Origin of the sequence: Halorubrum trueperi (assembly GCF_042662525.1) — an archaeon.
GTDB classification, from domain to species: domain Archaea; phylum Halobacteriota; class Halobacteria; order Halobacteriales; family Haloferacaceae; genus Halorubrum; species Halorubrum trueperi.
Genome location: NZ_JBHSXI010000001.1, coordinates 744,674 through 800,872, shown reverse-complemented (window position 1 = coordinate 800,872; position 56,199 = coordinate 744,674). Strand labels below are relative to the sequence as shown.

Here is a 56,199-nt window from a genome sequence, read left to right as displayed (position 1 = left end):
AGCTGCTCACCGGTCGATTCTTAGAGTTCGCCACTCGAAGTCGACAGACCCATGTCAAACCGTGGGAATCCTGATATATGCCTACCGCGCTCGTGACCGGCGTCGCCGGATTCATCGGGTCGAATCTCGCAGACGCACTACTCAGTCGCGGCTACGACGTTCGTGGCGTCGACAATTTTGCGACGGGCCGCGAACGGAATCTCGAAGCGTTGAGGGACTCTACCCGGTTCTCGTTCCAAGAGGTCGATATCCGCGACGCCGAAGCAATGACCGACGCCACCGAGAGTGTTGACTACGTCTTCCACCAGGCTGCCGTCCCCTCTGTGCCACGGAGTGTCGATGACCCGGTCACGACAACTGACGCGAACTGTACCGGTACGGCCACCGTCATCGATGCCGCGCGGAACACAGATGTCGACACCGTCGTCGTCGCGTCCTCGTCGTCCGTCTACGGCACCACCGAACAGCTCCCGAAAGTTGAGTCGATGACCGAGCAGCCGGAGTCACCGTACGCACTCTCCAAGCATTACACGGAAAATCTCGCACTCCAAGCTAGCGAGCTCTACGACATCGATACTGCTGCGCTCCGGTACTTCAACATCTTCGGGCCACGTCAGGATCCCAACGGCGACTACGCAGCCGTCATCCCCAAGTTCATTTCACTGATGCTTGACGGTGATCAGCCAGTCATCTACGGAGACGGTAAGCAATCTCGGGACTTTACGTTCATCGACAACGCGGTCCAAGCAAATATCCTCGCCGCCGAAAGTGACGTTTCAGGCGAAGCGTTCAACGTCGGCTGTGGCGGTCGCGTCACCGTCAACGAACTCGTCGATACTCTCAACCACCTCCTCGATATGGATATCGATACCATCTACGACGATCCGCGCCCTGGCGATATCCGGCACTCTCACGCCGACATTTCGAAAGCTGAAGATCTTCTGGGCTACAATCCGACCGTCGACTTCGAGACTGGCTTAGAGCAGACAATCCCGTACTACCGTCAGTAGCTGACGCAGTCCTCGGTAATTGGGCCTCAATTCTCAAATTCAGGATGACCGTCCAAGAGGAACGGATAGCCGTCGCCGAACACCTCTCGGACAATGTTACTTCGAACTGATAAATCGCGGACTTCTCCAACGTCAATGTCTTCCATGTCGAGCAGCATGGCAACCATGAACTGGTTGGCCGTGAACGGGTATTGGCCCTGGTCGTCTTTCACTGGCCGGTCGTTCTCCTCCGCGTACGTCACGTTTGACGCCATCCACATCGCGTTGTAGATGAACGCCATGTTGGCGATAAACTCCCGTTGACTCCGTAACTCGCTCGCGGAATTTGCAGTGAAGTCATGCTTCATCAGTCGATACGCGGTCTCTATCGTCCATCTCTTCCGGTACCGTCGTCCGATTTCCAACCCACCGAACTGCTCGGGATTGAGGTTCGTATGCGCCGGCTCGCCCGACCAACTCTCCTCGCTCGCCACCGAACTGCTCCGGATCGAGGTTCGTGTAGTACACCTCCCAGTTCCCTTTATCGTCAGTCCCGGCCTCAACCCGTTCGATCCGCTTTTTCGAGGGCATCGTAATTAGCCACGACTCCGCCTCACTCTCGGGTACGACCTCACCGACACAGTCACCATCATCGGCACGGGGCGCGGTCCAGTCAACGCCAACCTCGGCGCGCTCGCGAAAGGGCCGGTCGCACTCCATCGCGAACTCGACGATCCCACCGCCCTCACGCTCCTGTTGGACGGCGGCGCGTAGACCTCCCTTACAGACCGCCGCACGGGCGTCCGCGCACCCGCGGCTATCGCTGTCCTCGCCGACGGGTTCGACATCAGACTCGTCGCCTCCCCGACAGTCCACCGACATCTCTCGAAACGGTATCCCACATGGACCGAGTGTCACCTCGATCTTACTGCCAGCCGGGATCGGTCCCCACACAATGACCACGCCACCCAGACTGCCGCGGCCGCGTGGGAGGCTATCCGCCATCTCGACACCGACCCTGGAAAACGCCGGCTCCTCGGGAATCTCCACACAACGCATGCCCGGAGCTACCGTGATCTCACCCACGATCACACGATCGATGTCGCCGACGGCACAATTAGCAGATATGTCCTCGATCTCGAAGCTCGGAACTTGGTCACGATCGACCGCCGTAGCCAGCACAACACCGTCCAACTCACCGATCTGGGCCGGCTGGCCGTCCAGCAGTGTCTCGACGACAACTACGAACTCGTCCACCCGGATCAGCGCCGGCTCAATAGGTGTCTTACTGGGACCCCTCAGGAATCTACAAGTACAGTGTCGCCCCGCCGGGCGGGAGGGGAGACACCCACAACCGACGAGTGGGTGGCGGCAACCGGCGATCCAAACGCGGACGCCGACTACGTCCAGTGGCTCACTGGCTCTGAGAACTCTCCTAGCCACCTCCACGAGCGATTCAGCACCGTCGCCCATGACGATGCCATCACGCTCGTCGACGACCCACCACACCCGTTCGAAGACGACCGTGTCACGTATCTCAGCCAGACAAATGCTGAAACCCTCGTCGTGCTCCAGTGGGGTGACCCCTTAGCCACCCTGGGACGTCTCGGGTGCGCCTTACTGAGCGATAAGGCCTTCTCCAACATTCTCACCCCCTCACGGATCGGCTGCGAATTCGACGCACTCCACGATGAATCCGATCACGATGTCGCCCGCAGCCTGCGTCGTGGCCATCAAGTGGGCTGGTACAGCAACTCAGAAACCACCTACGGAGCATGGCGCGAGCGAATAACAACGGTTCGAGATCATCTCCTCGCACGGGTTGGCAAACTCATGAACAGCGACGACACAACCGCCCGAAGCGACCTGTTCAACGATCTCCACGACCTGATCGCCTCGGCGACCCAGCTGTATCACGCAGCCGGTATCGATTTCACGACCACCAGCAGGGTCCCAGATACCGACGCACTCGTACGCAACACCACACAACTCAACAAGCTCTGTGCGTTCCTCGCCAAGACTGTCCCCAAACAGTCCGTCTACGGGATTCACTCAGGCTACCGCATGCTGTTCGAAGAGTGGCCCGGAAAGCTGTGCCGGCGACTCCCCTACGACATCGACCCCAACACACGGATGGATCTCACCATGTCGTGGGTGCTTGCCGGTCCGACGATCACGGCGCTCTCCGATCAGATCATCGCCACCCTCACCACAGAACTCACCAGAGTTCGAAAACCGATCGCCGACGGCACCGAACAAGCACCACCCCTCGAGATTCCCGTCATCGACGGGACGACCTACCCCGCCATCCGGCGGGTGATCGACGAGCTACCGATGACCCACGACGTCCAGTGGACACCCCGCGAGCGACAGCGGCTCGTGCGGCTCTGTCTGCGTTCGTTCGGCCCGTCGGACACCTCATTGGAGTAGTTGTCCGTACGACGTCGTGGAGAGCCTCCTACGAGCGCTGAACGAGTCACCCACTCCGAAGCCTGCCGAGGTCGAACGCGCAGCGGCCACCCTTTCGGCCACCCGCTTTCGGCCCGACCTCCCGCCGACAGCGACGAAGCTGTACGCCACGCTCCTCAGAGCCGACAGCCCACTCGGCCGCTCGGAGCTCATTGACAGAGCGGGCATCTCCGCGAGCAGCTATGACCGTCGGATACACGATGTTCGCGAACTCGAACGCATCCAACCCGTCCAAGTGGACGGTCACCGACGGTGGACAACAGATCACGAGCACGCAGCCAAGCCGCCGGCAGACATCAATCAACCTCCAACACCGCTGTTTGGCGCATCGACAGCCGAATCCATCCCACCGCGTCGTGAGCAGTCACCCCGACGCGTGGACGCGACAACGGGCTGGCCACGCCTACACGGACCTGTTCACACCGACTCAGACCATGATCCTAGACACCGCACTTCCAGTGAACACACACCGACAATCCGATCACCACGACGCACAGCCCGCAGCCCAGCCCAGCGAACCCACACCACCAGATCCACACCATGACCAGACGCCACCCACGACACCGACGCTCCACCCGAACCAAAGGGATGAGACGCAATGACATCCCCTAAGATCGACCTCGAAACGAGCGTCACACGCGATCGCCCCGTCAGCCAAGAAGAGGGATCCATCCAGGTGGGCCAAGACGACCTCGATGAATCCACCATCACGCTCAGTTTTGGTGGTTCGTGGGGGACGACGTATGCGGATCTCACACCTGAAGAGGCGCAAGCGATCGCGACCGCCCTCGAATACACAGCCACACAGATAACCCAACAGGAGGGCTCCACGGATGAGTGACCTCGCTGAGGAACTCCAGCATATTCCCGGCGTGGGCGACACCGACGAGGAACCCACCGTCGATCACGATCCCACGAATGGGCGGTGGCTCGAAAAAGAGTTCGTCACAGCACTCGAAACGTGGGGATACCTCACCGCCCGCAACGAACACATTTTCGGGCTCGAAACTGACGTCGTCGCACGGCGAAATCCCCCACGTAATAAGCCAGAAGACTTCATCGTCGCCGAGTGTAAAGACTGGCACACGACCCTTGTCGGACGCCAAGCCGTTGCCTCCATCTCCCATCGGGCGTTACTCTCTCACGCGATGCCCGTACTCGTTGTGGCGTGTGGCGTGACCACTCCAGCGTGGTATCTCGCCCAGCTGCTCGATGTCCGGATCATCACTATCGACGACCTCACCAAGGAGTCACTCCCTCCACTGACGGAACACCGACCACCGAGAGGAACGTTCCGCACTCGCCGAGAGCCCCGGTGAGCGAACTTCGAGGTGACGTTCCGCCGCTGTTGGATCGACGGAGTGATCTCGACATCGAGGCGACGGTGTTCTTTGCTGGTGGGCAGGGCCCGGGTTACGTACTAGATAGATCCGTAGAGTGTGTACGTTAACCGGCGTTCTATGAGCACTGTTTGGAAAGATGTATTTACGTAGTCAAGTTCAAGCCGAGTTGTCAACTCTGTGACCGAATGTTAATACGAAAATATGTCAGGAAAACTGTGTAATGAGGATCCGTCGGATGCGAATTTATAATGATTAGAGATTTATAAATTCACACGGGGTTGTACCTATCCAGAATCTGATGTAGTTAGCAAGTACGTTGTCACCCGTTTATTTCACAATACAAGGTGTGATTAGCAACGAAATGAATAGCGACCATAATATGTCAGTTTTGACATTGGATTGGGAGATCATTTCAGCTGATCGATCTCGGTGCGGACGAACTCATCGTCGTCGTCGGCTACATGAAAGAGGTAATCATCGACCACTACGGCGACACCTACGAGGGCGTTCCGATCACCTACACCCATCAGCGCGAACAGAATGGGCTCGCCCATGCGCTGCTCACCGTCGAAGAACATATTGACGACGATTTTATGCTCATGCTCGGCGACAACAACTTTCAAGGCGAACCTCCAAGACGTCGTCCGTCGCCAGCGCGAGGACCGCGCCGACGCCGCATTCCTCGTCGAGGAAGTACCCTGGGCGGACGCCTCCCGCTATGGCGTCTGTGACACCAATCAGTACGGCGAGATCACCGACGTGGTCGAAAAACCCGACGACCCGCCAAGCAACCTCGTGATGACCGGGTTCTATACATTTACTCCGGCGATCTTTCACGCCTGTCACCTCGTACAACCCTCCAACCACGATGAGTACGAAATCTCCGATGCGATCGATCTGCTCATCCAGTCGGGTCGGACCATCGATGCCATCGGCCTTGACGGATGGCGCATAGATGTTGGCTATCCCGAAGATCGGGATGAGGCTGAACGGCGTCTCTCAGACGGGGTTGATGCTGGGACACAGACCGAAACGACCGGGGCCGCTGACTCTGCAGACGACGCAGTCGAGACGAGCGACTGAGAATGGAGCGCTGACCCCGTCTGCGGCATCATCGACAGCGCTACCGGTTGGGGTCATTAATCTTTCACGGTTCTGTTGAAATCCGCATTAGGTGATACACCTTGATCCGGTTACGGTCAATACAGAAAACTCACGTACCAGTGTAGGTCGATATCTACCCGAGTCCTGTCAGGAACCATCTGCAAGATCTTGAGGATGTAATCAGCGGAGGACCATCGTTCATTCTAGCACATCAACGACGAAACAGATGTTAGTTAGGTGGGCAAATGCATCACGGAACTCCTTACTGGATGAGTCTGAACAACCGGGAAATTGCTATATATTTCCATTTTCAGATAAACCTGATAAAACCCAGCAGATCATACGTCCTGTCCGGACTTGTCAAGGACGCGTGAACCGTACTCTTCGATCAGATCACATGTTCGTTGATCTTGCGGACACGAAATGGAGTATACGCGGCGAGGGGTAATCTCACCCGGCGATAGGTGATATACGACGCTCCCATTCAGGTCGTACGCATCATACCAATTGTAATACTTTTCGTACAGCGTGTTTCGAGTCTCAAGCGAGGTCTGTTGCTGGTCGTTATTTCGCTGTACTGCGTAGCCCCATTCACCGTTATATGCCGGTTTTCCGACCTGTTCGTGTGCGTCCTTGATGTGGCCACGAATCCATCGTTTCGTCTCCTCAGTGGTGAGTCCCCAGTGGCCTTGGTGGGAGTCTGGATAGGTATGAAAACTGCAGGCATCAATTTCGTCAATATTATTGACCGTGACGTAGTCCATGGCGGTTCCACTCGGGAACCAGTCAGCATCCGATTCTGTTGTCCATTCGGGTATCTCATTATACGTGCCGAGTCCACCGCTTCCGACCAATTGCTGAGGAGCAATGTCTGAGACGTACGCCGCCATCTCCTCGATCCAGTCGTGGTACGCCGATCGGTTCTTCGCCAGTGCTTGTCCCTCGTTTAGCAGTTCCCACAGTACGATCGACGGATCGTTTCGGTACTCGACTCCGGTCACCGTATTGGTCCGCGTTAGAACCTTTCGAACGTAGTTTTTGTACAATTCCTTCGCTTTTTCGTTCGTATAGAACCGATCATGATACTCCCTGTATTCTTTTGTACTCGCTGGACTTCCCGGTTTGAGCGACCCACCGTCAGGGATTGGATCTCCGGTCGCCCATTCGACGTACTGTGCCGCCCCATTTCCAGTTGTCCGCCAGTTGTTGGCTAACCAGAGAATCCACCGGATACCGTACTCCTTAGACTGGGCAATGGCTCGATCAAGCAATTTGAACGCGGACTCGTTTAATTCGCCAGACTCGGGCTGAAGCGTGTATGGACCCACAATCCTGTTCGCCGGACCTTGGCCGGCACAGCCGCCGTGAGTTCGAAGTAGATTGATGTTTAAGCGGTTCGCCTTTTCCAGTAATTCGGTCCGAACAGAGTCATCATCCACGGCGTAGAACGTACTGTACTGTGCACCGTTGAAATACCAGGTTCTGGCGTCCACAGAGAACTGTGTCCCGCTCACGGAAACGAACGACTGTGGTCCGCCTGCAGATTGTGCGTCTGTCGAATCGGATGAGTCTCCTTGACATCCCGCAATGGCAGCGGTGACAATTGCGCTCCCAATCTGTAGAATCTCCCGGCGATTGGTTCGGTTAATCACACCAAGTCCTATACAAAATGTATGATATATAATTAACGTTCAAAACGTTTTGCCATTGCCCACAGTTATATAGTGGATAAGAATAGCGTTGCGGAGAGTCAACACATTGCCTTCACGACGCCCGTTGCTCCTGAAACGAACGGTCCAAGCCTCAGCGAGATCGGGGTACTTACGTGCGAGATACGTATGTTGTATCTCGTACGATTGTTGGAACGTAGATGCGTGCAGGTAGGAGACTCAACGGTCAGTACGCACTCTTCAGCGACCGGATGTTTCTGTCCATAATGATGTCTGACGAAGCGGATTTCAACAGAGCCTCTCCACCTAAAACTCCGAACCAGTCAGTTCCGGATCGTCGCCACAACATCGAGTCCCACCTTCCAGATCTGTCGAACAACCAGCTTCAGATCGAACGTAAACGACTGTTGTTTGACGTACTGCAGATCGTAGCGCAACTTCTCTTCAGGATCCGTGCTTTTCGCACCATTCACCTGTGCGAGCCCCGTCAGCCCTGGTTTCACGAACCACCGCTTCCGCCAAGAGCGCTCTTGGGCCTCCAACAATGATTCTTCTTCAGTCCACACCGCCCGTGGACCGACAACACTCATGTCGCCAACGAGGATCGACCACAACTGGGGAATCTCGTCGAGATGCGTCTGTCGTAACACACGCCCAACACGCGTAATTCGGTCATTCGCTTCATCAGCAACCGGCTCAACGGCTGCTCCTTCAGACACCATCGATCGGAACTTGTACACCTCGAACGTCTCGCCGAACACTGCGGTGCGCTCTTGGCTGTACAGGATCGATCCGCCATCATCCAGCTTGACCGCAATCACGATTGCACAGATGATGGGACTCAACACTACCAACCCAACGAGCGAAAACACAACATCAAAGCCGCGCTTGAGCATGTGGTCTTGAATGTCCCACGGCTCGATATCCACACTGACGAGCGTCCCCACGTCACTCTCGGCCGTCAACACCCGATCAGCGTGTTCGCGGTGGACGAGGACATCGACACCATGCTCGTAACACGCATCGAGCGTGCCGAAGAACTCCGCCCGATCCGTATACTCGAACGCTAACACAGCCGTGTCGACATCGTACTCGACGAGCACGTCCTCGATCCGGGAGAGCCCACCCAGACGATCGAGTCCCGCAAGCTGAAGTCCGCCGTCTGCAACGGGGACCATCGACGGCTCGCGATCACTGTTCCTGAACGCACTCGTCGGACAGAGATACCCGATGAGAGAAAGGCCGACCTCGGAAGCGAGCCCCTCGATTTCAGCCGGATCATCGCCAACGATGATCGCTCGCTCGGCGTCGCCATTCGGCCGACGCCGAATCCAGACGAACCATGCAGGCAATAGAACCAACAGCATCGGAGTGATCACGATGAGCGTCGTCCGGGGGAGCCGATACGTATAATCGAAATATCCGATCGCCGCAAGGGTGAGCATCGCGACCATGACCCGCTTTTGCGTGAGCGCGACCGTATCGAGAATGCGCCGCGGTCGTGGCTTATACAGCGGGAGAAACGCCGCGGTGACGATGACGACCGTTGTCGTCACCTCAAACACCAGTTCGGCACCCATCGGCGCATCAGCTGCGAGCCCCCCAACCACCGGCAGCCGAGTGAGAAGGGCGTGGACAACAACGCTGTTCGCGACCGTTACCGCAAGGGCAGTAATGACTGCGACACCGCCGACACTGCGGAGTCGATACTGCCACCCAGAGAGCATTGCCTGTAGGTTCGACCGAATACATATAAATGAATTGTGACCTCGCGGAGGGAAATCAGCCTGAACGGAACGGAGCCGTAGTCACCGCCTACCGTCACTGTCGCCGTCGATAACTGCAGTTTCAGTATCCAACGCCCGCACCTCAATCCCACGCCACTCACCGTCGACCCCAATAAGCGCCTCAGCATACCCGACCGCCTCATTACCTGGTACCGCCTCCTGGACAAAGCGCTTCTGCGCGTGGTTCAGCCCAAACTCTGCGGCCCATTCGTCGTCCATCCCGTCTAACCGGTGGAACTGCTTGATCGCACACTGATCGAGGATCATCTCCGCTTCGGGCCGCTCGAAGAACTCATCGACCGTCTGAGTGACCAGCTGGATCGAGAGATCGTGATGGCGGTGATGCCGAAAGATGGTCTCTAAGAACGCGAGATTGGCGGCATCTCGCAACACGTAGCGAGCCTCGTCGATCACGAACACCACCTCTTTGTCCGTCTGCTTGGCCCGCTCGTACACCAGCGAGATGAGCAACTGCATCATCAGCGTCGTGCGCCCGCCGACACGCCCCTCCTGTTGCGCCAAATCCAGATAGATGCGATCGGTCGCCGTGAAATCGACTTCACTTGCTCGCCCGAGATGTGCAAACTGGCCGTCCGACGCGAACGGTCGCAGCTGGTCGATGAGCCACGTGGCGTCAGTCTGCAGCTTGTCGGCTTCCGCCTCCGTGCGCAGCGTATACGCGGCCGGCTCAGCGACAAGCTCCTCGAGCACGTCGATCACATCCCGAAGGGTCGGGCTGGCCCGATCGTGCGTCGTCAGATCCTCCGTAATGCCCGCATTGTGATACGCGGCGTCGACGGCGAGCTCCAGTGTCGTCCGGCGGTCTCCAAGCGTGATCCCCCGCTGGGCAAAGAAGTTCGTCAGAAAGCTCAACACCCGCTCTTTCTTCTCGGTGAAGGGGCTGGCGTCAGCGCCCAACTGCTGGCGGGCGTGCTCCGGCATCGGCGTAATCTCCAAGGGATTAATCCCAAGCGTGCCGCCCACCGTGATCCGCTGGGCGTCTACCGCGTCCGCAACGCCCGCCCAATCGTTGAGCGGCTCTAAGATGACCCCGATCCGGTCGTCATGGTGTGTGACCGACCGGATGAACCGCTGTTTAGCGCCAAAGCTCTTCCCTGACCCCGGATCGCCGACGGTGAACGTGGCGTACCCGTTCTCTCGCGCAAACGGGTCGACGACGACCGGCGTCCCCGTATGGCGATGCACCCCCAACTCAACGCCATCCGGTTCTAACAGCGTGGGCGTGTGCGGCGACGCCAACAACGCCCCGACAGCCCCGCTCACGCAGGTGGTCGTCCGGTCGAGGGGCGTTCTACCGAGCGGGGCCGCCCCGCGCAGCGCCCGGTCTTGCGTACAGATCGCCGTTTTCGGCGCGAGCTCGGCCGGCTGCTCGCGGAGCGTGCGTTTCACGCGGCGTACATCCTGCTCCAACGTCTCGCGATCCGCGGCCCGCACCGTCACCAGCAGTGCTTGTGAAAACACGCGGTGGCCCGCTTCCACGGCCCGGTACGTCGCCGCCGCCTCGCTCGCCCGGTCGTGGAGATACGTGCTCCGAACGCTCGACTCCAGGTCGGCATCCACCTTCAGATCGTCGGCCGCCGATTTGAGCTGATCGAGCGCCCGCTCCTGATCCCGCGGGCGAATGTGTGCCGTCACGTGAAACCGAACGTCCGTCAGCGTGAACAGCTCGCTGAGATACCCATCACTCGGATAATCCGGCCAGTCAGCAATGTAAAGGGTGGTCGTCCACGTGTCGCCAACCCGGGCGCGCCGACTCTCCCACTCGACCGCACTTGGCGCGACCGCATCCTGCTGGCGCGCTCGCGGCGTGGCCACCGCTGACCCTGGATCGGGTGTTGGCTCCGGTGGCTCGACGAATGCGGACAGATCCACTTCTGGATCGCGCTCAGGGCGTCGTGCCTGGAGCCACACGCCGAGCAGAAGGCCGACCACGAGCGTGCCGCCACCGACGGCGAGCCCAATGACAACCGTTGCGGGCGACACCGCCTCGCCGCTCTCGACGAGCAGGAGCGCGTGCTCACGCATCGGTCTCCCCCCGCGACTCTTGATCCACACCGGCCTGATCGGCAACCGGCGGGTCGTCGATGTCTGTTCCGTTCCAAAACTGCGTGGCAAGCCCGAGGAGTTCGGCCGTGGACAGCCGGCGAGCCGCGCAGTCGGTCGTTTTCGCGACGAACTCCGTCTCGACCGTCCGCAGGCGCTCGCGAAGCTTGTCGAGTTGCGCGCCGCGCAACTCTGCGTCGGTGAGCCGGTCGCGACGTGTCACGAACGGCGTGAACAAGATCCCAACCACCGGCAGCGTCGTGAGCCGCTCGGCCGGGGTGCGCTCTTCGGGATGGCGTTCGTACACCTCGAACGGGGCCACCTCAACCCCCAGAAAGTATCGAATCTGATGGGTGTCCTCCAGCTCGGCCGGGCGTTGCTCGCGATACGCGGCGATGAGCGCGCGCACCGACTCGGTGTTTTGCACCTCGGGATCGGCAAGCCGCTCGTCCAGTTGGTCGACGAGCGTGGCGGCCGGGTACGGGTCAGTCGTCGTGTACAGCGTCAGCTGAAACGTCAACTCCTGATCGGCGAACGCCTCGCCGACGGCCTGACGGGCCGCCCAGTCGTCGGCCATCGCGAAATCCATATTCCCCGGCGTAAGCTCGATGAACGCCTCCATCGTCCCATCCGTCCGCTCGATCGCACCGTGGCCGGGCCACGCGCGTTTGAGCGCCGTCAGCTCTTGGGTGCGCTCGTCGACGACGAACGGCCGGGGGACGGCCGTGTCTCCCGCAGTTGTGGACGCGGCGTCGTTAGCCACTGCATCATGCAGCGTGATTCGTGGCCGGCGCAGGTAAAACCGCACCAGGTCACGCAGCCACGTGCTCGCTGGGAGCTGTCTGGGTGCCGCGTACACCACGGCGACCCCGACCGCGAGGCCGACACACACGAGCGGGAACACGAGTGGGTCGACACCGCTGGCCGTCCCGCTAAGCAACCCGGCGATGGGAAAGCTGAGCAAGACGTACAGATCGCGTTCGTCCACGCCGATGATCGGAAGCGTCCGGTCGGCGGCAAGCGTTTGCATCACGCGTCGAGTCGCGGGGTTATCTGAGCTGTCACTCATGGGTGGGGTTCGTTTTCGGTTCGACGGTACGATGGCACGCCCGTGTCGTCACTGCGCACAGCGGCTGGTGACGGTGAGTCATCCGCTGTGGACTCGGTGCTCGATTTCTCACGATTGATGTGCTGGGCGACTGTCTGGCCAACCGCTGCTTTCGGTCCCCATCTGGCGGCCGTCGCGCCCGCCCACGGGCCGGCCACCGCCGCGGCGCCAGCCACGGCACCCGCGGTCACCGTCATCCCGGTCGCCTTGCTGACCGTTTGGACCAGTCGAGGCGTCGTGTAGGCGAACAGCTTCCAGATGATCCACACGCTGAGGACCGGCAACGAAACGGCGATGAGATACCCAAAGAAGGCGCTATCAGGAGAAACCGCCCCCACATTCTCCGAGAAGAGCAACTCATACCCACGAAACAGCAGCGCGACCGGCAGCGGCATGATCGCGAGTGGGATGAACTTGACCGCAACGCGCATCGCGATGCCCGAGATGACGGGGAGACCACCGTATGCGACAGCCAATCCGATCGGCATCACATACACGAAAACGTACAACAACAGCTCTCGCAAGAACAACAGCGCTTGGAGTGCCCACATTGCGATGGCACCAATAAATGTGAGGAAGAGCCCAAGTGGCGGGTTTGAGATAGTTACAGTGAGAAAATCGGTCAACCCACTAGTCACTGTGCCTAGAGAGGGGACAAGCACAATCGCAAATCCATCGACGAGGTACAATGCCGTCACGGCAATCCAATACCACGTCGCGATCAGGATTCCACCTGTCCAGGCCGTTCGGCGCACCTGTCTATTGCGAATGGGATCGGTGAAATTGAAGATACGAAGCGTATGCCGTCCCTGGACACATACAATCAGAATGAGGAACGCGATTAGGGTGATCTCACCGACGACAAGCGCCTCATGAAGCTGTGTCCACGGCGTGTTTTGTGGATCTCCCAGTGGAAGTCCGTTTTCGGTCTCTGGAACAGGTGTGCCGAACACTGCCTCTGACAAGTCGCGATATCCATTTGTGATACCCTGGGTGAACCACTCAATAAGCTGCTCAATAACGTCGATGAACCATTGGTACCCTACGTCAGTAAGCGAGATACCACTCATGAATCTCTCTCCTCGATTGCGATCTGACACTCTGAGAGACTGTCACCTCTATAAGTGACGGTGTACGTTCGTTCGGTCTCTTCCCCAGTTACGCTGCTGGTGAGTGTCGTCGTGAATTGTCCATCTGTTCCTTCTGGCGTACATTCGACTCCGCTGCTGTTTGGTGAAAATGGAAGGCTTCTAGAGTATATCGTAAGTGACTCTCCCGGCTCAATTGTTGGTTTGCCAAATCTCACAGGCTCTTCGGGTGCAGCAATTCCACTCCCGGAGAGGTCGTCCGGAGTGGGATTGGGAATATCACCACTAAATTGGAGTGCGGTAATCTGTTCGGGCCCAGATCCTGTGTTTTCGAGGCCTACGATCACTTCTGTCGAAACCGTCAGATCTCCAGCCCCCTCGTACATCTCATCGGGATGATTGCGCGCGAGTTGCAGATCGGTAATGGCGATGTCGGGACGAATGGGCTGCTCGACAGCAGCCATCACGGAGTCACCATCGACAAGCTGGATGGTGTAGGTACCAGGGGGGTAGGAGGTTCCGAGCGGGATCGTCTCGCGGCTGGCACCCGGCGTAAGTTCTCGGTCGGCAAACGCCTCGCCCGACGGGGCAAGCACGGCCAGCTGGGTGGCATCCGTCTCTGACTCGAACTCGACGGCGAGCGTGGTTCCCTCAACAGAAACGGACGAGAGCGCTCCACGGCTAGGATCACTCGCTCCACCGGTATCATTACAGCCGGCAACGGTGGCGACGCCGCCGGTCAGGATCGTTGTCAGCACGGTGCGTCTCGTGGTGGACGGCAGGGTGTGACTCATGGGCGTGATGTACCTGAAAGAAGGTGGCTGAGTCGGCGACCAGCAACCCAGGCGACAGCAATGGGGAACGCTCCCCACAGCAGCGTGGTCACCAGCTGGAGCCAGCCAGCCATGGTTCCAAGCGGGTGCCATCGAACGGTGTCACTGGCACCCACGTACGCGGGGGTAGTTGTCCGCCACGATGCGGGCTCGAAGCGAACGGTGTACAGCCCGGGCTCGCGGACCGTCCGTGTGGTGGTGCCGTTTGCCCCGAGGCTGATCGGCTCGCCGTTCAGCGAGAGCGTTCCCGGTGGGCCACCATCGACAATCGGCGTGACGGGTGCCGAGCGGTTCGGCTGGATAGGGGTGCCAGTCGCTGCATCTCGCAGCGAGATGCGGAGGGTGGCTGTCGAGGCGGTGGTCTCTGTCACCCGGACCGTCAGATTCGGTCGCCGGATCGGCCGCTCGCTGCGGGTGACCGACGCCAGCGGTGCCGACACGCCACGCACAATACCGTGCAGGCGCACCGATTCGGGATCGAACCTGTCGGTCCGAACGGCCAGCCCGTATGATCGCGTGTACTCACCCGTGACGACACCGACGGAGACGTTCGGGTGGAGCTGCGGCGTCGGGGATGGCGTCGAGACACCCCAGACAGCCGTCAGGGCCGGTCCGTCGCGCACGGGAAGCGCTCGGGGGCCGATCCGGGCTGGAAACGCCACCACGTCCATCGGCGGTGCCGGTGTGGCGTGCTCAGCACCACCAGTGGCGCGGCTGTGCTGGAGGGTATCCCACCGCGTGTCACGAGCCGTGTAGTAGCGCCAGCCACCCCGCACGCGACGTGTCTCATCAGCCGAGAGCGTGAGCCCATGCCACGGCTGGGCCTGATACACAGCCACGCCGGTGGTGTTGTCAGGATAGGCGGCGGTGTACGCGTCAGGGGCCAGCGTCTGGACCCAGACGGAGCGGGTGTCGCTGACGGTCACCGTCTGTGTCGTTGTGTCCGTGCGGGAGCCGTTCGTCGCCGTCGTCACGGCGATCTCGGCGGTGATTGTAAGCGACTGTGCGCCGGGTTCCGTTGTTGCATACGAGAGCACGGGCGTCTGTGAGCCCGACGTCGTCGCAACGTCTTCGTCGCCGATCCGCAGCCGAACCGCTTTCACCTCATGCGAGAGGACCGACCGATTCTGCATCACGGCATCTCGCACGCGATAATCGACCAGGGCACGCACCGTGCCGTTGGGCGCGATGTACTGACGCGTCGTCAGGTCATCGACGTGGACCTCCGTTGCGGGGTGGACGCCAAAGAGGGTGACATGTGCGTCAGCAACAGCACCATCGGACGTCAGCTCGGCGTGCGGTGGATGAACGCTTGTATTGGCCTCACCTGGCGACAGCGCCGGAAACGCCTCGGCCGTCCAGTTTGCGGCGTGGGCGGGTGGGGCGTCGTACGTCAGATCGGTACACGTCGCAAGCTCTTGGGTGGGGGTTGGCGGGTGATCGTACGTCGCGTTGTACTCGGCCGGAGAGAGACAGGCGTCTGGATCGCGGGCATCCAGCGTTCGACTCTCGTTGGCCGGCGGTGGCGTCGCAGACAGTGCTGCCGCCTCGACAGCCAGCAGTGTCACCAGCACGACGAGGCCGACAGCTATCCGCCCTCCCAGCCGTGGTGTGTACTGCATCCTCACTACCAGGGGGTGAGATCAACGCACTCCGCCAGTGGGAGGTTCATGACGCTGCCAGCGACGGTGTACAGCGGCCCCAACACGATCAGGATCACCGTTGACCGCAGGGCCGTCCGCTTGTGGCGTTTGATCCCTTCGCGCTGTTCCCGCCGTACGGTGAACAACTCGATCAACGAGTCGGCCTGCCACACGACGACCAGGCCGATCAGCCCGATCGCCGTGGTGAGCTGGAAAAACCCGGATATCATCCCGGGGAGTCGCTCAACGTCACAGACCGCGCTCTCTTGAGCCGCCACTGGCTCAACGGCGACGATCGCGACAAGCAGACAGCTTCCTACAACGCGACGCCACGCCGCGCGCACTGAGACACGATCGGAGGACCATGGAGGGGAACTAGCGGACATGGATGGATATGAATCGATGTGTTTCTTGCTACCACGAGCTACATTAACAAATTAGCAACCTACTAATAAATTTTGTGTCGGTTATCGGATTTGAACTACCCTACCCTACTTCGCTCAGAACGTGAAAATAGTCGTGGTTGGCTCTGTTGAAATCCTCAACAAGTGATATATTTGCCCCCGGTTCTGCTCAATATAGAGGTTCACAAACCACTCAATACAGACTGCGTATCGGTCACCCGCTCGGGAGAAGATAAAATAGTGAGCACTCCAAATCACCTGTATGGCTGTGCCACGCCTCGCTTACGACGATGGGTGCGGTTTCTGTATGTATATGATTCGGTGGTTATTGCGGTTTGGTAGGTTCGATCCCGTCGGGTTCAGCGAACTCTCGGCGGATCAGAAGGCCCGGCTTCCGGACGGATACGAAACCTGTATGCACCTGTTGACCGACGAAGCAGTGTACTCCTGCGGTCAAGCGCTTGAAGAGTGTGTTAGCCGCTGTGGGATCGTCGGTCGGTATATCGTTCGAACAGCGCATCTGCTCCCGTATTCGGGATGGATTCGAGAACGTGGCTACCGATTCGTCGCCGACCGCCGATCGATCTGGGGTCGGTTTCGGTCCTGCGAGCACGTCGAGGGGAGTCTTTCCGGTTCCCAATCCGAATGAAAAGCCGTTCTGCCCCGTACATCTCCGGATCTCACACGCGATTTCTGACATGACGTGGATCGGTCGAGGTTCTACGTCGGGACGTGAATTCCCTGTACTGACCGCAGCGGAACAGAATCTGTCACTTACTGAGGATTTCAACAGAGCCACAATATCGGGATTCCTTGATTCCACGCAGAAAGCATCCTTTCTGTGTGTGGAGTTCGGGATGCAGGAAGTACAAGTATCTCTGAATCCCATGCCGGGATAGGAGTAACGGCTGATTGGCACAGCCAGTAGCCGCCTTTCGCGGCCGCTACAAACCGTAACCATCCCAACCCAGCGGTGCGGTGCCGTGAGAATCTTCGCCCTTCAGGGCGGAGAGGATGTCAATCGAATTCCGTGATGAACGCCGTGCGTGAGACAGAGCGTGTCGTCAGCACGGGTACTGCTGGCCAACGTTGACATCCGAGGTGGCTTCAATGATCGGGGTTTTTATAGGAAACATCGATTTTTATAGAATACACGTGAACGGTTTCTGGATTCTCTATCCGACGCGATTTGGGACGGGATCGTTCGGACACAGCCACCGTGCTGGGGTTTCCACGCCGTAATGGGGAAACAGTTAGAACGCGACTTGGGCCTCCCAGCAGTGACGGCGATCAGCATTGGGGCGATGGTCGGCAGCGGGATCTTCATTCTGCCAGGGTTAGCCATGGGGATGGCCGGCCCCGCAGTCGTGTTCGCGTACTTCCTGGCAGGCGTGTTGGTGTTGCCGGCGGCGCTGAGCAAATCCGAGATGGCGACAGCGATGCCCGAGGCTGGCGGAACCTATCTATATATCGAGCGAGCGATGGGTCCGTTGTTCGGGACGATCGCCGGTGTCGGGACCTGGTTTTCGCTGACGTTCAAGGGAGCGCTGGCGCTGGTTGGCGGTGCGCCGTATCTGGTGTTGTTGTTCGATCTGCCGGTGACACCCGTCGCGCTGACGGTTGCAGCCTTGCTGATCGTTTTGAACATCGTCGGCGCAAAACAGACTGGACGGATGCAGATCGCTATCGTCGCGGTCATGTTAGCCGTGATGGTCTGGTTCATCGTTGTCGGCGCGCCAAGCGTCGACCGTGTCCGCTTTGCGGGATTCTTTGACAGTGGACTCGAGGGGATCCTCGGTGCGACAGGGTTTGTATTCGTCTCGTACGCTGGCGTTACCAAGATTGCCTCTGTGGCCGAAGAGGTAGAGAATCCAGATCGAAATCTGCCGCTGGGTATTCTCGGCTCACTGATTATCACCGCGGGCATCTACGTCGCGATCGTCACCGTGATGGTCGGGGTCGCAGACGAGGCGGCACTCACCAACACGGAGACGCCGATGCAGGTCGCAGCCAGTACGGCGCTTCCCACAGTCGGTGTGGCAGCCATCGTGGTCGCTGCCTTGCTCGCCTTGATCAGCACTGCGAACGCAGGGATTCTCTCTTCGTCGCGATACCCCTTCGCGATGAGCCGTGACGGACTCGCACCAGACATCTTCGAGAACGTCAGCGACCGATTCGAAACGCCAGTCAACGCAATCACGATCACTGGCGGGGTGTTGCTCGTCCTCATCGCGTTTGTGCCTATCGACGATATTGCGAAACTCGCGAGCGCGTTTAAGATTCTGGTGTTCATCCTGATTAACGTCGCACTGATCGCCTTTCGGCAGGGATCGATCGAGGCGTATGACCCCAGTTTCGAGTCGCCATTGTATCCCGTCCCTCAACTGGTTGGGATCGTCGGCGGGTTCGTCCTCCTCCGGTACATTGGATTCGTTCCGCTGGTCGGGGCCGTTGTCATCATTGTTGGCTCTATGGCCTGGTACTACATGTTCGTCTATCGCCGCGGCGGGGTCGCTCGCGAAGGGGCGATGACTGACGCGGTCCGCCGGAGTGTCGGGCGAGACGTGGTCAAACAAACAGAAGAGCAGGTTCAAACCGACAGCACCGAGGTCCTCGTAGCGGTTACCGAGCGGACGGCACCTGCTGTCGAACAGTCTCTCATCGAGCTGGCGACAGATCTAGCGCGCACCCGAGAGGGAGGGGTTCGAGTTGCCCAGTTCGACGAGATACCCGATCAGACACCGCTCCCACAGTCAGCCTCGACTCTTACACAGGCCGACCACGCGTTCGAAGCTCGAATGGCCGACCGGGCAACCGATTCGAAGATACCAATCCGGTACGGGGAGGTCGTCAGTCACGACACTCGACATGCTATCGTCAACTACGCTGCTGAAGTTGCCACTGACACCCTAATCATCGAGCGGTCGACTGGGTCAGGAACGCTCCTTGGCAGCGAGACAGATTGGATCGAAGATCACGCACCCTGCGACGTTATCGAGGTCTCGAATTTCGACCACGAGACAGTCAACGACATCGGTGTCGTTACCGATGAGGGACCATTCGATCCAACAAAGGTTGCACTGGCCGACGCAGTTGCTACCGCGGCCGGTGCAACAATCACATTCTACTTCCCTCTCAGTGCGGCTGTGCCCGACAGCCGGCGAAACACTATCGACGATTATCTCTCAGAGCTGGTGGCGCTCTGCGACTCCCCGGCTGAGACTCAGATCCTCGAATCGAGCACTGATGACGCAATTGAGCGTGCGGCCAGTAACTCCGATCTCCTCATTGTCAGCGGCATTCAGCGCAACCTCATCGATCGACTAGTTAGTCGCGGATCGGATCCCGTGACAGCTGGAACGGAGCACGGGACACTCATCGTCTATGGGGTGAGCCAGCCGGGGAAACTCCGCCGAGCTGTCGAACGGCGACTGTTCTGAGCTCCGATTCACGACAGACACCACGTGGAGGAGATGGTTCATCTTCGCCAGTGGAGCAGATCGATTGTCTCTGGTTTTGATCCCAGGAAGGTGCACCATTAAGGACTCATCTTTTACTTCAGGCTATGATAGAGGAGAATAATAGCTGCGGCACTAGTGAATAAATTTGGGAGATATGTAAAAGGCCCAATTTCCATCATTCTAAACCCAAAAAGAAGTGGGAGGATAGGGTTGGAGGAGAGCGCATAGAAGCCGAGTAGCACGGTGAACACAATTAGGGATCGAGTAAACGGATTTGGCATCGATCGATACATATTGACGTAATTACACAGTAAGATGGCGAGTAAACAGATTGTGAAGGTCGAGAGAAAGAGTTTCACTTGAAGCAGCACCGTAAAACTTGGGCGCAGAGGTCGGGAAAACGGGGGGAGAGCAAGGTACATCACGAGGAGCGAGAGGGCGGCGGCTAGTCCGACGAGGAGTGTGGTTTGGGTGATTGTGCGACGTACACTCATTACTCTAGAAGGATGGTTTGAGTCCGTGCTTCCTTCCGCTTCGGAAGTGGTATCCCCAATTTTCCTGGTTCCGTGGAGCAAACAACCAAGCCGTGATCGCGTGAAGAGGGGATTGTCGATCCGACATACTCACGCTTCAAGCGCCTCAACCGGAGGGTCGTTGGCTGCTTTCCACGCTGGATACACACCACTCAACACGCTTGCGAAGACGGCGAACCCGAATCCGTACACCAGATACTGTGAACTGCTCCAACCCAATGCGCCCATCGCATTGTCCGTCAGCATCTGGAACGCCAACATACCCACGCCGAGCGAGATGATCACGCCAATGAAACCGCCCAAGGCACCCATAAGCGCTGCCTCAGCCAGAATCATCCGCAACACTTCGATTCGACGGATCCCGACTGCGCGCAGCACACCAATCTCGCCGCGGCGTTCGACCGTGCTCATCAGCATCACGTTGAGAATGGCAACGCCTGCGACGACGAGGGAGATAGCACCGATACCCATAAGCGCAGTCGACAACGTGTCGATGAATCCGCCGACATTCTGGGCACCGCTGATGGTCTGGATACTCAGCTCTTCGTCATCCTCGGTGTTGAATCGGTTGTCCAGCGTATTCCCGATTTCATTGGCCGCATCCCCGTCACTTGCGACAATCGTCACCGTGTCGTAGTGCTGTTGGTCAGAGAGGCCGGACGGTGGTATTACGAGTTCGCCACCGCCGCCGGGACCGAACGACTGCTCCGATTCGATGAACCCACTGATTCGGTAGAGCTGCCCGTCGTATTCGACTGGATCACCGACTTCAAGGCCGAGTGTGTCCGCTGTGTCGTTGCTAATCAGCGCGCCTGACTGCAACCGGTCGGGAGCCTCTCCCGTCGTCAGATTGTACAGCGCACTCGCCTCTGTCACTCCCGTGACGCTCACCCTCGCTTCTTCCCCGTTTCTCGCCTCAAGTGTCGTCGAGTTCGTCTTCTGTGGGACCACTTGCGTGTCAGTGATGCTGCTCTCGATGGCCGCGACCTGATCTTCTGTCACTCCGTCAGTGTCGCTGTCCTGGCCCGAGGAGACGGTCACGTCATTTCCGATGTCGCCGAGTTGCGACGACGCCTGCTGTTCGAGCGCGACGGTGGCCATGCCGAGCGAACAGATTGCGACGACGCCGATAATGATGCCGAGCGCGGCGAGTGCCGTTCGCAGCTTATTTCGACCGAGATTACGCCACGCCATCAACGCACTCGGGAACCGCCACAGGAGGTCCGCAACGCTCACGCGCGGCTCACCTCCTGAATCACTCCATCGACGATCCGAACTGTACTGTCCGTGTAGTCAAGCATTTGGTCATCATGCGTTACTGAGACAATCGCAACGTTCTCGTCTTCTTTCAGTCGCGTCAGTTCTGTGAGAATGGTCTCTCCAGTATCCTGATCAAGATTGCCTGTGGGCTCGTCGGCGAGCAAGATGTCGGGTTCGTTGATGAGTGATCGTGCGACGGCAACCCGCTGTTGCTGGCCGCCCGAAAGTTGTCCGGGCGTGTGATTTAGACGGTCGCCAAGACCGACTCTGCGGAGGAGATCGACCGCGCGGTCGTGGCGGTCAACTGAGGTATCCCACATGGAGGGGAGCTCAACGTTCTCGGTCGCGGTCAGCATCGGGAGGAGATGATAGTCCTGGAACACGAACCCGATACCAGTCCGACGCTCTTCGGTGAGCTCGTCCTCCGTGAAGTCAGTCACGTCACGGCCGTCAAGGCGAACCGAGCCCTCAGTTGGGTTGTCGAGCAATCCGATCATGTTGAGCATAGTACTCTTTCCGGACCCTGACGGACCGATCACGGTGACCATTTCACCGCGTTCTGCGCTGAAATCGACGCTCTTGAGCGCCTCAATGGTCCCTTCACCGCTCTGATAGCGCTTCACGATGTCGTGAAGTTCGATGACACTCATTGCTGTCGCCATCGATAGGCCATGAAGCCGACGCCACCGACGAGTAATACGGCCACTCCGATGCCAAGTTCCGTCAGCGGCAGGCCCGGCTGGCCGCCCGCACCGGGCGGTCCCTGTCCTCCCTGTCCGCCAGCCGCGGCAGCTGCCTGGTTACCGCTCCCAGAGACAGACGCGTTCGTGGACGCAACATCGATTTGTTCGGTCGTCGTTGTCCGCTCACCATCGACGATGTACGTCACCTCCACCGGTATCGAGGAGACGTTCGAGTCGATGTCTGCGGTTAGTTCGAAGGCGGCGAACTCGCTGGAATCAACGGCTCCAACGAAGTACTCTCCCGATGGCGCTGTGGGGCTGACGCTTTCAGTGTCTTGGACGCTAATGAGGACCGATTCGGTATCGGTACCCCCGACGTTCGCGGCTTCGCCGTTGACCGTTAGACTCGTCCCGGAGCCCGTGGTTTCGACACCAGTAAGCCCAATCTCTCCCGATACCTGGTCATCACTCGGGTCAATGGTGTCGGAGACTGTTCGATCCTCTCCAGCAGCACGATAGCTCGCAGTGAACGTTACCGTTTCGTCGGAGACGTTTTCGGTATCGAAGACTGTTGACTGACTTGTCCCTGGATTGACGTCGAAAAGATACTCCTGGCCGAAGATGTTACCGCTCGTGGTGGCCGTAATCTCGACGTTTGAGAAGTTAGTATTGCCGTAGTTCGTCAATTCCACCTCGGTAGTACTGGAATCGTTCCCCGCACTCGCCGAGAGACCAGCCCTGTCATCCGGCTCACTGACGTCTATGTAGACGGGGTATTCGTAGGAGTGATGGCCTCCGCTCTCGTCTTGGACAACAACGTGTACGGTGAGTTGCTTCTCACCTGCGCTCTCAAATGTCGTCGTCAGCGGGATCGTTAGTGACCCACCAGGAGCAACCGAACCAGTGTCTTCAACCCGAGCATGTGTATCCGAACTACTCGATGTCCGCAGGTAAATGTCGGTTACCTTGACGGTCTCATTTCCACCCTGAAGATTCGATATCGTCGTCTCGACGGTGACGCTTTCGCCAGTCGTCGGCTCACTTGGCGTCGTCGTCACGTTCGATATCTGCACGTTTGGCTGCGCTGCCGAGGCAGTTAGCACGCTGGCCCCAGTACTGGCAACGAGGACCATGAGGATGGCAGCGATAGTGATTGAACGCTTCGATGTCATACTCTTTCCCCTCCGCTACGCTGGGGGTTAATGACCGAAGCCAGTGTTTGGGAAATGATACGGGATTGACAGAGAATGCTCCAAAAGCGTGTCAGAGTCGTATATGTCGCTATCACGAGTGGGTTGAGGCATTGGGGGGTTAAATTCTATTTCCGAATTTAGACAGTAATCAGGCACACGAGAGGCACAAATTCAGCACAGAATCAGAAAGAGGCGTTCTTGCAACCCCACGATTGGTTCTCTCGACACCGCGAAGGAATCACTCAGATCGAGAACCGAGCGGAAAACGATTGAACGGTACATCGAACGTACAGAACACGTTTGAGTGTCGGCTTCACCCTCGGGATCAAGCTCCGAGGCACTCGCCTTGCTTATCTGTAGAAAGACGAACCTATATAAGCCGAGTCAACTGTGATGTTGTTAAATGCGACAGTTGCTATGGTGGCTCATTGGGGGCTCCCGTGGCGGGCGAAACCGGTTACGGATCGTCCGCACGCTGGAAGAACGTCCAATGAACACTAATCAGCTGTCAAATGAATTGGACCTGAACTACAAAACGGTCCAACACCACCTAGAAGTTTTGGAGGAGAACAATATCGTGACCACGCAAGGAGATGACTACGGAAAACTGTACTTTCTCACTGACAGAATGACACACAACCTCGACATCCTCGAAGAGGTTGTGGAGCAAACGGACATTGATACCAATGAAACGTGACCTCAAACCGCGATCGATAACAGCGCTCGTAACGGGCATCGCGATTATCCTGGCATTCGGCCTCGTATTCGTGTTGCCCGAGCGTTTGTATACGCCACCGTGGGGTATGCTCCCGCCTGAAATAGCGATGCTCCTCCAGATGAAGGTATTTATCACGACACTCAATTTCCTCCTACTCCTCACTCTCACAGCGATTTACATCACCCTCTATCGGGATCTGCCGAACAAGTACACGCGGAGTCTCCTTCTGCTTAGCCTCACGCTTTTGCTCTATGCATTTACGTCGAACCCTGTCGTGCAGGTGGTGTTTGGGTTCAGTCCTCGTCCGGATATCGGCGTGTTTGGCTTCCTTCCGGACTTGTTCATCGGTATTGCGATCGTGGTATTACTATACCAGAGTCAAACCTGACTGCGAGAGAGCTAGTCGGCTATCTTTCTTCGAGGAGAGAATCCCGCCCTTCAGGCGGGGTTTTAGCCTTGTAACTTCCATAACTTGGATTTTGATCGTCGACATTATTTGCGACAATGAAATGGCCGATAACAAATTCAGCGAGGGCTGGCGGTAAACCAACCATATCATCTCGAATTTCTAATGCAGCTGCGTTACCAGACAAATAGGTTCCAATCGCGATCTTCTCAAGTAGTATTTTTCGGTTGCGATCTTCGATACACTTACGCAACTGTTCAATCTGTTTGTCGACATCTAATTCACCTTCACCGAATAATGACTCAAATTCTTCACGGTCAAAATCGCTAGAAGATATGATATCGTAGCCTGGAGAGGACATGGTTATCTACTACTTGACCAGCGTACATAGTTATTACCTGATCCATCACATTACATATCTAACTCAAAACTGATTGTCTCTATTGAATGTCTCTTCATGTTCTGTGATTTGTTAGTAATTCAATGTTTGATAGGACCCACGAAACGTGTGAAGAGCACGCTTCCGAATGTTTGCTCAGGGAGATTTCAACAGTGTCGGGAAAACCTCAAGAGACCAGTCACGCAAGACCTGTCTATGAATGAAGTTGTCTACGCAATCAGAATTTCCCACTTGGAGTATTCGGGCCTGAAGATAATGGACATCAAGATCGGCAAGTCCACGAACATCGACAACACCCTCAGACAGTACAGCAGGGGCAACAGAGACATCGAGCTGCTCGACATGTGGATACCGAATCCCGACAAGAACCTGTCCACGGCCGAACGTGGCGTTCACGAGGTCGCCGAGAAGTACGCGTACGACAAGCAGAGCGAGAAGTTCGTCTTCCTGCAAGGCGCCTACCAGGATTTCGCGGAGACGGTCAACAAGCTCCTCCGAAACACCAGCCGCGAGGACCTCGTCGAGGAGCCGGCGGCGAACGAGTCCGACGACGTTGACGACTACACCGGAATGACGCCCTCGGTGATCAAGATTCTCGGCGAGACGCACGATGTCGACAGCTGGGCGGACGCGCTCACGGTGGGCGTCGCGACGATCCTTTGCGACACTGACGACCACGAGGCGATCACGGAGATCGAGGGGCGAACGCGGAGCTACTTCGTGGAAGAGGGACACCAGTCCGATCTCGTCAAACCGCGAAAGATTCCCGATACCGATCTGTACCTCGAAACGAACTTCTCCGCAAACGATTGTGTTCGGATCATCCAAAGGGTGATGGAGAAATACGGGTACGTCAGGGCCGAACTGGAGATATTTACTGAAGAAACCTGAATTAGCAGTCTTGGAGATATTCTCTCCTTACCTGACTTTTCGTTGTTGATAGATCCTTCTCACAACCAATGGCGGCGTCTTCTTCCGGTTTTACTTTCACCCCGGTTGCGGGATTTTCAATACCGTGCAGCCCCTCAGTTGACATGTCTCCCATTGAAACAAAAACGGAGACACGACAACCATGCCGATCAGCAAACCGTACACCAAGGCGACAGAAGCGAAGATCAAGTCGAAAGTCCCCCAGAAGGCGGGCGTCTACGAATTGAAGTCATTCGGGGAAACCAAGTACATCGGTAGCAGCAAGAACCTACAGGAACGCCTCCTCACCCAATTGGGTAAGGATCCGAACGGGTTCCGGTTCAAGACTGCTGGTTTCCTCTCGAATCACAAGAAGATGGAGCGCGCCCACTACGACCGGCACGTCGAGAAGCACGGATCCGCGCCAGACTGGAACGAAAATCGTCCATAGGGGACTATAGAAGCCTCGTTCCGCTCCTCGCTCTTATTTCGTGCCTATTCAGTAAGTCGGGATTTCATAGAGCCCTCGTACAGAGAGCCCACTAGGAGGAGTTAGCCCGGTCGGTCCAACCCGTCTGCTCACACTCCTTCCGGATCGAAGTTCATCACCAACCGCTCTTTCGCGTCCTTGGCCGATCCGCTCTTTCCGTTATTGATGAATCGCTTCTCGTCGCGGTCGAGCACGTACACGTCCTCGAACCCGTCCGGTAGGTCCTCGTACGAGCAGATCCAGTCCCCCTCCAATCCCGTGAGCCCGTCGACGAGCGCCTCGTGGGCGATCGTGTTCACGAGGTAGTAGTCCTCGTACCCGACGTACGGCGGATCACAGTAGAACACCGTCTCCGCGCTGTCGTACTTCTCGAAGACGTCGGCCCAGTCGAGATTCTCGACGACGATCTCCGCGAACCGGTCGGCGAACTCTGGCGGTGACTGCGTCCGAGGATAACAGTAGTACTGGATGTCGGAGCTCACAGCTACTCATCAATTAATACGTAAGTAAGTATTTGGTAGACCGTTCGGTCAGCATCAAAACTGGTGGCCTGTTGGATAAAGTCCGGTGCCACAAAGACGCTGCTGACTTCTCACAAGTCGAAAAATCTCAGGCCCCTACGAAACAATACACGCCGGCAGACACAGGATAGAGGGTCGCTATCACGCCAGTAACTCAGGTGAGTTGAACCCTCATATCCTTCTCCCTGTTTACTTCCAGTTTCACTCTGTGCCCTTGGCTCACGTCCTTTACCTTGACTGCCAGTGGTACAGATATGGCAACGACGAACTCGGGAGAGAGGATTCGGCGCCGCGACGTATTTGTGAACCTCGCTGAAGAGCTACAGCTTCAGCGATCGGGTGTCCACAGCGCGAAAATGGCTGAGAATCTATTCAGGTTCGAGGAGGGTCGAGACCTCGTCGGCATCGGGCACGAAGCCGAGCGGGCGATCTACTACGAGACCGCTTCACAATCGCTTGTCGCTGTTCAATTCGACAAACATGGGGTCTACGCCGGTGTACAGGAACTTCTCCAACGTGAGCTCGACGATCCTACGGCATGGGTCGAGGCGTACGGTAGCGGGCTGGTGTGGGTCCACCCGCGGTATCGCTGATACGCTCGCGTGTAGAAACGGGAAAAGTCAGGATCTCTGTGGCCTCAGTCGTCCGTGGTGGATATAATAGCAAACTTCGCTTACCTGAAGTAAGCAGAGATAAGTAATTATGCCTACTGACGAAAACGAGTAAGTCCAGATTTAGCTACTTTTAGGTCATGAAACGGGAGGTTGGCATACAAATTTAATAAGGGAGCCACTTGGTTGAGCCGTGTTATGGCCCACGACGACAAAGCGGACGAACTTGAAGAGGCTGGCATTAAGCGGATAAACGAACAGGACGAGGTTTACACCGGAGTTTACCACGGTTCGGAGGAACAAGCCCGGGATGCGATCCCGTCCGGTTGGTGCGAGGTACATATTGTAGGAACGATGGACGAGGATGTCCAGGTCGCAGTAACGCCGATCTGAGGCGTGGCTACAGATCTACTCATTCGAGAGACTCGCGAATTCTCACACTTGCCGGGTCGTATCCGACAGAACGCTTATTCGAGCGGTCCGCGAAGGAAGAGTATGGCGAGTGCGACACGCGACGCATCCAATGGGGAGGGCGTTGAGTTCATTCACGAGGATGACGGCTCGATCACCGCGACGGATATCGAGACAGGTGTCGCGTCGTTCGGCGACACGAAGGCGGAAGCCCTCCGGATGCTCGCGGAGGCGATCGAACTTCACGAGGGTGGCGGCGAGCCCGTGACCGAAGAGGACCTCGAAGAGTGGGGCCTCGAGGACGCGGAGCCCGGCGACAAGGAACTTCCAGAATTCATGCAGTGAATGGTCCGGACGAACTTTTCCGGGCGAGATATCGCGTCGGTACTCCACGATTTCGGATACAAGCGTGTCGGTCGCGTCGGCAGTCACCTGAAGATGCGTTACGAGTCACCAGATACGGACGAAGTTCGAATCGTGACTGTTCCCATGGCGTCCGAAGACGAGATCCCGATCGGGACGCTTCAGTCGATCGCGGACCAGTGCGGAGCCGAGGACTTCCACGCGTGGTGTGAATGGATCGACGAGCATCGGTGAGCTTCGAGCTGTCGACTTCTTACACAAGTCGTCAACGAACCCCCCGAATCCGCCCTGATCGTGCCGGGAACCCCGTCGGTTCTGCCGTACTAAGTGCTATCTTCTTTTGGAAGTTCACATGCGCTTAGAGGCGACCGGCAAGTCAGACCAGTACAAGTGTTGGCTCACGGACGATGAGATCGAGGAACTTCGCCGCGCCGCGGGGAGTCACCGCGACGACCTGGTGATACAGCTCGGAGGGTTCGTTGGGCTCCGGGCCTTCGAGATCCCGCAGGTCGCACCGACACACGTCAAACGCACGCCAGACGGCGACCACTTCCGGCTCCGCGTGCCGGAGGGGAAGGACACGACCGGAAGCGGTGGGAAACCTCGTGATGCTTATCTCCCGCGAGAGGTCGAGGGCGACATCCACCGGTACGTCCGTTCGGAGGACGTCGGTCGACACGAGCTGATCGTCGACCTATCAGAGAGCGGCGTCCGGGCAGTGGTCAAGCGCACGGCCGAGCGCGCGGCCGAGGCAACCGGCGACCAGGACTTTCGCCACGTGTCGAGCCACGATCTCCGGCGTCGATTCGCACAGCGACTCCTCGTCGATAAGCAGGTGAACCCACGCGTCGTCATGCAGGTCGGCGGGTGGGATTCCTTCCAGGCGATCGAACCGTACCTGAACGCGCCGACGCCTGATGTCGTGAACGACGCTTTCGAAGAGGCCGGATTCGCGTGAGAAGAACGGTCTCTATTGATATTCTATAGCTCACCACTTTCGTCGCTGGATCAGCCGTTAGTAGGCATGCATAGCTAGCGGTCTATCTCGGGCTGTCAAAATCATAGAATGATTGGTTCGCCGTTATGTTATAAGTCCATTGAGTATTCATCCCTAGACTATGGGAAGTAATGCGGAGCAGTTCAAGGAGAAACTGAGTTCGTTCAAAGAATTCAGTGACGGAAACGGTGGCCACTACCTGATGATGCAGTTTGAGGACGATAGTGGCCTCGTATTTGAGAAACAATCAAGCGCCGGCGGACTCGCAATAGCGGAACTTTCACCGATATCTCGAGGGTTGATGGGTTCAATGAGAAGTATCGCAGAAGGGACCGACTTTGAGGTCAATGAGGGCAGAAACACTCAACAAAACCTGCGTAGGTTGATGCAGGAATAGTAGCCGTCTTTTCACGCTCTCGCTTCCAAATAAGGCCCGCAAGTTCACAGAACTAGCGGCGGATCGCGGACGAGCGAACGTTGGTTCGCGGCTCAGAGATCAACCTCGTAGTCGGAAGCCAGTGTCTCGAACTCTTCCCATCGTGGTGTGTTGTCCGATGCGGTCTCTCCTTCTGAGCGAAGAAATTCCACGAGTTCCGTCACGACGTCCTCGATACCATAATAGCTCGCGGAATCTTGGAAATCGTCGGCCGGCAATTCTTCTTGTACGACGAGCAAGAATTCCAACAGAGCCAAAGATCAAAGTAGTATCAAATCCACCTCTGTACTTATGAGCAATCTTGACGACGGAACGATCGTCACTGTCACGAGCAAGGGGAAGACGACGATTCTCCAAGAGTTTCGTGACAAACTCAACATCGACACGCCGGGACGAGTCCAGTTTATTGAAACTGAGGAAGGAGAGGTTGTGATTCAATCAGTCAAGCGCCCGTCCGAAGTCCGCGGCGTACTTGCGTCTGAGGGCGAAAAAGAAGAGAGATCAGCCACGATGGACCTCCGTGACGAGCGAGATCGAGACAAACAGAAGACCGATGAGAAGAATGGGCTGTCAGAGCAAGATGGATGACGGCCATCTTCGATGTTGAGACGTTACCGGTCTCTAAACTCAACTGTGTAGCCGTTATTTCGAAGTGCTTCAACAAGCGCATCTCCACGTTTGATTGTGAACTCATGGAACGAGTTAGTGGGGCTATCTGCCGAATACAGCTCTGAGTCGATATTCTCCGGAATTTCGTTCTGATGGGAATCTTCTTGGACAATAACGGGCTGACTGGGTACGTGGGTTGAACTACTCTCTTCTGACATTCGGACATCCCGTGTTACAACCATTCGGCCATTAGAATTCCGATTCCGGTTTCTGTTGAGAGAGCTATTCGACGCGATCGCAGACGCCGGCAGGTGTAGAATTAACACTGTACTCTCGGCTTCCCTGATTTCTACGGTGACACAGCGAAGCAGTACTTCTCACCCGACACTTTTCGTTGGGACTTGTGTTGTGTGACGTATGGATATCGAACAAGCTCGTGGTGTTCTCTGTGGGATAGCCTGTGGGGACGCGCTTGGCCGGCCGGTCGAGTTTATGTCTTCATCCGGGATTCGTGCTGAGCACGGGCGGTTCGACGAGATGATGGGACACGGAACGTGGAACCAGCCTGCTGGGACGATCACGGACGACACCGAGCAAGCGCTGTGTATCGCACGGAGCCTCGCCGAGCAACACGAGTTCGATCCGTCAGACATTGCCGAGCAGTTCGTCGCGTGGTACGACAGTAACCCGTTCGACATCGGGCGGATGACGATGAAGTCGCTCAGCCGACTCAAACACGGTGACGGGTGGGAGGAAGCAGGTCAGCACGTCTGGGAGACGAGCCCTGAAGGCCAGAACGCGGGGAACGGGAGCGTGATGCGATGCGCGCCGCTTGCCATTCCGTACGCGATGAACTGGGATCGACTTGTGGAGGTGAGTCGGCAGTCCTCGCAGATCACGCACGCTGACCCACGGTGTACGTACGGCTGCACAGTGCTGAACCTCACGGTGGCGGGCCTCCTCGACGACGCGGACACGCCGTTACAGGACGCGCTTGACAGCGTCGGAACAAGTGCGCCTGATGAGCTTGTGACGGCGCTTCAACCGCTCGCTCGTGGCGATTCACCCGACACGTTGGAGACGTCGGGGTACGTCGTCCACTCGCTACAGACGGTACTCCACGATGGGCTGTCCGCTGAGAGTGCCGAGGAGGCGATCGTAACTGCGGTCAATCGCGGTGGAGATACCGACACGATCGGGGCGATTGCGGGTGCGGTCGCCGGTGCGCGGTTCGGCGCATCAGCGCTTCCTGATCGGTGGCTTGACGCTATCGACGAAATTGGCGAACTCGAATCGATAGCAGACCAACTTGTGGAGATGCCATGACGGACGCGCGCTTCTACAACCTCTCTTGAACATCATTACTGAATTCAACGCCGGTAATCTCGAACCGTGCCCCGCCATCGGAGCTGTCGGTCACACGCACGTCCCAGCCGTGGGCGTGCGCCACCTGTTTGACGATGGGCAATCCGAAGCCAGTCCCGTCCGCTGTGGTAGAGTAGCCAGCCTCAAATACGTCAGCCCGCTCGGCTTCGGGAATCCCAGGACCAGTGTCTTCGATATAAAACCCATCGGCTAATTCTCCGATGGTGATGATTACATCCTCGCCGCCGTGTTCGACTGCGTTCCGTATGAGATTCTCAAGAAGTTGTTGGAGACGACTTTTGTCGGCGTGAATGCGTCGGTCACTCGCAATCGTGAGTGTCGCTTCACCGGTGGCGACGTTCTTCCAGCACCTCTCCGTGAGACGTGCCAGATCGATCGATTCAGCGCTCCCTGCTGGTTCTCCTTCCCGTGCTAGTGTTAGGAGATCATCGATCAGGGCGTTCATGCGTTCGTGTGCACGGGCGATATCGGCAAGATGCTCGCTGTCGCACCCCTCGCGGGCTAACTCCAGTCGTCCGGCGGCAACAGTCAACGGATTTCGGAGATCGTGGCTGACAATCGACGCAAATTGCTCTAACTGTTTCTCGCGTTGCTTGCGATCCGAAATATCTCGGCCGATACTCAAAACCGCAGTTTCGCCCTGGTAGGTAACTAGACTCGAACTGATTTCGACGGGGATCTGCTCGCCGTCTTTTGTCTCCCGGATCGTCTCGAATACCTGAATTTCATCGGCCGGCATATCCGTGATGAGGGCAGTAATAGCATCGTCGTCAAGGCCAGCATCAATATCGTGGGGGCGCATCGACAAGAGTTCCGCTCTCGTATAGCCGGTTCGCTCCACAGCTACGTCGTTCACCGCGAGAAATTCGGTGTCGGTGTTAATGACCCAGGCCGCGTCGTTCATACCGTTAAACAAGGCCTCATACTCCTCTCGGATTTGCCTCAGTTCCTGCTCACGCTCCTTGTGGGTGGTAATATCGTGGACCGCACCACGGAGCGTCACCACCTCGCCATCTTCGGTCGTTGGTTCGCCGCGGATCCGAAACCAGCGGAGTTCACCATCCGGGCGTTGAAATCGTGCTTCCACATCAAAGGGCTCTCCAGCCGCGATGGCGTCCTCAACGGCGTTCGCAACACGGGGGCGATCCTCTGTGAGGTACACATCCAGTGCGTCGTGTAGCGACGGTTCCTCATCGTACTCCACGCCAAGCATCTCAAACAGGTGGTCGGTCCAAAACACGGCTTCTGTCGTGGGATCGATTTCCCAGCCACCGACATCAGCAATCTGTTCGGTCTGGTTGAGCAGTTCGACCATCCGTTCATATTCCTGTTCGCGCGTTTTCTCTCCGGTCACGTCCTGCTGGAAGCCGACGTAGTTGGTGAGTGTGCCGTCCTCCCCGTACACTGGTGCAATCGAGACACGATTCCAGAACTCGGTGCCGTCTTGCCGATAGTTCCGGAGTTCGACAGTCACGGTCTCTTCGGTGTCGATCGCCGCTCGCATTCGAGCGACCGTCTCAGGGCTCGTGTGTTCACCCTGGAGCAAGCGACAATTGGAGCCGAGGACGTCTTCCTCAGCGTATCCTGTCAACTCCGTGAAGCGGTCGTTAACATAGGTGAGTGGGTTGTCGTCTTGAGAGGGATCACTGATGGTGATGCCCACGGGTGCCGCATCCATGGCCCGGTTCTTCCGTTCGAGTTCGGCTTGTTGGTTCCTGCGGTCGGTGATGTCACGGGCGATGCCGACGACTCCTTCTACGGTGCCAGCCACCCGTAATGGCGTCAAGCGATACTCCAGCACCGCGTACCCGTGGGCAGAGAAGGTATTGTCGAGCTCACCCCGGATTTCACGCCGCTCACCCGACAGTAGGTCCTGAAATGGATCACCATCTGCTTGCTCACGGATTTGGTGGATGAGTGTACTGTGGTCGCCTTCAAGCTCTTCTGGGGTTGTGTTGTACCACTCAGCCAGATACTCGTTGACGAGTTCGAATCTTCCCTCGGAATCGTAGATACAGGCGGCTTCACGCATCGAGTTGATCATCTGCTTGTAGCGCCGCAATTCTCGATTGCGCTTGGTGAGCGCCTGTTGGGAACGGTATTGCTCGACAGCGTTTCTGACTCGGTTCGCTAAAACGAGGTACTGATCAGTGCCACTTTCTTTTTGCAGGTAATCGGTAACCCCCACGGAAATGGCTTCACTAGCGATCTCCTCAGACCCTTTCCCCGTGTAGAGAATAAATGGGAGAGTCGGATACTCGTTGCGGACGGCTTCGAGGAACTCGATGCCGTTCTGACTGGGCATATCGTAATCAGAGATGATACAGTCGAACTCGGTATCGGCAAGTCGATCCAACCCGTCGCTAGCACTGGTTGCGGTTTCGACGGTAAATTGAGTATCCTCTCGTTCAAGAAATGTCGCGGCCAAGTCTGCGAGATCCAGCTCATCATCCACGTGAAGAACGCGAATTCTGCCAGTTGCCCCGCTCATCGTCTCATCCATAATTCGGTTCTAACGCTCACAGACATTAAGTATGTTAGGTATTAGCATACAGATCAGTTCCAGCAAAACCAAGTTTGTGAATTGGTGGTCCCCTCGGCGGTGATATCGGCAGTTGGGGTTACGGAAATTCGAGGAGAAAGCCTCGTCGTTTACGGCGAGGATGAATCCGACAACACCGTCACAACCGCCGGAACTGATGTCGTGGGCTTCTGGCTTGTTATTTGTGACCCGTTCGGCATGATCGGTTAGCCCCCCACCCGTTCTCGAGCCACTGCGGTGAGCATCCACAAGAACAGCCACAGGAACAGCAACGTGATGAGCAGCCCTGTCGGGGCCAGCGCTCCGAACGAGCTCATGACATCAGCCAACATCGGAAGTAAGAGCAGAAAGACGACCCCGGCTGAGATTCCCCCACCCAGACACTCGAGGAGTGGCCAGACTACACTCTCACCCGTGTTGCTGTCGTGAGTCGAGCGGGAGTACGACTCTGCCTCCGCGTTGATTGGTGTGGTCATACATACCACTCGATTTAAACTACATTTTCGATCATTATAAATATGCCGGCAAAACCGTGCTTAAGTCTGATAGGCAGTGTTGAATCCGATGAATGCGGCCGGATCGTCGGACGAGCATCCCGCGTTTGAGCCGGAGTCAGCGAAAGATGATTGGTCGGAACCGGCTTTCGCTCGCCAAAACCACCTCATCGTTCGAAGTCCACGTGTGAGAATCCGTCACCACTAGAGTCTGATGGCCGTGTATTTAGCCCCAATCTCTGCGCTGTCTGTGGATTCAACATAGCGTAACCAGTGGCAATCTGCACTACTTCTCTCTGTCCCCGTCGGTATCTGGCCTGAGGACTGCGTTTACGTATTCGTTTGCGGTTCGTCTGGCTGTTGCGAGCGTATCTGCGTCGTCCAGTACAACAGCCCGAGTGCGGCCTCCGTCGACGATAGTCATGAGCGCCCGGGCGACGTGTGTAGAGTCGACATCAGTAAATATGCCTTCGGAGATGCCGTGATCAATTACGGTTCTGAGCATATACCGGACATATTCGTCGTTTTGTTGGAACCGGTCAGCGAATGCCTCCTTGTACGGCGCTTGACTTCGCATCTCCAACACTGCGATCAACAGGTCGTGATGATCCTCCGGTTCGGTGAGTAATTTGTCGAGTAGTAACTCCAGTCGTTGTTCGGGATCAGTCGTCTCAACCTCGTGTATCGTATCGACAAATCTGTCGAGAATATAGTCCAAAAATGTAGCAAGTAGATCGTCTTTTGTGTCGTAATGGTAATGAACGGCGGCGGTCGATTTTCCGTACTCCTCAGCGATACGTTTAATGGTGAGATCAGCATACCCGTGTTCTTGCAGCGCACGATAGGTCGCACGCATGATCTCTTCATCAGGGTCCGAAACGGACCGTTCCGGTGGGTCGGCCATTACTTCTATGTTTTCCCAACAGCAAATAACATTTTTGACTCATCCATCAGGATTCGATAGCAAGAAATCATCATCCTATGGCTTTCTCTATCTATATTTGCTCATGAGGAGGCTTCAATTCAGCTATCCGAAGTTTTTTAACTAACTGGTTAGTAAGTGCGGTATCGATTATATGTCGGACCCCCCAACTACCGAGAGTGGGGAGACAGCGTCCAATCTTACCCCGCAGGAACGCCTCACCAAGTTTGACGAATTCCTATTAGACCAACTCCGAGAGAGATTCGTGATCGGTGTGGACACTGGGGAGTTCGACGGCAGCATTGAGCCAATCCACGACGCAGATATTCCCACAACGACGATTACCGGCGCACACACGCGACACATCGCTATCAACCAATCCTCTGATCGACTCTCTAACACGATGACCAGATGTACTGAGCGACATCCGCTCATCGACGATCAACAGGAGGTCGCACAGTAATGGGCCTGTTCAGCCGTATCAGTTCGCTCTTCAAAGGCCCCGAAGATTTCGACCTCACGTCGGGCGGTATTGCGAAGCCACTGTTCTTTCTGTCGATGCCGATCGTGGTCACGAACCTCTTCCAGACCGCGTACAATCTGGCGGACACGTTCTGGCTGGGCCAGTATAGCACGGATGCGCTAGCGGCGATCAGCTTTGCGTTCCCGATGGTATTCCTGCTCATCTCACTAGGGATGGGCATTTCAGTCGCAGGGAGCGTCCTTGTCGCCCAGTTTACCGGTGCCGACGAAGAGCGTGAAGCCGAATACGCAGCGTCCCAAACCGTTACGTTCGCAGTTATCGTGTCAGTGATCCTCGGCGTCATCGGATACTTGGCCATCGAAAACTTCCTCGCGGTGATGGGCGCGTCCGAGGACGTGCTTCCGCTGGCGACAAGCTACATGGAAGTCATCTCGCTTGGGCTGCTGTTCATGTTCGGTTTCGCAGTGTTCATCGCGCTGATGCGGGGATACGGCGACACCATCACCCCGATGCTGGTGATGTTTGGGTCGGTCGTCCTGAATATCGTTCTTGACCCGTTCTTGATATTCGGGTTCGAAAACAATCCCGTTTTTGGGGTGCTCAGTCTCGATGGGCTCGAATCTACGCTGTTCGCCGCAACCGGCTACACCGGCTCTGGTATTACTGGTGCGGCGCTCGCAACTGTCTTCTCCCGCGCGCTCGCGCTGGTCGTCGGCCTCGCAATCATGTTCCGCGGGACACGCGGCGTCCAAATCCACATCCGTGATATGATTCCGGATCTTTCCTATCTGCGACGACTCGTTCGGATCGGCTTGCCTGCTTCGATTGAGGGGATGGGTCGGGCGCTGTCGATGAACCTGCTGTTGTTCATTGTCGCGTTCTTCCCGGACGCTGTCGTCGCCGCTTACGGTATCGGTACGCGGGTGTTCTCGGTCATTTTCCTCCCGGCCATCGCAGTCGCCCGAGGGGTAGAGACGATGACAGGCCAAAATATGGGTGCAGACAAGCCAGACCGCGCCGAGCAAGCGGCAGGGCTGGCGGCGAAAGTGCTCTGTGGCGTCCTCACAGCTGCTGGAGTCATTATCTTCTTTGTCGCCGCACCTATCGCCGACGTGTTCACGACCGACCCTGAGGTCGTCGATATCGCCGCACAGTTCCTTCGATACGTTGCGTTGACATTCGGGTTCATCGGGATTATGCGGGCCTACACGGGCAGCTTCCGCGGAGCCGGCAAGACGCTCACCGCGGCGGCTATCTCCGTTCTGATGCTCGGGATTATTCGATTCCCAATTGCGTGGGTCGCCTCCGGACAGCTCGGCGAGCGTGGGATCTGGCTGTCGTTCGCCATCTCAAACGTCATTGGAGCGCTCATTGCGTACGCGTGGTACCGACGCGGGACGTGGCGCAAAAGCGATCTCACAGAATCGAACGTCAACCCCGACAAAACGAATATTGAGACAACAACAGGTGATGACTGAACCTAATGACTGACACAGATTGTATCAACTCCACAGAGATCGAGCGTCACATAGATCAGGTTCTCGGTGACGTGGACAAATTCGGTCTCCCGCTTGTCCGTGATGTACTGCAGGAACCTCGCGACAGGTGGTACGGACAGCTGATGATAAGTGTGTACGATTCACTGTCGGATAACCAGAACTCTGAAACTGTCCTTCCTGCTGCTGCAGCAATCGAACTACTCCGGGGATCCGTTCGTCTCCGAAGTCGGATGCTCGTTACGCTCACCGACAACCACACGCAGACACTCACGCAGGAACCGACAACAGCGCTGCTAGCCGGGGATTACTTGTATACGGCGGCATTCTCGTCACTCCATTCAGTACCCGACTCCCGGGTGGGCGATTGTTTCAAGCTACTAACGACGGTTCTCAGAACAATTACAGAAACATTTGCTTACACCTACACCTCGGACAGATCGACAGATGATGGTCCAACGACGTTTCTCGATGAAACGGCAGGCAGTCTCGGTGAAGGTGCTGCCGCCCTTGGCTCGATTCTCGCAGGCACCGACGAACGGAATCGTCGGCACGTTGTACAGTTCGGGCACGGGCTCAGCATCGAACGACAAATAAACCATATTCTCGATGCGGATCCGAACGAGGCGATGGTTATCCCGCCCACGTTCGACGAGGCACAATTCCGTATGCACGCAGAACGGCGACGAGATGATGCTAACCAAGCTCTCGATGCCTTGTCAAAGAGTGCAGATGTGACGCATCTGCGAGGATTTTCCGAAGCTACTGCCGATACATCGACAACACGTCATGTAATTGAACAGCGAGCGTACGACCCAGCGGCCGGCCCAGATCTCACAACGGTCATCGTAGAGGCAGTCGCCGCCGCCGAAGGTGTAGAGATGGCGAGTATCAAGCAGCCATCGCTGTACGAGGTTGTGGATATTGAGGCCGTTGAGGACGCGCTGTTTGGCGCGACAGGACCCGACACGCGTGGGGTGACCGGCGGAAGTCTCGACTTCGAATATCGTGGGTATCAAATCACCGTCCACATCGACGGATGGGTACAGGTCGTCGAATTAGCCAACCAATAGCTAGCCCTCTAGTGACCGATCTTCGCTTCGCTGTATTGACTGTAATCGGATCAAAATGTATCTCTTGCTGAGGATTTCAACAGAGCCGGACGTGCTTGAACCACTCCCGACAGTCCCGATAGCGGACACCATGCCAACCTTTAGGAGAGGTGCCGTCCATCTCCGTCTATGGCAGCCCTCAAGTCCCTCCAACCAGCAGTCGGTGCGTTACTCCGGAACCCGGTCCTCATCGTACTCGTCGGACTCTACGGTCTCGTACAGCTCCCTCAGCTCCTCCTCCAGCCGTCTCAGCCGGTTCTCGCGGCCGTCGTTTCGCTCGGCGCGAGTGGTGTTCTACTTCTGGCAATGCCGTTCATTCAGGGCGGTCTCCTTGGGATGGCGGACGAAGCGCTTACCGGACGGACCAATTTGAGCACGTTCATCGCCGAGGGGAAGCGGAACTACGTGACATTGCTGTTGGGGTATCTTGCGATCTTCGCGATCAACCTCGTCCTCGGCGGCGTCGCATTCGTCGCGGTCATCATCGGCAGCGTCGGCTTCGCCGTGGGGAACGGCCAGCCAAATCTCGCGGTGCTTGCCGTCCTCGCTGCGGTCGGCCTGCTGGCCCTGTTCGCGTATTTGCTGTTCGCGTTCTTCATCCAGTTCTACGCTCACGCGGTCGTGTTGAGTGGGTCCAAATTAATCGCCGGCTTCAAGCAGTCCATCGGGGTCGTGCGACAGCACCTTCTGAGCACGTTCGGGTACTCGCTGATCATGCTGGTCGGTGGCATCGTTCTCGGGGGCATCAGCGGGCTCGCCTCGTTCGCCTTCGCCCCGCAACCGGCCGACTTCCCGTTCTCGTTCCCTGAAGTCTCGACTGTACTTGTCGCGGTCGCCGCGGTTGTCTATATCCTCGCCATCGCGGTGCTCGGTGGGTTTTACGCGACCTACTCGGTTTCGTTCTATCGCTCCATCGAGGCGTAGACACCTGAGAATCCGGCTCTGTTGAAATCCTCAAAAAGTGATATAGACCCTCCCGGTGCGATCAGTACAGTAGATTTAGTGACCAGTACTAGCGTTCACGCAGTTTGACCTCCTCCCGCGCCTGAAGACGCGGGAATCCCACCACGGAATTTCAGGCCGAGCGTCTGCTCGACTCTCTGGTTTCAAGACGCATACGTTCCACGCGTCGCCTGCTGGGTCTCAGCATCGGCGTGGCTGTCTTGTGGGGCGGTCAAACGCCCCCCATCCTCAGCCGAGTCATCGTCGTTCTCGTATTCTCTGGAACGACTCTCTCCGCTGAGGTAGCGATCTGCGATGTTTATTGCGCCGTTCACGTCCGCTTGGTACTCGCCCATCCAGCAAGCCTCGTTCGTACACGTGAACGTCGCCTGCTTCGGACGATTCCCCACCTCACCGCACGCATGGCACTCCTTCGAGGTGTTGCGCGGATTCACCGTCTCGACGGGAATACCCATCTCGACGGCCTTGTAACGTATCTGTCCGTGGAGTTTGGCGAACCCCCATCCGTGGAGACGCCGATTCATGTACTCGCCGTAGTCCATCGACTCTCGGATGTCCGTCAAGTCTTCCAGAACCAGCACGGGGTTCTCGACGGACTCAGCGTACTCTACGACTTCGCGGGTGACCCGATGGAACACGTCGTCTATCTGTCTCCACAGATCGTCCCCGAAGGACTCCGCGATACGCTCACTCCCTCGCGTCTGGAGCCGCCGTGTGGCGGTGAAGTAGGTCTTGCGGAGCTGACGAACGGTCTTCCCCTCCTCTGCCCATAATTCAGGAGCTGTCGGAGAACCGTGGTTGTCGCGGTGACACACCGTAACGAGTGACGCTTCCCCGATGTCTACTCCGATGGGCGTCCGTTCTTCGGCGGACACCTCGGAGCGTTCCTCTACGTCGCGGGTGGCGGTGACGTGGAGGGACCACGTCCCGTCTCGCTCAAATAGCCGACTCTCACCCATTTCCGCGTCACCAGCGTTCAACGCTTCCAGCCAGTCCCGCTGTTCGGGATTCGGTTGGGCTGGCATCCAGAGGTGGTAGTCCTCATGGTGCGGGATTTTGACGTACCACTCGATACCGTTCTCGGGCTTGTGGTCGAGCCGTAGCCCCTCGTTGGTGAACCGAATAGGGTGGTCGTCGTGAAGGTCGCCCGCGTTGTACGTCGTCGTGAGTTGCGGGACGTACTTTTTCAGCGCGTTCTTCGCGTACCCGCTCAGATCGTAGGTGAGCACCACATCGTTCGCTTCGGTCTGCGTGGTACAGCGGGCGTCGAAGGCGTCTTGGAGGGCGTGCTGGTACGCCTCTCGCGTCTCACGGAGTTTCCGACGCTTGTGGGCGTTCGGGTCCACAAGTTTGAGTTCGAGCGTCTTCGTGAGTCCGGTCACGAGTCGCCCTCCTTGTGCTGTTGAATGTAGTTCTCGACAGTCTCGCTCGAAACGTGTCCGGCAGTCCCAGCGTAGTACCCTCGCGCCCACCTGATTTTCTCGCCGTCGGCGTCGGCGTAGCGGTGGTTGTACTTGCGCGAGGAGATACCCTTGAACCAGTTGGCGAGTAGTGCCGGTTCGTTCTTGGGTGGACTACTGACGAATAGATGAACGTGGTCGGGCTGAACGGTGAGATCGAGAATTTCGACGCCTTTGGCGTCGGCTATTTCGTGGAGGATGGATCGGACACAGCTGGCGACCTCGTTGACGAGTACCGAGTTGCGGTACTTCGGCAACCACACTATGTGGTAGTTGAGGTTGTAGGTCGCGTGCCGTGTGGTCTTCATCCGTACTGTACACTATAATCTATCTGATCCTTAATACTACCGATAGAACGGTAGGAAATCCAGCCGTAGCGTCGTCGGTGGGGGTGTAGGCTATTGTCCGCTTGACCCCCGCCTAAAGACGGGGGTATGCGCTCGTAACTTTATCAAAGCAGATATCTAGCCCTTTAGTTCAACACGCAGTAGATTCAACTTCTATCTATGTATCAACAGAACCCGGTCAAAATTGGTGCCGGTATCGGAGTCTTCGGTGCGTTGTTTCTTCTACTTACGACGATATTGCTGTTTATTGTTCCGCAGGAACTGATGTCCTCATCGGCAAGCACCGCCTACATAGAGGCATGGTCGCAACCAATTATGACTGTTGGAGGATTTGTATTCTCCGTTGGGATTCCCCTCGCTTGTGGAGTGATCGCGTATTATCTGACGACACGGGAGCACACTCCGGGAAGCGTCATCATTGGATTCCTCATCGGAGGAATCGTCTTTATTATCGGGAACGCAATTCTTGGAGTAGCCGTCACTAACCTCTTTGTGTCTGGTAGTGGAGTAGAACGGTCCTTGCTTGGACATCTGCAGAATGGCCTTCCTCATGGAATGCGACTATTCGTTGGAGGGCTCCTCGGGGTCGCTACAGCGCTCATCGTTGAAGAATACTTTTAGCTTTTCTCAACAGTAGAATGATTAGACTGGGTCGATAGTGGTCCCGATTGCTACGTCTTTAATAATCTGTGGGGTAGTATATTGTTCACCAAATCCGAGATATGGGACCCTGTTCACAGCAGTCTTAACCAACAACTATCTCTGAGACGGTCGTTCTGTTGGTTAACACGCTTTCAGAGGTTCGGCTCTGGTGAATCGCCACACTGCGGCGAGATAGGCCGTCAGTTCAAAGGAGTTGAAGCGGGAGACTGTCGATGCCTATGTCGAAAATCTCCCGCTTCACTCGCAAGGCCGTGACGTTAGCTAAAAATGCTGTTGGTGGGCGAGGCGAAGTCGCCACCCTCGAAGGGAGTGGCGGATTTGCCGAGTACGCCGTCGTTTCGTTTCGTTTCACTGTCTCCGGATTCACAGCTCAGTGCCCAATTAGCCTCCCAATTTATTGTACTGGGAACGCAACGTCCAGATATGTCGAGTGATTCGGATACCCGTGTTGAGGCGGAATCGACCGTCAACGACAGCTATGGCACGACGATCCCAGCAGAGATTCGTAATGCACTCGATGACGCGCTTGAGCCGGGAGATACAGTTCGATGGGTCATCTCGGACGGGGAACTCTCGCTGAAGATTGTCCACGAACGGTACGGTGCATTCGAAGACGCCGAACCGTTTGACGGACCGGCATGGGATAGTGAAACTGCTGCCGAAAGTACGTGGAGCGAGTGATGCCAGCGGTCTGTCTCGATGCGAATATTGTCCTCGCAGCACAAAATTCGAATGCGAAGCGGCACAACACAGCGACAGCAATATTCAGCGGCATCGACAACGGCGATTTGCCGCGTGCGAGACTGGTGAACTACATCGTCCCCGAAATTCTCCATCCGCTCCAGAAACGCATCAGCAAGGCAGCCGCGTCCGAAACGCTTGATCGTCTCCAAGCAAGTCGAGGGTTCGAGTTCGTCCACGTCTCGAAGGGCACTCACCTACACGGCGAACAGCTGTTCCGAATGTACGAGGCGTCGTCGGGACCGGAGTGGGTTGATTCGATCCTCGCCGCATATATGCAAAGTGAAGACATCGAATACATCTATTCGTTTGACAATGACTTCGACACGTTCGATGGCGTGACTCGACTCACGACTGCGACGAACCCGTTCACACCGGAGTGATTGAGGTGCAAACGCATACCGTCGTCTTTAGGCTTGAAACCGAGTTGATCCAGCGATTTTGAACAGGCCGTCGAAGAGACCCGTGAGAGACGGCCACGCACGTATATGGATCAGATTTGTGAAAATTCTCGATACAAATCAGTGGGTGTTTGAGGCATTACGGAAAATTCGAGGCGAAAGCCTCGTGCTTCAGCGCGGGGAGGATGTCAATCGTTCAGTACAACGATGACTGGTACTTCGGTCATCTGTAGTGGCCACAACTGTGGAAAAAATGTTCCTTCCTGAGAGTTCCAACAGGACCGCTCACTCCGGTTCGGTGTACGCCCGCCGCCACAACAACCATGTCGGCCAGACCAGGAACGGCAGCAGAACGAGGCTCTGCACGAGATCGCCCGTAGACCCCCACGGCCCGGCGAGCCACGCGACTGCACCGACACCGACGACGAGCCCGATACCGATCACGATCGCGGCGATTCGTCGGTTCATCGGCGGCAGATCGGTGGACCGAATCGGTACGTCGAACGCCGAGACGAGCGCCTCACGGTCGGCGACCGGGCCGACGAACCGCTCTGTCTCGTCGTTACCAAACCCGGTGGTCAGCTCGATAGTCCGCGTGCCGAACGCACGGTCCGGGAGCCGGGTGTGGACCATGCTTGGGTCACGAAGGTGATCGACGGAGGCCGCCCACTGCGGCGCGTCGAGCCACGTGTCGTACGCGACCAGCCGGTCCCCGTACCGCCGGTACTCGATCGGTGCGTAGGTGAGCGCGAACCCAGCGATGTTCACGGCGAGTGCACCGAGGTACAGCGCGAGGACAGCGATTCCGGACCCAAAGACGACTGCGCCGGCGGCATCGCCGACGAACAGCCCGAGACCGACGAGCCAGACGACGAAGAAGCCGGTCCGTCTCGACCACCGTCCGCGGTGGGTCCTGTCTGGCCCAACCGGAGCGCCCCCGAGGGAGATGGCCACCACCGCAAAACCCGCATGAGCACCGGACCCGATCTGAAGCGGCACCCACGCCACGATATCGATGTCGCACACCCGAGGCGACGCAGATTCAACCCGAGCCGACGGGGTGAGACGCGACGAGCGTCACCCTTCGATCACCTATCGATCAGCCGCCAGTTGGATCACGCGGCGAACTCGAGTCGCTGTGCAGGCGCAATTGCGTTGCCACACAACTCAACACTACGACGAAGTGGGTCAATACAGAGCACGTAGATCGCGACTACGCCCGGAGCGCTCCGAGTTTCTCTCTTTCTGCGTGCCAGGACTTTTAAGCTATGTGGGAGCACCACTAACTGCATGCCTTCTCGCAGATCAACACTCCTTGAGGAGATGGTATGGCCAGAAGTCGAATCGGCGCTCGAAAACGGAACACGGACGGCAATCGTCTCCGTCGGTTCGATCGAACAGCACGGCCCTCATCTCCCGTTGAACATGGATACACTGGACGGTGACGAACTCTCGCGGCGGATCGCAGAGAAACTGGGGGATGCCCTTGCTGCCCCGACGATTCGGCCCGGCTGTTCAGGGCATCATATGGAGTTCCCGGGCACAATCACCGTCCCACCCGAGACACTGATGGATGTGATCCGGGCGTACTGCCGGTCGCTCGATGAACACGGCTTCGAACATATCGTTTTAGTCCCGACGCACGGAGGGAATTTCGGCCCAGTCAAGACAGTCGCACCTGATGTGGCCCGAAAAATCGATGCCACCGTGATTCCCCTCGCTGATCTTGACGAGCATATGCAGTTGCTGAATGATGGCCTCAGCGAGGCGGGGATCGACTACGATCAAGATGTGATTCACGCCGGCGCAGCCGAGACGGCGGTGGTGTTGGCGGTGAATGCGGATCTCGTCAGGCTGGAGAATATTGAGTCCGGCCCTGAAGGGAAGATCTCTACCGCTCGCCTTCTGAGCGAGGGGTTCAAAACGATCACCCAAAACGGTGTGCTTGGCGATCCTGCTGAAGCAACCGCCGAAGCCGGCGAAACAATCATTCAGAAGGTGGTTAATACCTACGTTGATCACATTGAGAATGAACGTTGTTCAGTCTAGACATACATCGCCACCGAGGTTGAACGAGTGAACTACCCTCCCCTACTCGCTCACGGCTGACGCCGTTCGCTCCTTGCGGGAAGGGCTTCCTGCTTCCACGACACGCTTTGCAGACACGGAGGTGTCCGTAGGGAGCGCAGTCTCCACAGTTGTTCCTTCGGAGTGTCCCACTCCTACGTCTTCGAGACCGCGAGAAAGAAAGTTCCACGCCGCGTTCGCGTCCCTGTCCGCCTCAATCCCGCACGCGGGACAGGAGTGTTCACGGACCCACAACGGCTTCTCCGTCGAGACGCCACAGGTCGCAGACTCGTTGGTCGTCCCTCTCGGGTTGACCGCCACGAAGTGCGTCCCCTCTCGTTCGCACTTGTATTCGAGCAACGAGAGGAACGTCCGCCACGCCGCCGACGCCGTGTTGCGGCTGTTCGACGGCGATTCCAGCATCCCCTTCACATTCAGGTCTTCGACCGCCATGAGGTCGTACTCCCGTGCGTAGTACGCCGAAAGCTTGTGCAAGAAGTCCCGGCGCTTTCGTCGGAGGTCAGCGTGACACTCCGCAACGCGCCGCCGTTGCGTCTCGTAGTTGTTCGATCCGTGTTGCTTCCGCGAGAGCGTCTGTTGCTCTCGCTCCAAACGGTCACGTTCGTCGGAGAGGTCGAGCGACCCGACCGCCGTTCCGTCGGTGTCGTGGGCGTGTTTGAGAATCCCTACGTCGATACCGACGCACTTGTCTGGATTCTCGGGTGGCTCGGGAGGTTCGCGATCCATTTGGACGCCGAAGGTAGCGAACCACTCGCCCGCCGGTTTCTTCTTGACCGTGACCTGCTTGAGTTTGGCATCGTCAGGGATGGCACGGTGAAGCCGAATCGGTATGTCCGCGAGTTTCGAGAGTGACAGCACAGTCTGACCGCCCTTCTTGTCGAGCTTGAAGCCAGATTGACTGTAGGTGAAACTGCGGAACTCCCGTGGTGGCTTCCACGTGAGGTGACCGACGGCTATCAACATGCGGTTACAATCGCTTTTCCCTCCGCAACACATTCTGTGCGAACGGCTGAAACCCCCGCACTGTACACCACACAACGGCAATCGCAATCACAATACACAGCTGGATCGGCCGCTGACCACCAAGAGACCGAGCAACGCCGTGCGATGAGGGCGGTACCCGATCACGGCGGCAACCCACGCCCACCGCAACATGCCAGACGAATACTGACGAGCCATGCCGATTCGGGCGGTACACCCCACATAATCGGGGATGTACCAGCATCTCAGACATCCCAGCTAACAGTGAGAACAGCAAAATGTCACTGATTCACTCAGCAGCCAGCGGCTGCGTGGCGGCCATGCGCAACGCCGCTTGCAGACGATTGCCCGCCCGGAGCGGACAGCAGAGCCATCCATAATCGAACGCCAGTATCGACGACAGGCACGTGGGACGTCGCCAGTTCAGTTACAGTCGTTTCCACCCCGTTTCTTGCGGGGGGAGCCCCACCTGATCCATGGCGGATCACCCGCCGACACAACGGGCGTGGCGTCGGTCGCCGGGCGCACCCTCCCTGTAACTCACCCTGCCAACCGCCCCACTGACTCCGGTGGGGGTCTCCAGCGATACGTATTTATTTCGGGCTGCCGATCGAGAACCCAACAGGGCCGATGGTGACCCCACCGACCGCTGACACCCTCCCACCAACGCTGGTTGAGCGCGACCAGTGGGTGTGTTGGCGCACTCACCAACGTGATGCGAAGCCAACGAAGGTCCCACTGATCCCGGGCACGACCCAGTTCGCCTCGACGACAGACCCGGACACGTGGGGATCCTTCCAAACCGCTCGGAAAGCCGTGGCAGCCACGCCAGTCGACGGGCTCGGTGTCGTGTTCACGGCCGACGATCCGCTGGTCGGCGTGGATCTGGACGACTGCCGCGACCCTGAGACGGAGACGCCGACCGCGTGGGCCGCCGACGTCATCGGACAGTTGGACTCCTACACCGAAGTGAGCCCCTCGGAGACCGGGTATCACATACTCATCACCGGTGACCTGCCCGAGGGACGCAACCGCGCCGGCGACATCGAACTGTACGACCGGGCGCGGTTTTTCACCGTCACCGGCGACCACGTCGCCGACACGCCCACGAGCATCGAAGCCCGCACAGAAGCGCTCGCGACCCTCCATGCCGAGCGGGTCGCAGTCGACACGTCGGAGTCAGCCACGGCTGCTCCGTCAACAGCTGCAGAGACAGGATCTGCGAACGCCGCCGGACCGGGCGATCTCGCAGACAGCGAGCTCATCGACCGGGCCACACAGGCCGCCAACGGCGACAAGTTCAGTCGGCTGTGGCAAGGCGACACCAGCGGCTACCCGAGCCAGTCGGAGGCGGACATGGCGCTGTGTTCGCTGCTCGCGTTTTGGACGGGCGGCGACACAACGCGGGTTGATCGTCTCTTTCGACAGTCGGGACTCATGCGCGACAAGTGGGACGAGGTCCACTACGCGGATGGAAGCACATACGGTGCCACAACCGTCGATCGCGCAGTCGCCCGGACGACGGAGACGTACACGCCGGCTGCCGCCGAGGACAGTCCAGCGACCACCGACGATCCGCGAACCCTGCCCGCCTCCGCCGCAGATAGCGCGCACACAGCTACCACCGAGACGGCCGCCACGGAGGCCGACACCGTGGACACCACGACACGCGCCGAGGCGCGGCTCGACCGGATCACCGAGCTCACTAGCCGGCTTGAAGCGGTGCTCGCAGAGAACGAGCAGCTCCGCGAGGAGCTGGCCGCCGAGCGCGAGCGTCGGGAGGCACTGGAAGCGGAGGGTGAGTCGGCGGACACCGGGTGGTGGCCGTTTTCCTGACGTCGTGGACGTCCACAGAGGGCTCACGCATCGTCGAGATACGTGTCCCGTGCCGACTGGAACGTGTACACGTCGGTGAGCCCCGGCTGGTCGATCCTGAACTGTGAGGGTGGGCTGCGCTCGCTGTACGTCTTCGTGACCCGTGGCTCTCCGTTCGGCGGCGCGTTGAGCGCGTCCAACAGGTCGTGGGCGGCATCGCGGTTTTTCACGATCCAGATGACCGCGTCGGGATCCGTGGCCGCCAGCTTGTCGTAATCGTCGGGGATCGCCCGGCGTGCATCGTTGTTGATCCGCTCGGCTTCGAGTGCGGCGACGACATCCTCCTGCGCATCAACGGCGGCCACGTCAAGCCGGCCGTCATCGACCGCGTAGTAGCGTTCGACCGCGGTGGCCGGACTTTCAGCCGCAGCCACGAACTCCTGTGCGAGCAGTTGGGCACCCACTTCCACCATCGCGACGTGGAGACTGGATTCGCTCAGATCGCCGGCCCCAGCACCGTGGGCCACACCTTCGCGGTGCCGAACTCCGATTGCGTCCCGGCCCTCGGGCGTCACCGTATAGAGGATGTGTGGATACCGGCAGTCGCGGGTGACCAACCCAGCCTCCCGGAGCTCTTCAACCTCCTCGGCATCGATCCCGACGTACTCGCGCAGCCGGCGCATGCTGTCGCGGGTGATATCGTATTCGAATTCGGGGTCGTACTGCTGTTGGTGGGCCGAGTAGACGGCCTGGAGGAAGCGCAAGCCGGCGTCGCTGATCGGGCTCTCCTGGCGTTCCGCATAGGAGAGCTTGAGCGGCAGATCACAGATCGGACAGTCGTCGCGATCCACGGCCTCGGGGTCGTGACAACAGCCGCTGGCGGCGCGGAGCCCCGCCGGGTTCGGATCATATCGGGTGTCACACCCCACACACACGAGCGCGTGCCGGCTGTCGTCGTACACCACCGGATCCGGAAGCCGCTCCGTGTACGGGAGCGCCGAATCGATGCGGATCGGTTCCTCGTCAGCCATATCTGGCGCGGCTGGGTCCGTCTCCGGCTCGGCGGGGTCCTGCCCTGTCGTCGACCGGGTGGCGGTCACGTCGATGCCAGACGCGATTCGCGTCCGGTCGCGGCAGGCGTCGATCTGCGCGGCAACCGCCGTTTCGCGTGCCGGCCGGAACGCGTCACGCTCCGGGTGTCCAGGGGGGAGAGGGGCGCTTTTTACCAGAAACGGCCGGGGCGGCGCCGTGTCAAACGGCGCCGGCAGCCGCACCAGCCACTCGCCCCGACTGAGCGCGCGCAGTCGATTCCCGATCGCCGCCGGAGTCTCGTCGGCTGTCGCGAGCCGCTTCGTGAGCGCATCATCCACCGGGACGTTGCCAGTCACGATAGTGGCGACGTTGTTGAGCAGTTCGACGTACGCGGCCTCATCGCGGACGCGAAGCTGGCCGGGGAACTGCGTGGCCAGGGTGACGCTACAGCCGAACGATCGACCTTGGGCGAGCAGCTCAGCAACGATCCCCGAGGTGACGAGCTGGGCCGCCTCTTCGAGATACAGGTTGACGAGTGGGCGGTCGTCCGAGGCTGTGGTTTGGGCACGGCGTTGCAGCGCCGTCCACAGCTTCGAGAGGACCGTCCGCGCAAGTGCCTGCTGACTGGCGTCGCGAAGCCCGCCAGTGTCGATGATGACGACCGCGTCTTCGTCGATCACTTCCCGGAGATCGAAGTGCGGATCGTCGTCGGTGGGCACGTGGTCGAACAGCTGGCCGAGCCGGCCGTCGAGCGGGATCTTCTCGATGCGATTGTGAACGCCCTGGAGCAGCTCGTCGAACGACTGCTGGCTGTTAGCGGCGACGTTGTACAGCATCGACTGGAGCTCGTCATCCACCACCGGCGGGGGCTCACCCGTCTCGTGAAACCGGGCCGCCGCCTGCTGGAGTTCGCGATGCGCGAACGCATCACTGCCGTGGACCGGGTCAAACAGTGCTTTCACGAGGAGGCGGATGATGTCGGGCGAGCGGACCGCTTGGTGGAACCGCTCGGGCCCCATGATCCCTTCGAGAATCTCGATGTAATGGTCGGTGAGATCCTCGACGGCGGTCGTCCGATCGATCCCCGCAGCGAGTTGGTCGCGGATATCGAAAACCGACAGCGCCGGCAGGGTCTCCGCACAGTCGAAGTAGTAGACGTTCTCGAGAGTGTCATATTCGGCATAGTGCGCCCGCAGATACGCTGTCGCCATGTCGTCGCCTTTCGGCGTGATCAGGATGTCGGCACCGTCGGTGGCCGCGTGGTTCGCAACCAGCCCTGTGGTGAGGCTGGTGGATTTCCCCGATCCCGTCTTGCCGAACCATGCGACGTGGAAGGGCTGCAGCGACGGCTGCACGGCGACCGGCTCATCGGCGGGGGTGCCGTCTTGATCGAGCGGCTGGCCAAGGGTGAGTCCGGCGTCACGATAGCGATCAAGCTGGCTCGCGGGCGGCGGCGGCAGCGCGGTCCGCTCGCTGGTGGTCGGCGCGAGCCCGCGTTGCCCACTGGCGGTGAGTGCGGATCCGTCGACGATCCCGAACGCCGGCACGGTAGCCGCGTCGGCGACGATCCCACGGCTGCGATTACGCGTCCAAGACAGCCAGGTTCGGAGCGTCTCATACTGGGGCTGATGCACGGTCTGCGCTCGAATGTCTGCCGCGATCTGCTGCGGGTCATCGGCGAGGGTCGCGTCGATCTGGTAAAAATTCCCTGACAGATCGGTGAGCGTTCCAGCAAGCCGGTCAGCGACTGTGGCCGCCTCGTCGTCCCAGACGAGACATCGGGCGTTCACGACGAAGGCGTGTCGGGGATCCGTCGCAGCGATCGATTCCTGTCGCTTGTTCGCAGGATCATCCGGCGGTCGAGACTCCGGGTCGGCATCTGCAATGACATCACCCAGCAAATCATCCACAACCCGCATGCCTACCGTATCCCGGCCTTCCTCAAGCTGGTACTGCCGGTCCTGCACCTCACCGCGATAATCGGGAACCGACTGACACACGGCCTGATAGGTGGCCCCTGCACCTGTGTCCGCAAGCGTCTCGGCGACGGCCGCCAGCGGCAAGCGGCCGTCCTCGCTGTCGGTGAACGATTCGAGTGGCGTCAACCGCGTTTGCCAGTCGTCACGCCGGTCTGCGTCGCCCACCCATTCGATAGCTGTTGCCGACTCCGTGGCGGGGTCGTCGGCGTCCAACGCAGGCAGCGCCGGCGGGATCGCCGGCGTGAGTTCGTACGCGGTCGGACAGGCCGTGCGCAACGCCTCCCGGAGGGTGTCGGTCGACCCGTCTGTAATCCCAACGTACAGCGCGAGTTCAGCCTCCTCGTCCGGTGGACTGTGAAGGCGCCACTCAATCGTTGCCTGTGTCGCATTGTCGAACACCCGCTCGCGCCAACTCGGACTCGTCGCGAGCCCATGGAGACGTCGAAACCCCTGCTCAACGGTGCCAGCCGTGAGCGGCGTGTCAGTCGGGCGGATGCGGAGGTGGGTGTGATCCGGGGACTCAGCCGTGGTGGGGTCAGCAGTGCCACCCATTTATCCAGGACATTTCATTGGTAGAATAAGAAACTTCCGGCTACATGCGTATTGAACCAAATATCGCGTGTGGGTGCATCGAGGGGTGCGTGGCTCCGGTCTGCGCTTTCACGCGATGGTGATGCGGCCGGGGCGAAGACGACTGGGTTCGCTCCAGCCGTTTGTGGCGCTCCCGAAGGGTGGGAGCGCATATGGCCAAATCCCAGCCTGCGAGCGGGCATGTCGCCTTCGACGACACTGATGCCCGCGCCGACCAGATGCATCAAGCGATCGATCAGTGGCTCACCGATCTCGCGGACGCCGTCGACGAGGCGCGTGCGAGCGACGAGTTCCAGCAGTGGCTCGCTGTCCAGAGCCGATTTCGTGACTACTCACATCGCAACACGTTGCTCATCACCCTGCAGTGTCCGTCGGCGACGAAGGTGGCGGGGTATCGGACGTGGCAGGAGGACTTCGATCGACACGTCAAGGAAGGCGAATCCGCAATCTGGATCTGGGCGCCGCTCATCTCACAGCAATGTCCCGGGTGTGGCAACAGTCCCTCCTACCATGCAGACAGCGACTGCGAGTACGACGAGACGCCGCCCGACGAGTGGAGTGAGGGCGTCGTTGGGTTCAAGCCCGTTCCAGTGTTCGACGTCTCGCAGACCGACGGGGAGCCCCTCCCCGAACTGGAGACGGCAGCGACGGGCGAGGCGGATGGGCTGTTGAGTGCGTTACTTGCAGCGGCTGATGAGCTCGGTGTGACCGTTGACGTTGTGTCAAATGACGCGTGGCCCCACGGCGACGCAGACGGTATGTGTCGCCACGTCGACGACACGCCCCATATTCAGGTGTTGGAAGCAGCGCCTGCAGCCGTGGTGGGGACGCTGCTGCATGAGTACGCCCACGCCCTGTTGCATGATTCAGTGGATACCCCCGATCGAGAGGCGCGCGAACTCGAAGCGGAGGCGGTCGCGTACGTCGTCGGACGGCATTTCGGCTTAGAGATGGATGGGTCAGCACTGTATCTTGCTGCGTGGAGCGGTGACGACGCAGACAAACTCCTCGAGCGGTGTGAACGCATTCGAGAGACAAGCACGATAGTGATCAACGGGATCACTGAACAGAACGATCCGATTGATCATGGGTAGGCGGTGTTTGGGATCGGCTTTTTATAAAGAGCGAGGAGAATACCCGCAACTTCAGGCGCGGGAGGATGTCAATGTCGGCACACCGACGATGTAGCATGGCAGTGACGACGTACCGAATCGTCTCCGCAGACGAGTCGACCATCCACGACGAGCCCCACATCGAAGGGAGTCGGGTGACGGTTCGACAGCCCCACGCCGTCGTTGAGAAGGCGGGTCAGCGTCCTGATCGAGTTGCAGACCGTCATGGACTCGATGTTGGCGAGGTGTACGAAGCGCTTGCGTACTACCATCGGAACCCCGAAGAGATGCAACGAGTCGAGGCCCGTCACACCCGCGCCGCTACAGAAGCAACACGACAGTCTTCCGTGACGCCGAAGAATGAGGTATCGACGAAATCGCCGACGAGGCGAATCGGTTGTAGCTGGTGAGCGCACCCCCGGAGCGTAGTGTTCTCACTTTTGATCAAGGCGCTGAAGCTGGCTTGTGTCCCGGCTCAAAAGAAACGAGACGCCGTCCTTTGGTGGGGCAAATCGGATCTGGGCTTCTTTAGCCTCAGTGAGTATCCAGCCGTAGGGACCATTGAGCTCCATGAAATCGATCGCACTTTTCACACCCGTTGTTGTGACAAGGAGCCGGGGTCTCCCGTTGTCTTCCATCATGTGTGCTGACTGTACCCCGTCAGCCTCTGCAACGACAGCTGTCGGTGCGGGATCATCATCAGGAACAATCTCGTCGTCGGCGTTCTCCACTGGTACCGGCTCCGCGTACAGTACTCCGTCGATGGTCACCGGGACGAGATCGTGTGTGCGGGCTCGGCGTCGCAGATCGCAGAGCACCCCCGAATAGCGGACTGACACGCTGTCGGACCAAGCAACACACTCGATAACGCCCGATTGCTGGCGAAGATCGTTTGCAACCACCTCAAACCGATCCGTCGACATTTACGATAGACCACGGAGTGCTGATTGTTCAAGTTGTCTCCCAACCGATCGCACAGATCCCACCGCCTTCAGGAGCTGCTCGCTGCGGCTATCGTAGCTCATCGGCTGCAGAGAGTGGTGCAGTTCGTGCGGTTTCTGGCTCGCCGCGATGAGCGCCGGCGAGACAGTTGCCGGCGTGATCCGATGACAACACGATGTCAACTCCGATTCGTCCGTGCCCTCGATCAGGGCCGGACGACCGAGCCGACCGAGCCAGTCGCACAGGTGTACACCCACGCCGACGGGTATCCAGCAGGTGTCCTCGGGCGTCTCCAGCAGCTCAAGCAGTTGTTGGAGGCGACAACCAGTGTGTGCGGGCCAGCGTACGCGGCCGCCCAGTACGTCTTCCTTGAGAAACTCACCTCGCTGCCGCTGTATCTGGATCCAACGCGGGATGCTGATCGACGTGTTGATGCGCAGTCGCCGGCCGATGTCTGTGACCCAAGTCGGATGCAGCATCTCTCGCAGCCGCGGTTTCTACTCGGGCATGGGATCGAAGATCCCCAGGCGGGCATCCACGGCGACGAAGAGTATCTGTATATCGTTGCGATCCCACCGTACGGACTTGAGCAGGTCGAGCCGCCCGCGTGGCAGGTGGCCGTGAGTGAGGCGTGTGGGTTCCCGCGGTGGGACGATCAGCCCGACGGCGCGTTCACCGAGGCAACGTGGCAGTTTGACGGATCGCTCACAGAGGCGGTTGATCGATTCGACGGGTAACTAACATCGACTGCAAGTCACAAGAGCTGTTGGGTCACGGTCCGACCACGGGATTACGTTCGAATCTACAGTCGCGAAGCGAGTGCTTCAGGGCTTGCCTGTCCCCGAGGCGGTTCAGTCTGGTTCACGTTACTATCCTGTTGTAGTTAGTGCGCAAATTTGTTTGGATAATATTCATATATCAGCCGCAATGTATTATTCTCGAAACAGATGGGGGAGAGCCAATTTGAAAGGCAGGTAAAACAGTTCGTTATTGATGAGGCAAAACACGCGATAGAACAAACACAAATTGCCGAGACAGCTGGAGAACACCCCTCCCCATATATGGCTGAAGGCGTGTCTGTTGCTGTAGACGTTGACGGCGACCAAACAGCGGTTGCTCCAGAAGCAGTCTATTTCAACGGTGGCCAACCCGAGTCAGTGAAACCAACTAATGTGAAATTCAACACGACAGATTTGCTCGACGCTGTTGCAACTTCTGCATTATCTGCAGGTGCTGCAGTCGAGTTACCCGTAATTGCTCCTGCAGCGGTACTGGCTGTACTCATCTCAGTTAAACGTGCTACTTCTATCTCCCTCTCAAAACGAGACGCAGTCGTGTTCTACGCAATTCATACAAGTGCACCTGACAGATTTCTCTCTCGATCGAAACTCCAGACAGCGACTACAGCAGTCTGTCGATATCACGATATCGAAATGCCACTATCGGAACCACAACTGGAGGAGTCTGTAGATACGCTGGCACAGATTGGAGCAATCGAAGTAGACTCCTCCAGCGACACGGACCAATACCGAGCTATGGAACAGTGTAGCGTTTCACTATGAACAACCCTTACCGAAGCCAATCCTCCCTCTGGCCCCTAGTCATCTCGGTCGAATCTCCGCAGCCATGTGATATGGTAACATGAAACCCACCATTTATTACGATTCCACTGAGATGTTTACTATCCGATGACTATAGATCACGCTTGGAGGGACAATCTTGAGTTCGTAGATCCTGAACTTGAGCCCTATCTGTTTGATGAGGACCAAGCTTCACGGAGTGTCAAAGTTCTTGTTCGGCCACGTGGTGACCGCTCAGCACTTGCGGCCAGATTAGAAGCTATGAATGTCGAATCTGTAGATACAATCGCTTCACAATCGCTCCGCGCTAAGTTACAAACGACTAAGCTCGAAGATCTCGTTACAAACAATCAGGTTGAGGCTGTCGAACTCGAGCGACCGCTACGGGTGTTTGGTTCGGGAAATTAGCACATGGAGGACGCTCAAACGATCCAGCCGCAAGACAGTCCGAGATTCTTGCAAGTTATTTCCGCGGCCTCCAAGTGACCGACGATCGGCTTGAGAACGAGGGTGAAGGGATACGTATCGGGATTGCCGACTCACTTGCATATCCACCGCACAAAGA

56 protein-coding genes and 4 pseudogenes (1 of these 60 running past the window's edge) are annotated in these 56,199 nt (G+C 58.0%); 34 read left to right on the top strand and 26 right to left on the bottom strand.

Features of this window, described 5'->3' with window-relative positions; translation table 11 throughout:
* The first annotated feature begins 77 nt into the window (after positions 1-77).
* Complete coding sequence (locus tag ACFQEY_RS04110) at positions 78-1,010, top strand: NAD-dependent epimerase/dehydratase family protein (protein ID WP_379765041.1); 933 nt, start codon at positions 78-80, stop codon at positions 1,008-1,010.
* Between the two features lie 26 nt (positions 1,011-1,036).
* On the opposite strand, the gene ACFQEY_RS04105 is transcribed toward ACFQEY_RS04110, so the two are convergent.
* Positions 1,037-1,291, bottom strand: a complete 255-nt coding sequence (locus ACFQEY_RS04105) for a hypothetical protein (RefSeq protein ID WP_379765119.1) — start codon at positions 1,289-1,291, stop codon at positions 1,037-1,039.
* A 42-nt stretch (positions 1,292-1,333) separates the two neighbouring features.
* Positions 1,334-1,483, bottom strand: a pseudogene (locus tag ACFQEY_RS04100) (hypothetical protein); the annotation flags it as partial.
* A gap of 658 nt (positions 1,484-2,141) precedes the next feature.
* On the opposite strand from ACFQEY_RS04100, the gene ACFQEY_RS04095 reads away from it, so the two are divergent.
* From ACFQEY_RS04095 to ACFQEY_RS04080, 4 genes and pseudogenes are all read left to right on the top strand, one after another.
* Positions 2,142-3,419, top strand: a complete 1,278-nt coding sequence (locus tag ACFQEY_RS04095; protein ID WP_379765039.1) for a hypothetical protein — start codon at positions 2,142-2,144, stop codon at positions 3,417-3,419.
* Between the two features lie 637 nt (positions 3,420-4,056).
* Positions 4,057-4,299, top strand: a complete 243-nt coding sequence (locus ACFQEY_RS04090; protein WP_379765037.1) for a hypothetical protein — start codon at positions 4,057-4,059, stop codon at positions 4,297-4,299.
* On the top strand, positions 4,292-4,777 hold the full coding sequence (locus tag ACFQEY_RS04085; protein ID WP_379765035.1) for a hypothetical protein: 486 nt from the start codon (positions 4,292-4,294) through the stop codon (positions 4,775-4,777). The genes ACFQEY_RS04090 and ACFQEY_RS04085 overlap by 8 nt, the downstream gene beginning before the upstream one ends.
* Positions 4,778-5,199: 422 nt before the next feature.
* Positions 5,200-5,884: pseudogene (locus ACFQEY_RS04080) on the top strand (sugar phosphate nucleotidyltransferase).
* 359 nt (positions 5,885-6,243) lie between these two features.
* On the opposite strand, the gene ACFQEY_RS04075 reads toward ACFQEY_RS04080, so the two are convergent.
* The 8 genes from ACFQEY_RS04075 to ACFQEY_RS04040 form a co-directional block, all read right to left on the bottom strand.
* On the bottom strand, positions 6,244-7,557 hold the full coding sequence (locus tag ACFQEY_RS04075; RefSeq protein ID WP_465261628.1) for a glycoside hydrolase 5 family protein: 1,314 nt from the start codon (positions 7,555-7,557) through the stop codon (positions 6,244-6,246).
* Between the two features lie 341 nt (positions 7,558-7,898).
* Positions 7,899-9,302 carry a sugar transferase gene (locus tag ACFQEY_RS04070; RefSeq protein WP_379765032.1) on the bottom strand — a complete coding sequence of 468 codons (1,404 nt, stop codon included), beginning with the start codon at positions 9,300-9,302 and terminating at the stop codon, positions 7,899-7,901.
* Between the two features lie 81 nt (positions 9,303-9,383).
* Positions 9,384-11,408 carry a VirB4 family type IV secretion system protein gene (locus tag ACFQEY_RS04065; protein WP_379765030.1) on the bottom strand — a complete coding sequence of 675 codons (2,025 nt, stop codon included), beginning with the start codon at positions 11,406-11,408 and terminating at the stop codon, positions 9,384-9,386.
* Positions 11,401-12,456, bottom strand: coding sequence for a hypothetical protein (locus ACFQEY_RS04060; protein ID WP_379765028.1), 1,056 nt, complete (start codon positions 12,454-12,456; stop codon positions 11,401-11,403). The genes ACFQEY_RS04065 and ACFQEY_RS04060 overlap by 8 nt, the downstream gene beginning before the upstream one ends.
* 35 nt (positions 12,457-12,491) lie before the next feature.
* Positions 12,492-13,604, bottom strand: coding sequence for a hypothetical protein (locus ACFQEY_RS04055; protein ID WP_379765026.1), 1,113 nt, complete (start codon positions 13,602-13,604; stop codon positions 12,492-12,494).
* Positions 13,601-14,380: a hypothetical protein gene (locus tag ACFQEY_RS04050; protein ID WP_379765024.1), complete on the bottom strand. Its 780-nt coding sequence runs from the start codon at positions 14,378-14,380 to the stop codon at positions 13,601-13,603. Before ACFQEY_RS04050 ends, ACFQEY_RS04055 begins: the two co-directional genes overlap by 4 nt.
* Before the next feature lie 32 nt (positions 14,381-14,412).
* Complete coding sequence (locus ACFQEY_RS04045) at positions 14,413-16,077, bottom strand: DUF8186 domain-containing protein (RefSeq protein ID WP_379765022.1); 1,665 nt, start codon at positions 16,075-16,077, stop codon at positions 14,413-14,415.
* Between the two features lie 5 nt (positions 16,078-16,082).
* The gene (locus tag ACFQEY_RS04040) at positions 16,083-16,484 is read right to left on the bottom strand and encodes a hypothetical protein (RefSeq protein WP_379765020.1); all 402 of its coding nucleotides are present in this window, start codon (positions 16,482-16,484) and stop codon (positions 16,083-16,085) included.
* A 280-nt stretch (positions 16,485-16,764) separates the two neighbouring features.
* Here ACFQEY_RS04040 and ACFQEY_RS04035 point away from each other — a divergent pair, with 280 nt between their 5' ends.
* Together ACFQEY_RS04035 and ACFQEY_RS04030 are read left to right on the top strand one after the other, a co-directional pair.
* Complete coding sequence (locus tag ACFQEY_RS04035; protein ID WP_379765018.1) at positions 16,765-17,151, top strand: DCC1-like thiol-disulfide oxidoreductase family protein; 387 nt, start codon at positions 16,765-16,767, stop codon at positions 17,149-17,151.
* A 592-nt stretch (positions 17,152-17,743) separates the two neighbouring features.
* Complete coding sequence (locus ACFQEY_RS04030; protein WP_379765016.1) at positions 17,744-19,942, top strand: amino acid permease; 2,199 nt, start codon at positions 17,744-17,746, stop codon at positions 19,940-19,942.
* A gap of 113 nt (positions 19,943-20,055) precedes the next feature.
* Here ACFQEY_RS04030 and ACFQEY_RS18745 read toward each other — a convergent pair whose 3' ends face one another.
* The 4 genes from ACFQEY_RS18745 to ACFQEY_RS04015 all read right to left on the bottom strand — a co-directional run bounded on the left by ACFQEY_RS18745 (position 20,056) and on the right by ACFQEY_RS04015 (position 23,611).
* A complete protein-coding gene (locus tag ACFQEY_RS18745; protein WP_465261629.1) occupies positions 20,056-20,385 on the bottom strand; it encodes a DUF8036 family membrane protein in 330 nt (109 codons plus the stop codon).
* Between the two features lie 201 nt (positions 20,386-20,586).
* Positions 20,587-21,732, bottom strand: a complete 1,146-nt coding sequence (locus tag ACFQEY_RS04025; RefSeq protein WP_379765014.1) for an ABC transporter permease — start codon at positions 21,730-21,732, stop codon at positions 20,587-20,589.
* The gene (locus ACFQEY_RS04020) at positions 21,729-22,406 is read right to left on the bottom strand and encodes an ABC transporter ATP-binding protein (RefSeq protein WP_379765012.1); all 678 of its coding nucleotides are present in this window, start codon (positions 22,404-22,406) and stop codon (positions 21,729-21,731) included. Before ACFQEY_RS04020 ends, ACFQEY_RS04025 begins: the two co-directional genes overlap by 4 nt.
* The gene (locus tag ACFQEY_RS04015; protein ID WP_379765010.1) at positions 22,403-23,611 is read right to left on the bottom strand and encodes a COG1361 family protein; all 1,209 of its coding nucleotides are present in this window, start codon (positions 23,609-23,611) and stop codon (positions 22,403-22,405) included. The genes ACFQEY_RS04020 and ACFQEY_RS04015 overlap by 4 nt, the downstream gene beginning before the upstream one ends.
* A gap of 424 nt (positions 23,612-24,035) precedes the next feature.
* On the opposite strand from ACFQEY_RS04015, the gene ACFQEY_RS04010 reads away from it, so the two are divergent.
* Entirely contained in the window at positions 24,036-24,329 is a 294-nt protein-coding gene (locus tag ACFQEY_RS04010) for an ArsR/SmtB family transcription factor (protein ID WP_379765008.1), read from the top strand.
* Complete coding sequence (locus ACFQEY_RS04005; protein ID WP_379765006.1) at positions 24,319-24,738, top strand: DUF8036 family membrane protein; 420 nt, start codon at positions 24,319-24,321, stop codon at positions 24,736-24,738. Before ACFQEY_RS04010 ends, ACFQEY_RS04005 begins: the two co-directional genes overlap by 11 nt.
* 19 nt (positions 24,739-24,757) lie before the next feature.
* Here ACFQEY_RS04005 and ACFQEY_RS04000 read toward each other — a convergent pair whose 3' ends face one another.
* Positions 24,758-25,117 (bottom strand): hypothetical protein, encoded by a 360-nt coding sequence (locus ACFQEY_RS04000; protein ID WP_379765004.1) that lies wholly within the window; start codon positions 25,115-25,117, stop codon positions 24,758-24,760.
* A gap of 234 nt (positions 25,118-25,351) precedes the next feature.
* Between ACFQEY_RS04000 and ACFQEY_RS03995 the strand changes: the two genes are divergently transcribed.
* Positions 25,352-26,047, top strand: a complete 696-nt coding sequence (locus tag ACFQEY_RS03995; RefSeq protein ID WP_379765002.1) for a hypothetical protein — start codon at positions 25,352-25,354, stop codon at positions 26,045-26,047.
* A 181-nt stretch (positions 26,048-26,228) separates the two neighbouring features.
* Positions 26,229-26,516 carry a hypothetical protein gene (locus ACFQEY_RS03990; RefSeq protein ID WP_379765000.1) on the top strand — a complete coding sequence of 96 codons (288 nt, stop codon included), beginning with the start codon at positions 26,229-26,231 and terminating at the stop codon, positions 26,514-26,516.
* Between the two features lie 128 nt (positions 26,517-26,644).
* On the opposite strand, the gene ACFQEY_RS03985 is transcribed toward ACFQEY_RS03990, so the two are convergent.
* Positions 26,645-27,037: a DNA adenine methylase gene (locus tag ACFQEY_RS03985; RefSeq protein WP_379764998.1), complete on the bottom strand. Its 393-nt coding sequence runs from the start codon at positions 27,035-27,037 to the stop codon at positions 26,645-26,647.
* Positions 27,038-27,330: 293 nt separating this feature from the next.
* Here ACFQEY_RS03985 and ACFQEY_RS03980 point away from each other — a divergent pair, with 293 nt between their 5' ends.
* The 6 genes from ACFQEY_RS03980 (at position 27,331) to ACFQEY_RS03955 (ending at position 29,855) form a co-directional block, all read left to right on the top strand.
* The gene (locus tag ACFQEY_RS03980; protein ID WP_379764996.1) at positions 27,331-27,669 is read left to right on the top strand and encodes a hypothetical protein; all 339 of its coding nucleotides are present in this window, start codon (positions 27,331-27,333) and stop codon (positions 27,667-27,669) included.
* Between the two features lie 216 nt (positions 27,670-27,885).
* Complete coding sequence (locus tag ACFQEY_RS03975; RefSeq protein WP_379764995.1) at positions 27,886-28,080, top strand: hypothetical protein; 195 nt, start codon at positions 27,886-27,888, stop codon at positions 28,078-28,080.
* Positions 28,081-28,182: 102 nt separating this feature from the next.
* Positions 28,183-28,443, top strand: coding sequence for a type II toxin-antitoxin system HicB family antitoxin (locus ACFQEY_RS03970; protein ID WP_379764993.1), 261 nt, complete (start codon positions 28,183-28,185; stop codon positions 28,441-28,443).
* Positions 28,444-28,695 carry a type II toxin-antitoxin system HicA family toxin gene (locus ACFQEY_RS03965; RefSeq protein ID WP_379764991.1) on the top strand — a complete coding sequence of 84 codons (252 nt, stop codon included), beginning with the start codon at positions 28,444-28,446 and terminating at the stop codon, positions 28,693-28,695. It abuts the gene before it with no gap.
* A gap of 118 nt (positions 28,696-28,813) precedes the next feature.
* A complete protein-coding gene (locus tag ACFQEY_RS03960) occupies positions 28,814-29,419 on the top strand; it encodes a site-specific integrase (RefSeq protein ID WP_379764989.1) in 606 nt (201 codons plus the stop codon).
* 160 nt (positions 29,420-29,579) lie between these two features.
* On the top strand, positions 29,580-29,855 hold the full coding sequence (locus ACFQEY_RS03955; protein WP_379764987.1) for a hypothetical protein: 276 nt from the start codon (positions 29,580-29,582) through the stop codon (positions 29,853-29,855).
* A 92-nt stretch (positions 29,856-29,947) separates the two neighbouring features.
* On the opposite strand, the gene ACFQEY_RS03950 is transcribed toward ACFQEY_RS03955, so the two are convergent.
* A complete protein-coding gene (locus ACFQEY_RS03950) occupies positions 29,948-30,142 on the bottom strand; it encodes a hypothetical protein (protein WP_379764985.1) in 195 nt (64 codons plus the stop codon).
* A 43-nt stretch (positions 30,143-30,185) separates the two neighbouring features.
* On the opposite strand from ACFQEY_RS03950, the gene ACFQEY_RS03945 reads away from it, so the two are divergent.
* Entirely contained in the window at positions 30,186-30,482 is a 297-nt protein-coding gene (locus ACFQEY_RS03945; protein ID WP_379764983.1) for an AbrB/MazE/SpoVT family DNA-binding domain-containing protein, read from the top strand.
* A gap of 23 nt (positions 30,483-30,505) precedes the next feature.
* Here ACFQEY_RS03945 and ACFQEY_RS03940 read toward each other — a convergent pair whose 3' ends face one another.
* Complete coding sequence (locus ACFQEY_RS03940) at positions 30,506-30,721, bottom strand: hypothetical protein (protein WP_379764981.1); 216 nt, start codon at positions 30,719-30,721, stop codon at positions 30,506-30,508.
* Between the two features lie 199 nt (positions 30,722-30,920).
* Here ACFQEY_RS03940 and ACFQEY_RS03935 point away from each other — a divergent pair, with 199 nt between their 5' ends.
* Entirely contained in the window at positions 30,921-31,829 is a 909-nt protein-coding gene (locus tag ACFQEY_RS03935) for an ADP-ribosylglycohydrolase family protein (protein ID WP_379764979.1), read from the top strand.
* 13 nt (positions 31,830-31,842) lie between these two features.
* Here ACFQEY_RS03935 and ACFQEY_RS03930 read toward each other — a convergent pair whose 3' ends face one another.
* Both ACFQEY_RS03930 and ACFQEY_RS03925 read right to left on the bottom strand, forming a co-directional pair.
* Positions 31,843-34,392 (bottom strand): PAS domain S-box protein, encoded by a 2,550-nt coding sequence (locus ACFQEY_RS03930; RefSeq protein WP_379764977.1) that lies wholly within the window; start codon positions 34,390-34,392, stop codon positions 31,843-31,845.
* Positions 34,393-35,211: 819 nt separating this feature from the next.
* On the bottom strand, positions 35,212-35,829 hold the full coding sequence (locus ACFQEY_RS03925) for a TetR/AcrR family transcriptional regulator (RefSeq protein WP_379764975.1): 618 nt from the start codon (positions 35,827-35,829) through the stop codon (positions 35,212-35,214).
* Between the two features lie 480 nt (positions 35,830-36,309).
* Between ACFQEY_RS03925 and ACFQEY_RS03920 the strand changes: the two genes are divergently transcribed.
* The 3 genes from ACFQEY_RS03920 to ACFQEY_RS03910 all read left to right on the top strand — a co-directional run bounded on the left by ACFQEY_RS03920 (position 36,310) and on the right by ACFQEY_RS03910 (position 39,863).
* The gene (locus ACFQEY_RS03920) at positions 36,310-37,809 is read left to right on the top strand and encodes an MATE family efflux transporter (protein WP_379764973.1); all 1,500 of its coding nucleotides are present in this window, start codon (positions 36,310-36,312) and stop codon (positions 37,807-37,809) included.
* Between the two features lie 5 nt (positions 37,810-37,814).
* Positions 37,815-38,900 (top strand): HalOD1 output domain-containing protein, encoded by a 1,086-nt coding sequence (locus ACFQEY_RS03915; RefSeq protein WP_379764971.1) that lies wholly within the window; start codon positions 37,815-37,817, stop codon positions 38,898-38,900.
* Between the two features lie 168 nt (positions 38,901-39,068).
* Positions 39,069-39,863, top strand: coding sequence for a DUF7847 domain-containing protein (locus ACFQEY_RS03910; protein WP_379764970.1), 795 nt, complete (start codon positions 39,069-39,071; stop codon positions 39,861-39,863).
* Positions 39,864-40,045: 182 nt separating this feature from the next.
* On the opposite strand, the gene ACFQEY_RS03905 is transcribed toward ACFQEY_RS03910, so the two are convergent.
* A complete protein-coding gene (locus ACFQEY_RS03905; RefSeq protein WP_379764968.1) occupies positions 40,046-41,284 on the bottom strand; it encodes an RNA-guided endonuclease InsQ/TnpB family protein in 1,239 nt (412 codons plus the stop codon).
* Positions 41,281-41,670 (bottom strand): IS200/IS605 family transposase, encoded by a 390-nt coding sequence (gene tnpA / locus ACFQEY_RS03900; RefSeq protein ID WP_379764966.1) that lies wholly within the window; start codon positions 41,668-41,670, stop codon positions 41,281-41,283. Before tnpA ends, ACFQEY_RS03905 begins: the two co-directional genes overlap by 4 nt.
* A gap of 198 nt (positions 41,671-41,868) precedes the next feature.
* Between tnpA and ACFQEY_RS03895 the strand changes: the two genes are divergently transcribed.
* From ACFQEY_RS03895 to ACFQEY_RS03880, 4 genes and pseudogenes are all read left to right on the top strand, one after another.
* Positions 41,869-42,330, top strand: coding sequence for a hypothetical protein (locus ACFQEY_RS03895; protein WP_379764964.1), 462 nt, complete (start codon positions 41,869-41,871; stop codon positions 42,328-42,330).
* Between the two features lie 260 nt (positions 42,331-42,590).
* Positions 42,591-42,713 (top strand): annotated as a pseudogene (locus ACFQEY_RS03890) (IS5/IS1182 family transposase); the annotation flags it as partial.
* An 82-nt stretch (positions 42,714-42,795) separates the two neighbouring features.
* Positions 42,796-43,053, top strand: a complete 258-nt coding sequence (locus ACFQEY_RS03885; RefSeq protein ID WP_379764962.1) for an AbrB/MazE/SpoVT family DNA-binding domain-containing protein — start codon at positions 42,796-42,798, stop codon at positions 43,051-43,053.
* Positions 43,053-43,496 (top strand): type II toxin-antitoxin system VapC family toxin, encoded by a 444-nt coding sequence (locus tag ACFQEY_RS03880; protein ID WP_379764960.1) that lies wholly within the window; start codon positions 43,053-43,055, stop codon positions 43,494-43,496. Before ACFQEY_RS03885 ends, ACFQEY_RS03880 begins: the two co-directional genes overlap by 1 nt.
* Before the next feature lie 303 nt (positions 43,497-43,799).
* Here ACFQEY_RS03880 and ACFQEY_RS03875 read toward each other — a convergent pair whose 3' ends face one another.
* Complete coding sequence (locus ACFQEY_RS03875; RefSeq protein WP_379764958.1) at positions 43,800-44,468, bottom strand: hypothetical protein; 669 nt, start codon at positions 44,466-44,468, stop codon at positions 43,800-43,802.
* 336 nt (positions 44,469-44,804) lie between these two features.
* Between ACFQEY_RS03875 and ACFQEY_RS03870 the strand changes: the two genes are divergently transcribed.
* Entirely contained in the window at positions 44,805-45,563 is a 759-nt protein-coding gene (locus ACFQEY_RS03870; protein WP_379764956.1) for a creatininase family protein, read from the top strand.
* Between the two features lie 42 nt (positions 45,564-45,605).
* Here the strand turns inward: ACFQEY_RS03870 and ACFQEY_RS03865 are convergent.
* Positions 45,606-46,553, bottom strand: a pseudogene (locus ACFQEY_RS03865) (RNA-guided endonuclease InsQ/TnpB family protein); the annotation flags it as partial.
* A gap of 660 nt (positions 46,554-47,213) precedes the next feature.
* On the opposite strand from ACFQEY_RS03865, the gene ACFQEY_RS03860 reads away from it, so the two are divergent.
* Positions 47,214-48,419, top strand: a complete 1,206-nt coding sequence (locus ACFQEY_RS03860) for a phage NrS-1 polymerase family protein (protein ID WP_459864432.1) — start codon at positions 47,214-47,216, stop codon at positions 48,417-48,419.
* A gap of 23 nt (positions 48,420-48,442) precedes the next feature.
* Here ACFQEY_RS03860 and ACFQEY_RS03855 read toward each other — a convergent pair whose 3' ends face one another.
* On the bottom strand, positions 48,443-51,961 hold the full coding sequence (locus ACFQEY_RS03855) for a hypothetical protein (protein ID WP_379764952.1): 3,519 nt from the start codon (positions 51,959-51,961) through the stop codon (positions 48,443-48,445).
* A gap of 191 nt (positions 51,962-52,152) precedes the next feature.
* Between ACFQEY_RS03855 and ACFQEY_RS03850 the strand changes: the two genes are divergently transcribed.
* A complete protein-coding gene (locus ACFQEY_RS03850; protein ID WP_379764950.1) occupies positions 52,153-53,094 on the top strand; it encodes a M78 family metallopeptidase domain-containing protein in 942 nt (313 codons plus the stop codon).
* Positions 53,095-53,189: 95 nt separating this feature from the next.
* Positions 53,190-53,522, top strand: coding sequence for a DUF433 domain-containing protein (locus tag ACFQEY_RS03845; RefSeq protein ID WP_379764948.1), 333 nt, complete (start codon positions 53,190-53,192; stop codon positions 53,520-53,522).
* Positions 53,523-53,546: 24 nt separating this feature from the next.
* Here the strand turns inward: ACFQEY_RS03845 and ACFQEY_RS03840 are convergent, their stop codons facing one another.
* Positions 53,547-54,035, bottom strand: a complete 489-nt coding sequence (locus ACFQEY_RS03840; protein WP_379764946.1) for a hypothetical protein — start codon at positions 54,033-54,035, stop codon at positions 53,547-53,549.
* 183 nt (positions 54,036-54,218) lie between these two features.
* On the opposite strand from ACFQEY_RS03840, the gene ACFQEY_RS03835 reads away from it, so the two are divergent.
* From ACFQEY_RS03835 to ACFQEY_RS03825, 4 genes are all read left to right on the top strand, one after another.
* Positions 54,219-54,791 carry a hypothetical protein gene (locus ACFQEY_RS03835; protein ID WP_379764944.1) on the top strand — a complete coding sequence of 191 codons (573 nt, stop codon included), beginning with the start codon at positions 54,219-54,221 and terminating at the stop codon, positions 54,789-54,791.
* Positions 54,792-55,001: 210 nt separating this feature from the next.
* A complete protein-coding gene (locus ACFQEY_RS03830; RefSeq protein ID WP_379764942.1) occupies positions 55,002-55,616 on the top strand; it encodes a hypothetical protein in 615 nt (204 codons plus the stop codon).
* A 126-nt stretch (positions 55,617-55,742) separates the two neighbouring features.
* On the top strand, positions 55,743-56,042 hold the full coding sequence (locus ACFQEY_RS18740) for a hypothetical protein (RefSeq protein WP_465261627.1): 300 nt from the start codon (positions 55,743-55,745) through the stop codon (positions 56,040-56,042).
* A gap of 74 nt (positions 56,043-56,116) precedes the next feature.
* A protein-coding gene (locus ACFQEY_RS03825) for a S8 family serine peptidase (RefSeq protein ID WP_379764940.1) crosses the window boundary here: on the top strand, positions 56,117-56,199 show its start. It continues 892 nt past the right edge of the window; the window shows 83 of its 975 coding nt (coding positions 1-83); the start codon lies at positions 56,117-56,119; its stop codon lies beyond the right edge, outside the window.

Coding starts and splice junctions, on each gene's coding strand:
- ACFQEY_RS04020 (WP_379765012.1), bottom strand. CDS start 22,406: ATGAGTGTCATCGAACTTCACGACATCGTGAAGCGCTATCAGAGCGGT.
- ACFQEY_RS04045 (WP_379765022.1), bottom strand. CDS start 16,077: ATGCAGTACACACCACGGCTGGGAGGGCGGATAGCTGTCGGCCTCGTC.
- ACFQEY_RS04070 (WP_379765032.1), bottom strand. CDS start 9,302: ATGCTCTCTGGGTGGCAGTATCGACTCCGCAGTGTCGGCGGTGTCGCA.
- tnpA (WP_379764966.1), bottom strand. CDS start 41,670: ATGAAGACCACACGGCACGCGACCTACAACCTCAACTACCACATAGTG.
- ACFQEY_RS03960 (WP_379764989.1), top strand. CDS start 28,814: ATGCGCTTAGAGGCGACCGGCAAGTCAGACCAGTACAAGTGTTGGCTC.
- ACFQEY_RS03925 (WP_379764975.1), bottom strand. CDS start 35,829: ATGGCCGACCCACCGGAACGGTCCGTTTCGGACCCTGATGAAGAGATC.
- ACFQEY_RS03995 (WP_379765002.1), top strand. CDS start 25,352: ATGAATGAAGTTGTCTACGCAATCAGAATTTCCCACTTGGAGTATTCG.
- ACFQEY_RS03910 (WP_379764970.1), top strand. CDS start 39,069: ATGGCAGCCCTCAAGTCCCTCCAACCAGCAGTCGGTGCGTTACTCCGG.
- ACFQEY_RS18740 (WP_465261627.1), top strand. CDS start 55,743: ATGACTATAGATCACGCTTGGAGGGACAATCTTGAGTTCGTAGATCCT.
- ACFQEY_RS04030 (WP_379765016.1), top strand. CDS start 17,744: ATGGGGAAACAGTTAGAACGCGACTTGGGCCTCCCAGCAGTGACGGCG.
- ACFQEY_RS04005 (WP_379765006.1), top strand. CDS start 24,319: ATGAAACGTGACCTCAAACCGCGATCGATAACAGCGCTCGTAACGGGC.
- ACFQEY_RS03990 (WP_379765000.1), top strand. CDS start 26,229: ATGCCGATCAGCAAACCGTACACCAAGGCGACAGAAGCGAAGATCAAG.
- ACFQEY_RS03880 (WP_379764960.1), top strand. CDS start 43,053: ATGCCAGCGGTCTGTCTCGATGCGAATATTGTCCTCGCAGCACAAAAT.
- ACFQEY_RS03840 (WP_379764946.1), bottom strand. CDS start 54,035: ATGTCGACGGATCGGTTTGAGGTGGTTGCAAACGATCTTCGCCAGCAA.
- ACFQEY_RS03955 (WP_379764987.1), top strand. CDS start 29,580: ATGGGAAGTAATGCGGAGCAGTTCAAGGAGAAACTGAGTTCGTTCAAA.
- ACFQEY_RS04090 (WP_379765037.1), top strand. CDS start 4,057: ATGACATCCCCTAAGATCGACCTCGAAACGAGCGTCACACGCGATCGC.
- ACFQEY_RS03970 (WP_379764993.1), top strand. CDS start 28,183: ATGGCGAGTGCGACACGCGACGCATCCAATGGGGAGGGCGTTGAGTTC.
- ACFQEY_RS03895 (WP_379764964.1), top strand. CDS start 41,869: ATGTATCAACAGAACCCGGTCAAAATTGGTGCCGGTATCGGAGTCTTC.
- ACFQEY_RS04040 (WP_379765020.1), bottom strand. CDS start 16,484: ATGTCCGCTAGTTCCCCTCCATGGTCCTCCGATCGTGTCTCAGTGCGC.
- ACFQEY_RS03915 (WP_379764971.1), top strand. CDS start 37,815: ATGACTGACACAGATTGTATCAACTCCACAGAGATCGAGCGTCACATA.
- ACFQEY_RS03930 (WP_379764977.1), bottom strand. CDS start 34,392: ATGGATGAGACGATGAGCGGGGCAACTGGCAGAATTCGCGTTCTTCAC.
- ACFQEY_RS03870 (WP_379764956.1), top strand. CDS start 44,805: ATGCCTTCTCGCAGATCAACACTCCTTGAGGAGATGGTATGGCCAGAA.
- ACFQEY_RS03945 (WP_379764983.1), top strand. CDS start 30,186: ATGAGCAATCTTGACGACGGAACGATCGTCACTGTCACGAGCAAGGGG.
- ACFQEY_RS03845 (WP_379764948.1), top strand. CDS start 53,190: ATGGCAGTGACGACGTACCGAATCGTCTCCGCAGACGAGTCGACCATC.
- ACFQEY_RS03830 (WP_379764942.1), top strand. CDS start 55,002: ATGGGGGAGAGCCAATTTGAAAGGCAGGTAAAACAGTTCGTTATTGAT.
- ACFQEY_RS04015 (WP_379765010.1), bottom strand. CDS start 23,611: ATGACATCGAAGCGTTCAATCACTATCGCTGCCATCCTCATGGTCCTC.
- ACFQEY_RS18745 (WP_465261629.1), bottom strand. CDS start 20,385: ATGTACCTTGCTCTCCCCCCGTTTTCCCGACCTCTGCGCCCAAGTTTT.
- ACFQEY_RS03860 (WP_459864432.1), top strand. CDS start 47,214: ATGGTGACCCCACCGACCGCTGACACCCTCCCACCAACGCTGGTTGAG.
- ACFQEY_RS03935 (WP_379764979.1), top strand. CDS start 30,921: ATGGATATCGAACAAGCTCGTGGTGTTCTCTGTGGGATAGCCTGTGGG.
- ACFQEY_RS04085 (WP_379765035.1), top strand. CDS start 4,292: ATGAGTGACCTCGCTGAGGAACTCCAGCATATTCCCGGCGTGGGCGAC.
- ACFQEY_RS04060 (WP_379765028.1), bottom strand. CDS start 12,456: ATGCAAACGCTTGCCGCCGACCGGACGCTTCCGATCATCGGCGTGGAC.
- ACFQEY_RS04010 (WP_379765008.1), top strand. CDS start 24,036: ATGCGACAGTTGCTATGGTGGCTCATTGGGGGCTCCCGTGGCGGGCGA.
- ACFQEY_RS03885 (WP_379764962.1), top strand. CDS start 42,796: ATGTCGAGTGATTCGGATACCCGTGTTGAGGCGGAATCGACCGTCAAC.
- ACFQEY_RS04055 (WP_379765026.1), bottom strand. CDS start 13,604: ATGAGTGGTATCTCGCTTACTGACGTAGGGTACCAATGGTTCATCGAC.
- ACFQEY_RS03975 (WP_379764995.1), top strand. CDS start 27,886: ATGGCCCACGACGACAAAGCGGACGAACTTGAAGAGGCTGGCATTAAG.
- ACFQEY_RS03920 (WP_379764973.1), top strand. CDS start 36,310: ATGGGCCTGTTCAGCCGTATCAGTTCGCTCTTCAAAGGCCCCGAAGAT.
- ACFQEY_RS03940 (WP_379764981.1), bottom strand. CDS start 30,721: ATGTCAGAAGAGAGTAGTTCAACCCACGTACCCAGTCAGCCCGTTATT.
- ACFQEY_RS04110 (WP_379765041.1), top strand. CDS start 78: ATGCCTACCGCGCTCGTGACCGGCGTCGCCGGATTCATCGGGTCGAAT.
- ACFQEY_RS03980 (WP_379764996.1), top strand. CDS start 27,331: ATGGCAACGACGAACTCGGGAGAGAGGATTCGGCGCCGCGACGTATTT.
- ACFQEY_RS04035 (WP_379765018.1), top strand. CDS start 16,765: ATGGCTGTGCCACGCCTCGCTTACGACGATGGGTGCGGTTTCTGTATG.
- ACFQEY_RS03965 (WP_379764991.1), top strand. CDS start 28,444: ATGGTCCGGACGAACTTTTCCGGGCGAGATATCGCGTCGGTACTCCAC.
- ACFQEY_RS03850 (WP_379764950.1), top strand. CDS start 52,153: ATGGCCAAATCCCAGCCTGCGAGCGGGCATGTCGCCTTCGACGACACT.
- ACFQEY_RS04065 (WP_379765030.1), bottom strand. CDS start 11,408: ATGCGTGAGCACGCGCTCCTGCTCGTCGAGAGCGGCGAGGCGGTGTCG.
- ACFQEY_RS04105 (WP_379765119.1), bottom strand. CDS start 1,291: ATGGCGTTCATCTACAACGCGATGTGGATGGCGTCAAACGTGACGTAC.
- ACFQEY_RS03855 (WP_379764952.1), bottom strand. CDS start 51,961: ATGGGTGGCACTGCTGACCCCACCACGGCTGAGTCCCCGGATCACACC.
- ACFQEY_RS04000 (WP_379765004.1), bottom strand. CDS start 25,117: ATGTCCTCTCCAGGCTACGATATCATATCTTCTAGCGATTTTGACCGT.
- ACFQEY_RS03835 (WP_379764944.1), top strand. CDS start 54,219: ATGACAACACGATGTCAACTCCGATTCGTCCGTGCCCTCGATCAGGGC.